The 57,671-nt window shown below is 38.6% G+C and carries 47 protein-coding genes, 2 tRNA genes and 1 pseudogene (1 of these 50 running past the window's edge); 36 read left to right on the top strand and 14 right to left on the bottom strand.

What is annotated here, in order from left to right; translation table 11 throughout:
* The 6 genes from ACG59Z_RS16400 to ACG59Z_RS16375 form a co-directional block, all read left to right on the top strand.
* A protein-coding gene (locus tag ACG59Z_RS16400) for a LysM peptidoglycan-binding domain-containing protein (RefSeq protein WP_311088028.1) crosses the window boundary here: on the top strand, positions 1-2,031 show its 3' portion. The gene continues 1,191 nt to the left of window position 1, outside the view; the window shows 2,031 of its 3,222 coding nt (coding positions 1,192-3,222); the start codon falls outside the window, past its left edge; its stop codon occupies positions 2,029-2,031.
* Positions 2,032-2,046: 15 nt separating this feature from the next.
* Positions 2,047-3,882 (top strand): extracellular solute-binding protein, encoded by a 1,836-nt coding sequence (locus tag ACG59Z_RS16395; RefSeq protein ID WP_400200365.1) that lies wholly within the window; start codon positions 2,047-2,049, stop codon positions 3,880-3,882.
* A gap of 29 nt (positions 3,883-3,911) precedes the next feature.
* The gene (locus ACG59Z_RS16390) at positions 3,912-4,964 is read left to right on the top strand and encodes a microcin C ABC transporter permease YejB (RefSeq protein WP_400200363.1); all 1,053 of its coding nucleotides are present in this window, start codon (positions 3,912-3,914) and stop codon (positions 4,962-4,964) included.
* Positions 4,964-5,974, top strand: coding sequence for an ABC transporter permease (locus ACG59Z_RS16385; protein WP_400200361.1), 1,011 nt, complete (start codon positions 4,964-4,966; stop codon positions 5,972-5,974). Before ACG59Z_RS16390 ends, ACG59Z_RS16385 begins: the two co-directional genes overlap by 1 nt.
* A complete protein-coding gene (locus ACG59Z_RS16380) occupies positions 5,952-7,541 on the top strand; it encodes an ABC transporter ATP-binding protein (RefSeq protein WP_400200398.1) in 1,590 nt (529 codons plus the stop codon). The genes ACG59Z_RS16385 and ACG59Z_RS16380 overlap by 23 nt, the downstream gene beginning before the upstream one ends.
* Before the next feature lie 185 nt (positions 7,542-7,726).
* Complete coding sequence (locus ACG59Z_RS16375) at positions 7,727-8,971, top strand: NADH:flavin oxidoreductase/NADH oxidase family protein (RefSeq protein ID WP_400200359.1); 1,245 nt, start codon at positions 7,727-7,729, stop codon at positions 8,969-8,971.
* A gap of 5 nt (positions 8,972-8,976) precedes the next feature.
* On the opposite strand, the gene ACG59Z_RS16370 is transcribed toward ACG59Z_RS16375, so the two are convergent.
* The 5 genes from ACG59Z_RS16370 to pyrC all read right to left on the bottom strand — a co-directional run bounded on the left by ACG59Z_RS16370 (position 8,977) and on the right by pyrC (position 13,949).
* A complete protein-coding gene (locus tag ACG59Z_RS16370) occupies positions 8,977-9,660 on the bottom strand; it encodes a glutathione S-transferase N-terminal domain-containing protein (RefSeq protein ID WP_400200357.1) in 684 nt (227 codons plus the stop codon).
* Positions 9,661-9,865: 205 nt separating this feature from the next.
* Entirely contained in the window at positions 9,866-11,980 is a 2,115-nt protein-coding gene (locus ACG59Z_RS16365) for a TonB-dependent siderophore receptor (RefSeq protein ID WP_400200355.1), read from the bottom strand.
* A gap of 193 nt (positions 11,981-12,173) precedes the next feature.
* A tRNA-Glu gene (locus ACG59Z_RS16360) sits at positions 12,174-12,249 on the bottom strand.
* 18 nt (positions 12,250-12,267) lie between these two features.
* Positions 12,268-12,930, bottom strand: a complete 663-nt coding sequence (gene rnt / locus ACG59Z_RS16355) for a ribonuclease T (protein ID WP_400200353.1) — start codon at positions 12,928-12,930, stop codon at positions 12,268-12,270.
* Positions 12,915-13,949 (bottom strand): dihydroorotase, encoded by a 1,035-nt coding sequence (pyrC, locus tag ACG59Z_RS16350; protein ID WP_087606784.1) that lies wholly within the window; start codon positions 13,947-13,949, stop codon positions 12,915-12,917. Before pyrC ends, rnt begins: the two co-directional genes overlap by 16 nt.
* Before the next feature lie 149 nt (positions 13,950-14,098).
* Here pyrC and ACG59Z_RS16345 point away from each other — a divergent pair, with 149 nt between their 5' ends.
* Positions 14,099-15,361, top strand: coding sequence for a diguanylate cyclase (locus ACG59Z_RS16345; protein WP_263613217.1), 1,263 nt, complete (start codon positions 14,099-14,101; stop codon positions 15,359-15,361).
* 60 nt (positions 15,362-15,421) lie between these two features.
* On the opposite strand, the gene argG is transcribed toward ACG59Z_RS16345, so the two are convergent.
* Complete coding sequence (gene argG, locus ACG59Z_RS16340; protein ID WP_086496291.1) at positions 15,422-16,780, bottom strand: argininosuccinate synthase; 1,359 nt, start codon at positions 16,778-16,780, stop codon at positions 15,422-15,424.
* A gap of 262 nt (positions 16,781-17,042) precedes the next feature.
* On the opposite strand from argG, the gene ACG59Z_RS16335 reads away from it, so the two are divergent.
* Both ACG59Z_RS16335 and ACG59Z_RS16330 read left to right on the top strand, forming a co-directional pair.
* The gene (locus tag ACG59Z_RS16335; protein ID WP_400200349.1) at positions 17,043-19,073 is read left to right on the top strand and encodes an FAD-dependent oxidoreductase; all 2,031 of its coding nucleotides are present in this window, start codon (positions 17,043-17,045) and stop codon (positions 19,071-19,073) included.
* Between the two features lie 85 nt (positions 19,074-19,158).
* Positions 19,159-19,248, top strand: a tRNA-Ser gene (locus ACG59Z_RS16330).
* A 1,011-nt stretch (positions 19,249-20,259) separates the two neighbouring features.
* On the opposite strand, the gene ACG59Z_RS16325 is transcribed toward ACG59Z_RS16330, so the two are convergent.
* From ACG59Z_RS16325 to ACG59Z_RS16315, 3 genes are all read right to left on the bottom strand, one after another.
* Positions 20,260-20,454, bottom strand: coding sequence for a hypothetical protein (locus ACG59Z_RS16325; protein ID WP_400200348.1), 195 nt, complete (start codon positions 20,452-20,454; stop codon positions 20,260-20,262).
* A 105-nt stretch (positions 20,455-20,559) separates the two neighbouring features.
* Entirely contained in the window at positions 20,560-20,973 is a 414-nt protein-coding gene (locus ACG59Z_RS16320; RefSeq protein WP_272393751.1) for a hypothetical protein, read from the bottom strand.
* Positions 20,974-21,076: 103 nt separating this feature from the next.
* On the bottom strand, positions 21,077-21,865 hold the full coding sequence (locus ACG59Z_RS16315) for a hypothetical protein (RefSeq protein WP_400200345.1): 789 nt from the start codon (positions 21,863-21,865) through the stop codon (positions 21,077-21,079).
* A gap of 197 nt (positions 21,866-22,062) precedes the next feature.
* On the opposite strand from ACG59Z_RS16315, the gene ACG59Z_RS16310 reads away from it, so the two are divergent.
* Positions 22,063-23,808 (top strand): hypothetical protein, encoded by a 1,746-nt coding sequence (locus ACG59Z_RS16310; protein WP_400200344.1) that lies wholly within the window; start codon positions 22,063-22,065, stop codon positions 23,806-23,808.
* A gap of 40 nt (positions 23,809-23,848) precedes the next feature.
* Here ACG59Z_RS16310 and ACG59Z_RS16305 read toward each other — a convergent pair whose 3' ends face one another.
* A complete protein-coding gene (locus tag ACG59Z_RS16305) occupies positions 23,849-24,079 on the bottom strand; it encodes a helix-turn-helix transcriptional regulator (protein WP_400200342.1) in 231 nt (76 codons plus the stop codon).
* Positions 24,080-24,585: 506 nt separating this feature from the next.
* On the opposite strand from ACG59Z_RS16305, the gene ACG59Z_RS16300 reads away from it, so the two are divergent.
* Together ACG59Z_RS16300 and ACG59Z_RS16295 are read left to right on the top strand one after the other, a co-directional pair.
* Complete coding sequence (locus tag ACG59Z_RS16300) at positions 24,586-25,563, top strand: inovirus-type Gp2 protein (RefSeq protein WP_136512827.1); 978 nt, start codon at positions 24,586-24,588, stop codon at positions 25,561-25,563.
* Between the two features lie 119 nt (positions 25,564-25,682).
* Positions 25,683-26,600 carry a hypothetical protein gene (locus ACG59Z_RS16295; RefSeq protein ID WP_400200340.1) on the top strand — a complete coding sequence of 306 codons (918 nt, stop codon included), beginning with the start codon at positions 25,683-25,685 and terminating at the stop codon, positions 26,598-26,600.
* Positions 26,601-27,095: 495 nt separating this feature from the next.
* Here the strand turns inward: ACG59Z_RS16295 and ACG59Z_RS16290 are convergent, their stop codons facing one another.
* Positions 27,096-27,899: an AraC family transcriptional regulator gene (locus tag ACG59Z_RS16290; protein ID WP_400200339.1), complete on the bottom strand. Its 804-nt coding sequence runs from the start codon at positions 27,897-27,899 to the stop codon at positions 27,096-27,098.
* A 520-nt stretch (positions 27,900-28,419) separates the two neighbouring features.
* On the opposite strand from ACG59Z_RS16290, the gene ACG59Z_RS16285 reads away from it, so the two are divergent.
* From ACG59Z_RS16285 to ACG59Z_RS16250, 8 genes are all read left to right on the top strand, one after another.
* Positions 28,420-29,322 carry a dihydrodipicolinate synthase family protein gene (locus tag ACG59Z_RS16285; protein WP_400200338.1) on the top strand — a complete coding sequence of 301 codons (903 nt, stop codon included), beginning with the start codon at positions 28,420-28,422 and terminating at the stop codon, positions 29,320-29,322.
* A 76-nt stretch (positions 29,323-29,398) separates the two neighbouring features.
* Positions 29,399-30,400, top strand: a complete 1,002-nt coding sequence (locus ACG59Z_RS16280) for a 4-hydroxyproline epimerase (protein ID WP_400200337.1) — start codon at positions 29,399-29,401, stop codon at positions 30,398-30,400.
* A 15-nt stretch (positions 30,401-30,415) separates the two neighbouring features.
* Entirely contained in the window at positions 30,416-31,432 is a 1,017-nt protein-coding gene (locus ACG59Z_RS16275) for an Ldh family oxidoreductase (RefSeq protein WP_400200336.1), read from the top strand.
* 29 nt (positions 31,433-31,461) lie between these two features.
* Complete coding sequence (locus tag ACG59Z_RS16270; RefSeq protein WP_400200334.1) at positions 31,462-32,703, top strand: NAD(P)/FAD-dependent oxidoreductase; 1,242 nt, start codon at positions 31,462-31,464, stop codon at positions 32,701-32,703.
* A gap of 94 nt (positions 32,704-32,797) precedes the next feature.
* A complete protein-coding gene (locus ACG59Z_RS16265) occupies positions 32,798-34,213 on the top strand; it encodes an alanine/glycine:cation symporter family protein (RefSeq protein WP_400200333.1) in 1,416 nt (471 codons plus the stop codon).
* A 45-nt stretch (positions 34,214-34,258) separates the two neighbouring features.
* A complete protein-coding gene (locus tag ACG59Z_RS16260; RefSeq protein ID WP_400200331.1) occupies positions 34,259-35,842 on the top strand; it encodes an aldehyde dehydrogenase (NADP(+)) in 1,584 nt (527 codons plus the stop codon).
* Positions 35,843-35,901: 59 nt separating this feature from the next.
* Positions 35,902-37,194 carry a haloacid dehalogenase-like hydrolase gene (locus ACG59Z_RS16255; protein ID WP_400200329.1) on the top strand — a complete coding sequence of 431 codons (1,293 nt, stop codon included), beginning with the start codon at positions 35,902-35,904 and terminating at the stop codon, positions 37,192-37,194.
* Positions 37,195-37,255: 61 nt separating this feature from the next.
* Positions 37,256-37,444: a type II toxin-antitoxin system Phd/YefM family antitoxin gene (locus ACG59Z_RS16250; RefSeq protein WP_400200327.1), complete on the top strand. Its 189-nt coding sequence runs from the start codon at positions 37,256-37,258 to the stop codon at positions 37,442-37,444.
* Positions 37,445-37,843: 399 nt separating this feature from the next.
* Here ACG59Z_RS16250 and ACG59Z_RS16245 read toward each other — a convergent pair.
* A pseudogene (locus ACG59Z_RS16245) lies at positions 37,844-38,052 on the bottom strand (hypothetical protein).
* A gap of 544 nt (positions 38,053-38,596) precedes the next feature.
* Here ACG59Z_RS16245 and ACG59Z_RS16240 point away from each other — a divergent pair.
* The 16 genes from ACG59Z_RS16240 (at position 38,597) to yddG (ACG59Z_RS16165) (ending at position 55,154) form a co-directional block, all read left to right on the top strand.
* Entirely contained in the window at positions 38,597-38,857 is a 261-nt protein-coding gene (locus tag ACG59Z_RS16240) for a hypothetical protein (protein ID WP_400200396.1), read from the top strand.
* Between the two features lie 104 nt (positions 38,858-38,961).
* On the top strand, positions 38,962-39,111 hold the full coding sequence (locus ACG59Z_RS16235; RefSeq protein ID WP_002017940.1) for a hypothetical protein: 150 nt from the start codon (positions 38,962-38,964) through the stop codon (positions 39,109-39,111).
* Positions 39,112-39,121: 10 nt separating this feature from the next.
* Entirely contained in the window at positions 39,122-40,186 is a 1,065-nt protein-coding gene (locus tag ACG59Z_RS16230; protein WP_400200325.1) for a DnaJ family molecular chaperone, read from the top strand.
* 3 nt (positions 40,187-40,189) lie between these two features.
* Positions 40,190-40,438, top strand: a complete 249-nt coding sequence (locus ACG59Z_RS16225; protein WP_400200323.1) for a hypothetical protein — start codon at positions 40,190-40,192, stop codon at positions 40,436-40,438.
* A gap of 92 nt (positions 40,439-40,530) precedes the next feature.
* Positions 40,531-41,142 (top strand): hypothetical protein, encoded by a 612-nt coding sequence (locus ACG59Z_RS16220; protein ID WP_396235294.1) that lies wholly within the window; start codon positions 40,531-40,533, stop codon positions 41,140-41,142.
* A gap of 26 nt (positions 41,143-41,168) precedes the next feature.
* The gene (locus ACG59Z_RS16215; protein ID WP_400200321.1) at positions 41,169-41,582 is read left to right on the top strand and encodes a hypothetical protein; all 414 of its coding nucleotides are present in this window, start codon (positions 41,169-41,171) and stop codon (positions 41,580-41,582) included.
* 81 nt (positions 41,583-41,663) lie between these two features.
* Positions 41,664-41,957: a hypothetical protein gene (locus ACG59Z_RS16210; RefSeq protein ID WP_400200319.1), complete on the top strand. Its 294-nt coding sequence runs from the start codon at positions 41,664-41,666 to the stop codon at positions 41,955-41,957.
* A gap of 68 nt (positions 41,958-42,025) precedes the next feature.
* The gene (locus ACG59Z_RS16205; protein ID WP_400200317.1) at positions 42,026-43,063 is read left to right on the top strand and encodes a DUF932 domain-containing protein; all 1,038 of its coding nucleotides are present in this window, start codon (positions 42,026-42,028) and stop codon (positions 43,061-43,063) included.
* 260 nt (positions 43,064-43,323) lie between these two features.
* Complete coding sequence (locus ACG59Z_RS16200) at positions 43,324-44,001, top strand: GntR family transcriptional regulator (RefSeq protein ID WP_227555626.1); 678 nt, start codon at positions 43,324-43,326, stop codon at positions 43,999-44,001.
* 81 nt (positions 44,002-44,082) lie between these two features.
* A complete protein-coding gene (locus ACG59Z_RS16195) occupies positions 44,083-45,408 on the top strand; it encodes an FAD-binding oxidoreductase (protein ID WP_031996886.1) in 1,326 nt (441 codons plus the stop codon).
* A 170-nt stretch (positions 45,409-45,578) separates the two neighbouring features.
* Positions 45,579-46,910 carry an MFS transporter gene (locus ACG59Z_RS16190; RefSeq protein WP_400200315.1) on the top strand — a complete coding sequence of 444 codons (1,332 nt, stop codon included), beginning with the start codon at positions 45,579-45,581 and terminating at the stop codon, positions 46,908-46,910.
* A gap of 81 nt (positions 46,911-46,991) precedes the next feature.
* Positions 46,992-47,900: a dihydrodipicolinate synthase family protein gene (locus ACG59Z_RS16185; protein ID WP_031996889.1), complete on the top strand. Its 909-nt coding sequence runs from the start codon at positions 46,992-46,994 to the stop codon at positions 47,898-47,900.
* A complete protein-coding gene (locus ACG59Z_RS16180; RefSeq protein WP_400200313.1) occupies positions 47,900-49,396 on the top strand; it encodes an aldehyde dehydrogenase in 1,497 nt (498 codons plus the stop codon). Before ACG59Z_RS16185 ends, ACG59Z_RS16180 begins: the two co-directional genes overlap by 1 nt.
* Before the next feature lie 128 nt (positions 49,397-49,524).
* Positions 49,525-50,700 carry a hypothetical protein gene (locus ACG59Z_RS16175; RefSeq protein WP_400200311.1) on the top strand — a complete coding sequence of 392 codons (1,176 nt, stop codon included), beginning with the start codon at positions 49,525-49,527 and terminating at the stop codon, positions 50,698-50,700.
* Positions 50,701-50,795: 95 nt separating this feature from the next.
* Complete coding sequence (locus tag ACG59Z_RS16170; protein ID WP_400200309.1) at positions 50,796-54,233, top strand: pyruvate carboxylase; 3,438 nt, start codon at positions 50,796-50,798, stop codon at positions 54,231-54,233.
* A 33-nt stretch (positions 54,234-54,266) separates the two neighbouring features.
* The gene (yddG, locus tag ACG59Z_RS16165) at positions 54,267-55,154 is read left to right on the top strand and encodes an aromatic amino acid DMT transporter YddG (protein WP_272281128.1); all 888 of its coding nucleotides are present in this window, start codon (positions 54,267-54,269) and stop codon (positions 55,152-55,154) included.
* 24 nt (positions 55,155-55,178) lie between these two features.
* On the opposite strand, the gene yddG (ACG59Z_RS16160) is transcribed toward yddG (ACG59Z_RS16165), so the two are convergent.
* Together yddG (ACG59Z_RS16160) and ACG59Z_RS16155 are read right to left on the bottom strand one after the other, a co-directional pair.
* On the bottom strand, positions 55,179-56,126 hold the full coding sequence (gene yddG, locus ACG59Z_RS16160; RefSeq protein WP_031996895.1) for an aromatic amino acid DMT transporter YddG: 948 nt from the start codon (positions 56,124-56,126) through the stop codon (positions 55,179-55,181).
* 158 nt (positions 56,127-56,284) lie between these two features.
* Positions 56,285-57,337, bottom strand: coding sequence for a GlxA family transcriptional regulator (locus ACG59Z_RS16155; RefSeq protein ID WP_279984901.1), 1,053 nt, complete (start codon positions 57,335-57,337; stop codon positions 56,285-56,287).
* Positions 57,338-57,671: the final 334 nt, after the last annotated feature.

Below are 57,671 nucleotides of genomic sequence, written 5' to 3'. Positions count from 1 at the left end.
AAAACAACCAGCAGCTCTGTAACTGTAAAAGGTTCAACACCGCGTGGTTCTGATGCTTTAGCTGCTTTTGCAGCCTCAGCTGATGTACCAAGTGCACCTCGTATTCCAGTTGCAGTAACACCTGCAACCAATGTTAAGCCAGTAAGAACAGAACCACCAATTTCAGCTGTTGAGCGTGAGAAAATTTTAGCAGCGGTTCGTGCTGAAGGTGAGAAGGAAACTGTTGAGCAAGCTTTACAGCCACAGGCCACTCAAGCTGAAAAAGACCAAGTGGTTGCTGAGTTAAAGGCAATTGCACCGCAAGGTACCGAAATTGTTGATCCTTACGATGGCAAAATTAAGTTAACTGCGATTCAGACGAGCCTGTCGGTTGCTGAACAACAAGGTAAAGAGTTAAGTAAAGGTTTTGCTTATCCGAAAACTTTAACTGAAGACGCAAGCGTTGCAAACTCTGAAGAAGCACAGCGCAATAAAGATAAGCCTTATATTAAAACTGATACCGATGTTGTCGTTGTACAGCCTAAAGGTAAGCGTAGTACCTATACCGTACAACCGGGCGATACATTAGCGATTATCGCAATGAAAAATGGGGTCAACTGGCGTGATGTTGCCAAATGGAACCAGATTGATCCTGAAAAGACTCTATTTGTAGGAACTAGCCTGTATTTGTATGATGCTAAACCGCAAGAGGTTGAGTCTACGACAAAATCAGCAGCTAAACCTGATGTATATGTTGTTCAAGCAAATGACAGTTTAACTGGCGTGGCAAATCAATTTAATTTGTCAGTAAAACAGCTTGCTGAATATAACGATTTATCTGTCAGTGATGGCTTATTTGTTGGTCAAAAGCTGCATTTGAAAGAGCCTAAAGGCAACCGTAATTCTGCTAAGGCAGAGCCTAAAGCTGTTCAGGCAAGTACACGTCGTATTGCAACAAAGAGCTATACAGTTAAACGCGGCGAGTATTTGAAGTTAATTGCAGATCGTTATGCATTATCTAATCAGGAATTGGCGGAGCTAACACCAGGGTTGTCAGCTGGTAGTAATTTAATGGCTGGCCAGAAAATTAATGTACCTGCAAAAGAAGTTGCTGCTGTTGATGAATCTGATGACAACAAAGCTTCTGGCAAATATGAAAAACTTGCAGCAGGTCCGTCGTATAAGACTGAAAGTTATAAAGTACAGCGTGGCGATACATTATCAAGCATTGCGACCAAGTCTAAAATTAGTTTAGCCGAACTTGCAGAACTGAATAACTTAAAAGCGAGTAGCCATGTACAGCTTGGTCAAAACTTGAAAGTACCTGCGGGCGTAAGTGTTCCAGACCACTATGTTGTTCAGTCGGGCGATAGCTTACATGCGATTGCGGCTAAATATAACTTACAAACCAGTTATTTGGCTGATTTAAACGGTTTATCTCGCACAGCAGGTGTTCGTGCTGGTCAGCGTTTAAAATTGACAGGTGAGGTTGAAACATCGAGCAAGGCTACGACTAAAAATGCCAAAGAAGAAACACCAGATACTTATACTGTTAAATCTGGTGATAACTTACGAAGCATCGCCAGCCGTTATCATTTACAGTTAGATTATCTGACTGCATTAAATGGTTTGTCTCGTAACAGCAGTGTGCGTGTCGGTCAGCATTTAAAGCTAACAGGTGATGTACCTACTGTAGAAACAGCGAAAGCTGATACAGCAAAATCATCAGCTAAACCTGTTGCAGCAGGCAAAAATACTGAAAAGTATACGGTTAAAGCTGGTGAGTCGTTAAATGCGATTGCGAGTCGTGCAGGTATTTCAGTTCGTGAACTTGCTGAAATGAATGCATTAAAAGCAAATGCTAACCTACAGCGCGGTCAAAATATTGTGATTCCAAAAACTGTAGTGGAATACAAAGTCAAACGTGGCGATACCTTAATTGGTCTTGCAAGTAAATATGGTCTAGAAACTACTTTACTGGCGGAACTCAACAACTTAACACCATCGACTCAATTGCGTATTGGCGATATTATTAAAGTGCCTAATTTATAGAATAATTAGAACTTTATGCAAAAGTTATATTCTCAACTGAGCCTGCTAGTCGGGCTCAGTGTTTTTTCACAAGTTGTATTCTCTGCACAGCAAATCACACCATATATTGCAATTCATTCTAAGCCTAAATACCTCGCAATGGCTGCTATGCCTTATGCCAACCCAAATGCACCAAAAGGTGGAGTATTGAGTCGGGCTGCGCAAGGAACTTTTGATAACTTAAACAGTATGAATGGGAAAGGAAACGCGACAGAAGGGGTAAATTATCTTTTTGATACTTTAATGACTCAGTCACTCGATGAAGTTGGGGTTTTATATCCACTTTTAGCCGAGAAAGTTTCGTATGACCCAGAAAGAACCCAATCCGTTACTTTCTATTTAAATCCCAAAGCTCGTTTTAGTAATGGTCAGCCTTTAACCGCGACAGATGTAAAATTTAGCTTTGATACGTATCAGACCAAATCTAATTTTGGTCTACAAATGTATCTTGCAGACTTGGCAAAAACAGAAGTCATTAACCCACATCAAGTTAAATTCACTTTTAAGTCTAGCCATAATCCTAAAATGCCATTTGTTGTGGCGAGCTTGCCGATTTACTCAAAAGCAGATTGGACGAACCGTGACTTTACTCGTATTACCTTGCAACCGATTGTAGGTTCAGGGCCGTATGTGGTTGAGAAGATTGATGCTGGACGTAGTATTAGCTATAAACGGAACCCGAATTATTGGGCAAAAGATTTGCCTATTAATAAAGGGCGCTATAACTTCGACCATTTAAAATATGTTTATTACCGAAATTGGGATATTGCATTCGAAGGTTTTAAATCTGGGCAATATACCTTGCATGAAGAAACTAATCCTAAAAAATGGGTCACTGACTACAAGTTTCCAGCGGTAAAAGCAGGTTTAGTCATTATATATAAATTTAGACACCATAACCCGATTTCAACCGAAAGTTATGTATTTAACACACGGCGCAAACCTTTAAACGATATTCGCTTTAGACAAGCCTTAACCTATGCCTATGATTTTGAATGGCAGAACAAAGCTTTGTTTTATGGACAATATCAAAGACTGCAAAGTTATTTTGAAAATAGTGAGTTGGCAGCAACAGGTCATCCTGCAAAGAATGAACTGGCCATACTAAAGCCTTTATTACCAAAGCTTTCTCCAGTCATGCAAAAAGCCGTTTTGGCTGATTGGAAATATCCAGTCTCAGATGCCAGCGGTTTTAACCGTCAAAACTTATTAATCGCAAGACAATTACTTATTCAAGCTGGCTATAAAATTAAAGAAGGGCAGTTATATACGCCCGAAGGTAAGCCTGTACAAATTGAGTTTCTTATCCAGCAAGATGGCAAACAAAGAACACTCATGCCATTTGTAAGAAATTTAAAAAAACTGGGAATTAATATTACTTTACGGCAAGTCGATGCACCGCAATATTTAGAGCGTACACGCCGTTATGATTTTGACATGACCACCATGAACTTGCCGCAATCTTTAAATCCAGGCAATGAACAGGCTCAGTTCTGGGGAAGTGCTGCAGCAGTTCAAGATGGTAACTATAACTACGCTGGTATTCGTAATCCTGTCATTGATGCAGTTATTTCAAAACTGGTTACTGCCAAAGACCGTGAACAGCAAATTACCTATACTCATGTGCTTGATCGATTACTTCGCGCAGGGTATTACCAAATTCCGACTTATGGAAAAGGTGATTATTGGTATGCATACTGGAATATGTATCAGCAACCTAACGTGAAACCCGTGCTCTCTGCTGGTATAGAGTATTGGTGGAGTAATCCAAACCAAGCCAAGAAAGTTGCCCAATATTTACATCAACAATAAAAGCACGCACCTAAAGGAAATCCTGTTATATGGGTTCATATGTTCTGAAGCGACTTCTTTTAATGATTCCAACATTGTTCATTATTTTATTGATCAACTTTGTGGTCGTGCAAATTGCACCAGGTGGGCCAGTTGAACAGGCAATTCATGAAATAGAAAGTGGCGTAGGAGCAGGGCGGATATTAGGTACTGAAATGTACTATCAGGGTGCTAAAGGATTAAGCCCCGAAATGGTAGAGCAAATTAAAGCACAATACGGTTTTGACCATCCTCCAGTAGAACGTTTTTTACTGATGTTAAAGGGCTATTTGACTTTGGACTTTGGACAAAGCTTTTTTAAAGATAAATCAGTAGTTGAATTGCTTTGGGAAAAAATGCCTGTGTCGATTTCGCTTGGGCTATGGAGCACTTTGCTGATTTATCTTATTTCAATTCCGCTCGGTATTAAAAAAGCCAAACAACAAGGTTCTTGGTTTGACCGTTCTACTTCACTGTTACTTGTAGTAGGTTATGCGGTGCCAAGTTTTGTCTTTGCTATATTACTTATTGTTTTCTTTGCAGGTGGGTCATATTTTCACTGGTTTCCATTGCAAAACCTCGTGTCAGATAACTTTCATCAATTGAGTTTTTTCGGAAAAATTACGGACTACTTATGGCACATGACGTTGCCGCTTATTACGATGGTTTTAGGTGGTTTTGCGAGCCTAACTTATTTAACTAAGTATTCATTTTTAGAAGAGCTTAATAAACCTTATGTTTTGGCAGCTTATGCAAAAGGTTTAAATAGCCAGCAAGTATTATATAAACATGTATTTCGTAATGCCATTTTAGTGGTTCTTGCTGGATTGCCAGAGGCTTTAGCAGGCATTTTCTTTGTGGGAAATCTTTTTATTGAAATTATTTTTCATCTAGATGGTGTTGGCTTATTAGGCTTTGAAGCAATTGTTCAGCGAGACTATCCGGTTATTTTTGGTGTATTGTTTTTCTTCACGCTTTTTAGCCTGCTTTTACGTCTTATTTGCGATGTGCTGTATCAATGGATTGATCCACGTATTCACTTTGATGCACAAGGAGGCAAATAATGTCTTTTATTGTGCAGTCACGGCTGCAAAAGTTTAGGCAACATAAATTAGGGTGGGCAAGCTTTATCTTGTTTAGCCTCATTTTAGTGATGTCCTTGGGTGCTGAACTCATTGCTAACGACAAACCATTGTTGGTGAAATATGAGGATGCTTATTATTTGCCTGTCGTTAAAACATATCCCGAAACCACTTTTGGTGGTGTGTTTGAAACAGAAGCAGATTATAAAGACCCTGCTGTACAAGAACTTATTAACCATAAAGGTTGGGCGATTTGGCCGCTCATAAAATTTTCTTACCAGACACCTAATTTAGACTTAGCTGTACCTGTGCCATCGCCACCTTCTAAGCAGAACTGGTTAGGAACAGATGACCAAGGGCGAGACGTACTGGCACGTATTCTTTATGGACTTAGAGTTTCATTACTTTTTGGTTTAGTTTTAACAGCTTGTGCAGCACTACTAGGCATTTTTGTGGGGGCTATACAAGGCTACTATGGTGGCCGGGTCGATTTGCTGGGACAACGACTGGTAGAAGTATGGAATGGTTTACCCATGCTGTTTATGGTCATGATTTTGGTCAGCATGTTTACCCCAAATGTATATTGGCTATTTTTTATTATGCTGTTCTTTAGCTGGACCGTACTTGTGGGAATTGTCCGCGCCGAATTTTTAAAAGCGCGTCAACTTGACTATGTCCGTGCTGCTCAGGCTTTGGGTGTAAATGATAGTGGAATTATCTTTAAACACATTTTGCCAAATGCCATAAGCTCTAGCCTGTCGCAATTACCTTTTATTTTGACGACCAATATTATTGCTTTAACCGCACTCGATTTCTTGGGCTATGGCTTACCGCCAGATACAGCTTCTTTAGGTGAATTATTGCTACAAGGTAAAAATAACTTAGACGCACCGTGGTTGGCTTTATCTGGGTTTTTTAGCTTAGCTTTTGTATTGTCATTATTAATTTATATTGGGGAGGCGGCACGTGATGCATTTGACCCAAGAAAATAACTTAAATGTAGATGCTAGATTGCTAAATATAGAAAACCTTTCAATCTCTACGCAAGATCAGCCTTTATTAGAAGGTCTCAATTTACACTTACAAGCTGGTGATACGCTTGCAATTGTAGGTGAGAGTGGTTCAGGTAAAACAATAAGCTGTTTGGCGATGATGGGATTATTACCAGAAAAATTAAAAACATCTGGACGTATTGTTATTGATTCAAAAAATATTTTAGAAACAGATAAAAAGACAAAAACACATATACGTGGCCGCCAAATTGCCATGATTTTTCAGGAGCCTTCCACAGCTTTAAACCCATTACATCGGGTTGAAAAAATTGTAGGTGAACATTTCATTTTACAAGGTTGGTCAAAATCGAAAGCTCAGCAGCAGGTAATTCAATTATTAAAAGACGTAGGAATAGCTAACCCAGAGCAAATTTTAAAGCGTTATCCGCATGAGCTTTCAGGTGGACAAAAGCAAAGGGTCATGATTGCGTCAGCATTGGCACTTCAGCCCAAAATTTTAATTGCAGATGAACCAACCACTGCGCTTGATGTGATTTTACAGTCACAGATTTTAGAGTTGTTAAAGTCTTTACAGAATAAATATGGCATGGCGCTGATTTTAATTAGCCATGATTTGAATGTAGTACGTCGGTATGCCGGCGAGCTTATAGTATTACATAAGGGGCAAGTTGTAGAACAAGGCCAGCTTCAACAGATTTTTGAAAAGCCCACATCAATTTATACCCAGCAATTGTTAGATCATGACCTTGGCTTTGCTGAGCCTCTAGCATCTGGTCAGAAAATTTTATCTGTCCAACAACTCAATGTTAAATATCCAATACGACATGGTTTCTTTAACCGAATTCAGGGTTATACCAAAGCGGTCGAAAATATAAATTTTGAGCTTAAACAAGGTGAAGCATTGGGTGTGGTTGGTGAAAGTGGTTCTGGAAAATCTTCATTGGCTTTAGCTCTGGTTCGATTACTGAAAAGTGAGGGGCAGATTAATTTTCTAGAGCAAGATATAAACCGCCTAGAACAAAAAGCTTTGCGTAAGATCAGGTCAGACTTACAAATTGTATTCCAAGACCCATTTGGTAGCTTAAACCCGCGTATGACAGTAGGGCAGATTATTGCCGAAGGGTTAAAAGTGAAAGCAGTGGCTGATAGCGAGATCAAACAGCAAGTTGAATCTGCTTTGGTAAAAGTTGAGTTGGCTGAAGACTTTCAACATCGCTATCCGCACGAGCTTTCGGGTGGGCAACGTCAACGCGTTGCTCTAGCGCGAGCTTTAGTGGTTCAACCTAAACTTTTAATTTTAGATGAACCAACGTCTGCCTTAGACCGAACCACGCAAAAAGCGATGATTCAATTATTGCGACGTTTACAACAAACAGAGCACCTCAGCTATATTTTTATCAGTCATGATTTAAATGTGGTCAAAGCACTGTGTCATAAAGTGATGGTATTACGACATGCAAAAGTTATGGAATATCAGCTAACTGAACAGTTATTTAATGACCCTAAAACTGAATATACCAAGCAATTAATTATGGCGAGTCTTTAATTTATTTAAATAAGTTTATGTTTTATAAGTATAAATATTATTTAAATTTTTAATGCAAAAAGTTGCATTTCTCTATACTTTTTAAATTTGACATGTGCTATTGTCAGTTATCGATTTTCCCTTGACATGACTTATAACTCATCTAAATTAGAGTAATTACTCTAGAGTATTAAAAGAGGTTAACCATGAGCCAGATTGCACAACCAATCACAATTAGAAATACCACATTTAAAAACCGGATTATTAAAGGGGCAATGAGTGAGGCACTTGCAAACTATGAGGGACAGCCAAATGACTTACATTTGGGCTTGTATGGTGCATGGGCTAAAGGTGGTTTAGGCTGTGCAATTACTGGTAACGTCATGGTCAATTTCGAAGCCAAAAACGAACCAGGCGTGGTTGTGATTGAAACTGAGCGTGACCTAGAGCGTTTAAAAGAATGGTCAGCGGTCGGTAAACAATATGGAATGGTACAGCTCATTCAATTGTCTCACCCAGGCCGTCAGTGCCCTAAAGGCTTAAATAAAGAAACAGTTGCACCTTCGGCAGTTCCTTTTAGTCCAGCTTTAGCGACTATGTTTGGCACTCCACGTGCGCTTACACATGAAGAAATTTTGGATATTATTAAACGCTTTGCAACAGCTGCCAGCATTTGTGAGAAAGCAGGTTTTGAAGGGGTACAGTTACATGGTGCACACGGCTATTTAATTAGCCAGTTTTTATCACCATTAACCAATAAGCGTACAGACCAGTGGGGAGGTTCAGTTGAAAACCGTACTCGCTTTTTACTAGAAGTTTATAAAGCAGTACGTGAAGCAACTTCAGAGAATTTTATTATTTCAGTGAAGCTTAACTCTGCTGACTTCCAGCGCGGTGGTATTAGCGAAGAAGATGTAATTTCGGTATTTAAAGCCGTTGATGAAGCAGGAATTGATTTAATTGAAATTTCAGGTGGTACTTATGAAGCACCTGCAATGGCTGGCGCAAAAGCCGATAAACGTAAAGCAAGTACCATTGCACGTGAAGCATACTTCTTAGATTTCGCTGAAAAAATCCGTCAGCATGTAAAATGTAAACTTATGGTGACAGGTGGCTTCCGTACAGTAGAAGGCATGAATGCTGCTCTGGCAAGTGGTGCATGTGACTTTATTGGTATTGCTCGTCCACTTGCTGTTGAAACAGATTTAACTGACCGTTTAATCGCAGGCCAAGACGTTCGCTACGCCGTAAAACCAATTAAAACAGGTTTACCTTTTGTCGACAAAATGGCGATTATGGAAATTATTTGGTACGCAGCACAATTTAAAGCAATTGGGCAGGGTAAAAAACCAAATCCAAAACTATCGCCTTTAATTGTGTTTTTAAATTACGCGAAGGGCAATATTAAGGCCGTTGTTCAGGGGCGCGTGAATTCACGTAAATCTGCATAAATAAATTACCAAGCAATAGCCCAGTAAGTTTGAAAAGTAGAAGCAGACCATTGACCTTTAATTAGAGCATTTTTAAAGGCAGGTCTGTTTTCTATCTGGGTCAGATAACGCTGTATATGTTTAAACTGGCTGTAATTTGGTGAGCAAGCCAGTAGCGGAAACCACATCAAAATATCAGCAGTAGTAAACTGATCTCCAGCAAACCATAAGTGACGTTCTAAATGTTTATCAATCATACTCATGTGTCGTTCTAATGATTGATTGAGATAGCCTTGATCAAATCCATATTTTAAAAGCTTAGGAACGAAACGGACCAGAAAAGGTGTGCGTTCTGCAATTTGGTGAAAGATTTGTTTGAGTACCAGATCGGGAATGAATGTCGCCTCACAGTAATTTTTCCAATAATAAAAATTTTGAAGTTGTTGGCTTAATAAATTGTTCTGTCCCAGTTGTGGGTATAAATGAGAGAAATAATCTAGGATTGCTGAGGTTTCAGCCAAAATTGAAGTTTGCTCTTGTTCAATAATTTCGAGCGTTGGAAATTTTGATAGTTGATGCGGTGAGTTATTATTTTTGTCTTCATCTGAATGATATTTAGTGATGAGCTCATAGTTGAGTCCTAATTCTTCTAAAAACCAAATAATGCGTTGAGAGCGTGAATTTTGTAAATGAAATAATCGAATTTGCATGTCATGTTCAAATTATAGTTCTGATCTACTTTTAGTATAGGGTAGAATATAGTTTAAGTATAATAAAATATTTATAAATCATAAATTTATAATATTTTATATGAGAAAATAAAAGCCACTGTATTTTTAGACAGTGGCTTTCTTAATGACTGCTATCCCTAGTGAGATCTTACACGGTAAAAAGCTGATGTTTGGTTCTTTTAATTTAGAACGTATAGCTTATACCTAATTGAACAGTACGTGATTCACCAGGATAGGCATATAAATTGAAAGCACTTTCATCATAAACTCTGTCAAAAATGTTCTTCACATCTAAGTTAAGGCGTAATTTTGGCGTTGCCTGATAATAAGACACGAGGTCGGTAACCGCATAGCCTTTCATGATGTAGGTACTATTGGCCGTTTGACCTGCACGTTTATCAATATATTTCTGATTGATACCTAAACCTAACCCTTGTAAAGGCCCATCCTGAAATTCATAGATATTTAAAAGATTAAAACTATTTTTTGGAATGTTGGCTAGAGCTGTTCCTTTTTGCAGGCTATTGTCCTTAGTTACTTCTGCATCTGTATAGACATAGCCGCCAATAATTTTCCAAGCAGGTGTAATTTGTCCTGCAATATTTAACTCTATACCACGGCTACGAACTTTACCTGCTGCTACTTTATAGGCTGAATCAACAGGATCTAGGGTTAAGACATTTTCTTTGTTGGCATAAAAAATAGCAGAATCAATCGATAACATATTATCAAGTGCTTGCCATTTAAAGCCTAACTCGTAAGCTAAACCTTCTTCAGGATCAAACCCGTCTCCATTACGGCTAGCACCAGTGTTTGGCTTAAAAGATTTTGCAGCATTACTGTAGATGGAAAGATCGTCACTGGCTTTATAGACTAAACCTAAACGTGGAATAAAGGCATTGTGGCTGGTATTCCAATTCGCGGTATTAGGTAATAGGTTCTTATAGTCATGCTCATAATGTTCAAAACGTAAGCCTAATAGCGCGCTTAAACGCTCATTTAAATCGACTTGGTCTTGTAAAAAAAGGGCAGTTGTTTTTAAGTTTTCACGGTCATGTGTGGTTACCCGATAAAGCTCAGGCAGAGGCTGCCCTAAAACAGGGTTGTAGATATTAATAGGGTAGCTACCGACATCTCCACTTGAGCGAATAATGTAGGACTTATAATCATAGTTTTCATATTCAAGCCCAGTCACTAAAGTATGGGCTAAACCTAAAAGCTGGAAATTGCCTGTGAGATTAATTTGAGCATCGGTATCTTGCCACTTTAGTTCACGGTAGTTGTAATTTCGACCTAGCGTTTCCCCGTCTTTTTGAATTCCATTTGCTTCTACTGCATAGCCATGTAACTTGCCATTTAAATATTGCACACCAGCATTGAGCTTCCAGTCATTTCCAAGCTCGTGTTCAACTCGTAATTGAGCCATATTGTTGTCATTGTAAAGTCGGTTGTTATCTTTACCCGTTTCCCATAAATAAGTGTCTGGTGAACTAATAAAAGACTTCTGACCTGCATAGCGTGTTTGTCCACGATCAAGCGGATGCTGGTTTCTTAAAATATCGGCTTCGAAGGTAACTTTAGTCGCGTCTGAAGCTTGCCATTGAATGACTGGAGCAATGCCGTAACGTTTAGATTCGACATTGTCGCGATAACTATCGCCACCTTCTGCAATCACATTGAGGCGATAGCCAACGTTTTCTGCATTTGGAATAGTGCCTGTCGTGTCTACAGTGGTGCGATATAAACCTTCACTGTTGAGCTGGGCACCCAAAGTGGTTTGTTGCTCAGACTTTGGTGTTTTAGAAATTAAGTTAAAAGTACCGCCTGGGTCACCACGGCCATACAAGCTAGAAGAGGGGCCACGTAAAACATCTATGCGTTCAATAGTATTACTATCTGGGACATTTGGATAACCACGGTTAATTGGAAATCCGTTTCGATAAAACTCGCCACTGGTAAAGCCACGGAGGTTAAAACCTGTTAAACCTTGACCACCAAAATTATTAGCACGACTAACGCCTCCAGCTAAATCAAGCGCCTCAATTAAACGAGTAGCACCAATATCTTCAATTACTTTTTGGGTGACCACACTGACCGACTGAGGGGTATCTTTTAAAGCAATTTTACTACGTGTAGCACTACTTGAGCTATCAACTTTATACGTTTGATCTGATGCCTGTTGGGCTTTAATTTTAATAGTGGCAAGAGTAGTTGAAGAAGTGTCTGCATCTGGAAAAGCAGAGGAGATACAGCATAGTTGAGCAATGCTCAGGGAGAGGAGGCGAAGCTTAAGATCCATTTAAAACCTTGTTGATAATAAATATCAGTATAAAAATAAGAATTATTATAATGTAACTGTGTGTAAAAGGAATATGGAATCAGTGATAAATTTGCACAAGTGTATTTTATTAAAAAATAAGAAACTTATCTCATGGATAAAATTTGAAGTGAGATAAAATAATTTGAAGCGATGATTCTTTGTAGAAAGAATATGGCGTCCCTACGGGGATTCGAACCCCGGTTACCGCCGTGAAAGGGCGATGTCCTAGGCCTCTAGACGATAGGGACGTTGAGGATGGCGGTATCTTAAGAAGCCGCCACCAAACTGTCAAGGAGGTAAGGTGACAGTTTGTTCAAAATATAGCAAAACAGTTCAGCAGTCTTCTGAGTATCGTACAAAGCAGAGTGTGCTTCTTTACCATCGAACTCAATTCCAGCTTGAATACATGCTTTAGCAAGCACAGTTTGTCCAAACATAACGGCACTTAGCGTAACCGTATCCATGACTGAAAAACTATGGAATGGATTTTGGTTTTTCGTGCTTGTACGTGCAATTGCTGCTTGTAAAAAACCAAGATCAAAATGCGCGTTATGGCCTACAAGTACTGCATGAGTACAATGTTGTTGTTTACGAACTTCATTGACCGATTTAAAAATGCGACGTAAGGCAGTTCGTTCATCCTCAGCCATTGCTATACGCATTGGATTGAATGGATCAATACCAATAAAGTCGAGCGAACGGCGATCGAGGTTAGCCCCTTCAAAAGGGTTAATATGTGCATGAAATGCATGACCAGGGACAAATTGTCCCTGAGCATCATACACAATTGGAATGCACGCGATTTCTAGCAATGCATCTGTCTGGGCATTAAAACCTGCCGTTTCAACATCGACAACAACAGGTAAGAAGCCACGAAAACGTTGGCCAATGACCGGGACAGAATTTTCTTGTGTCACACTTTTCTCCATTGCAGCGTTTTCCCGGCATGCAGCGGGATAATTTTTTGATCATCTAAATAATCAAAAGATTCTGGAACGAGGTTATCTTCTTTAACCAAAGTAATGGTAGAAGTATTACGCGGTAGACCGTAGAAGTCTGCACCAAAATGGCTAGCAAAACCTTCTAGGCGCTCTAATTTACCGACTTGGTCAAATGCTTGTGCATAAAGCTCAATTGCATTTGGTGCACTATAGCAGCCTGCACAGCCACAAGCATTCTCTTTTGCATTTTGTGCATGAGGGGCGCTATCTGTACCTAAGAAAAACTTAGGATTACCGCTTGTCGCCACTTCAAGTAAAGTCGTTTGGTGTGTTTGACGTTTTAAAATTGGTAAGCAGTAAAAGTGCGGTTTAATACCACCAACCAACATATCATTACGGTTAAATAATAAATGCTGAGGAGTGATTGTTGCTGCAACATTACGGTCTTGTTCTAAAACAAAGTGCGCAGCATCACTTGTTGTGATGTGTTCAAGCACAACTTTAAGTTTCGGGAACTGTTTCAATAATGGTGATAATACCTCATCTAGGAAGCGTTTTTCACGATCAAAAATATCTACATGATTGTGAGTCACTTCACCATGAAGCAATAACGGCACTTGATGCTCTTCTAATTGCTCAATAACTGCATAAACTTTGCGAATATCACTCACACCATTGTCTGAGTTTGTGGTCGCACCCGCTGGGTAAAGTTTAATTGCATTTACATGTTCTGATTCTTTAATTTTACGAACTTCATCTGGTGAAGTGTGATCAGTAAAATAAAGCACCATACGAGGGTCAAAATTATTGCCTTCTGGAACATGAGCAAGAATGCGTTCGCGATAAGCTAAAGCTTCTTCTACTGTTTTTACAGGCGGCACAAGGTTAGGCATACAGATCGCGCGAGCGAATTGTTTAGCCAAATCTGGAACAGTACGTTTTAATGCTAAACCATCACGTAAATGTGCATGCCAATCATCTGGCTGGAGCAGGGTAATAGAGTTCAAGGCAGTTCAAACTTCGAAATAAAACAAATGATAATCGATAAAGTGTGAAAATGGTAACGAGAATTACGGACAAATGGCAAAATAAAGCGCAGGGAGCTTTAAAAATTAATGTTATATTTTGTTAACGCGAAATATGTAGGAATCGACTAGTGGCGAATAGGGGAAATGTCCATCAATTACTCAAATCTAAAGAAGAAATCGAGTACTTGGTCACTCTACATACCCATCGTTACGCCAATATGCCTTTACCAACACAACTAGAAAAAAAATTCTGGTGTTTAAATCTTGATCGTACTCGGCAAAATATTTCGAAGTTTCTGGCAAGTGGTGTGCTCACTTATTTAATTTTTATTTTGTTAGCCCTTCCAACCGACTACTTAGTGATAGGCAAGCCTTATATTACTTTGGACTTTGTCCATTGTGTATTAAGTGCTATGAATATTGCATTCGCACTTTTACTATTTTGGATTTTTGCCAGATTCAAAAAACTTTCTGAGCACTTTTATTTTGCGGCCTGCGGCATCGTTTTCTTTAGCATTATTACGAGTGCTATGTTGTTGCTGAGTGTTGGAAATATGGCACTTAAAAATCAGTCGATGTTGCTTCTTTCTTTTTTATATATGCTTGGGTTTATCTTAAGCGGGATCAAACCACTCCATATGCTGTATGTAGGTTTATCCGCAGCAATACTAGTTTTTGTTTTTCTTAATTTATTAAACGTAAATTGTGATTATATCGCGCTGGGTCGTGCTTTATTTGGTACTTGTATTTTAGGTTTTTCAATTAGCACGATGCTCATCTCAAGAGAGCGAAGTCTTTTTTTAAATAACCAACTTGCTGAAATTAATGAGCAGATTTTACGGATAGAAGCATCTGAACTACTGCATTTAAGTCAGCAAGATGCGCTGACTCAAATTTCAAACCGTCGTACCTTTGATGAAATGTTTGATTTCTTCTATTACCGAGCAAATCAAGAGAAACGTCCTTTAGCTGTTTTATTTATTGATATTGATTTTTTTAAAAACTATAACGATTTTTATGGGCATCAGATGGGGGATAAAGTCATCTCATCTATTGCTTCTGCAATTAAAAATTCGATTCGTCATGTCGATTTTGTTGCGCGTTATGGGGGTGAAGAGTTTGTCGTACTATTACCTGAAACACCTGCACAGGGTGCTTATTCAGTGGCAGCAAATATTTATAAAGCCATTGAACGGCAAGCTATTCCTCATGCCGCTTCGTTAGTGTCGAAGTATGTCACTATCAGTTTAGGGTTCACCGTATATACGGGCGGATTAAAGATGGGACAAGATAACTTAATTCATGCAGCGGATCAGGCGTTATATCGGGCAAAGCAACTTGGCCGTAATCAAATTTACTATCAACCGTTACAAGTTGCAGAAATTGCCTAACTTAACTTTAAATATAAAAAAGCCACCTATAGAGGTGGCTTTTTTGACATTATAAGAAAATTATTTTTTCTTACTGTCTAATTGAGGGATTGCAGAACCTTGACCGATTGAAAGCAAGCCAGCATCTGTATAGATACCAAGTTTTGCACGTGTATCGGTAATGTCGAGGTTACGCATAGTCAATTGACCAATACGGTCCATTGGCGTAAACATTGAATCGCCTTTTTCCATAGTTAAACGTTCAGCTTCGTACGTTAAGTTTGGAGATTCAGTGTTCATGATGGTGTAGTCATTACCACGACGAAGTTCAAGCGTCACTTCACCAGTAATCGCTTTAGCAACCCAACGTTGTGCAGTTTCACGCAACATAAGTGCTTGAGAGTCGAACCAACGGCCTTGGTAAAGTAAACGACCTAAACGTAGACCATTAATGCGGTATTGTTCGATTGTATCTTCGTTATGAATACCTGTAACCAAACGCTCGTAAGCAATATGAAGAAGGGCCATACCCGGTGCTTCATAAATACCACGAGATTTCGCTTCGATAATACGGTTTTCGATTTGGTCAGACATACCTAAACCATGGCGACCACCAATACGGTTTGCTTCAAGAATAAGTTCAACCGGATTGTTAAAAGTCTGGCCGTTTAATGCAACTGGTACACCTTCTTCAAAACGTACAGTGACTTCTTCTGGTTTGATTTCAACTTCTTCTTTCCAGAAAGCAACGCCCATAATTGGGTCAACGATTTTGATACCAGCATTTAGGTATTCAAGATCTTTTGCTTCATGAGTCGCGCCCAACATGTTTGAGTCAGTTGAGTACGCTTTTTCTTTTGACATTTTGTAGTCAAAACCGTTGTCGATGAGGAACTGTGACATTTCTGCACGGCCACCAAGCTCATCAATAAAGTTTTGATCTAACCAAGGCTTATAAATTTTAAGATTTGGGTTAGTCAACAAACCATAACGATAGAAACGTTCAATATCGTTACCTTTATAAGTTGAACCGTCACCCCAGATGTTTACGTCATCTTCTTTCATTGCAGTAACGAGCATAGTACCTGTTACTGCACGACCGAGTGGAGTCGTATTGAAATAAGGAACGCCACCTGTACTGATATGGAATGCACCACACTGAATTGCAGCAATACCTTCAAGCGCCAATTGTAAGCGGCAGTCAATTAAGCGAGCTTTTACAGCGCCGTATTGTTCTGCTTTCTTTGGAATTGCATCGTAGTCATCTTCATCTGGCTGGCCTAAATTTGCAGTATATGCATAAGGCTCAGCGCCTTTTTGTTTCATCCACAATAAAGCAGCTGAAGTGTCTAGACCACCGGAGAAGGCAATCCCAACTTTTTTGCCTACTGGTACATGCTGCAAGATAGTTGCATTATCAGTCATTGCTAATCCTAACATTTATGAAAAAGACCCCGTTGAGGTGGTCTCGAGAATTCTGAATGGCGGCTATTGTAGCACTATTCATGGTGCTTTTTTGGCAAAAAAAGCATTAATTCACTTGTTATGATTGGTATTTATTATTTAATAAAATATGGGATTGTCATCTGTATAGGTAGATTGACCATAATCTCAAATAAAAAATAATTCTTGGTCATCCAAAATTATTAAAAAAGTATTAAAGTACTATGCAACAAGTTGCAAAAAACTATTGGGACGCAGCATGACAAGTTACGCCAATTTATTAAAACCATTACATTTAGGCTTTACCACTATTAAAAACCGTGTGGTGATGGGTTCCATGCATACGGGACTTGAAGATCGTTTTTATAATTATCCAAAACTGGCCGCTTATTTTGAAGAGCGTGCAAAAGGTGGGGTTGGCCTGATTGTGACAGGTGGTATTTCTCCGAACCGTCAAGGCTGGTTGGCTCCAGCTGGCGGTACTATGAATAGCTTATTTGATATTCCTCAGCATCGTCTAGTAACGCATGCCGTCCATAAGCATGGTTCAAAAATTTTAATGCAAATTTTGCATGCAGGGCGCTATGGTTATCAGCCATTTGTGGTGTCTTCAACAGCAATTAAATCGCCAATTTCACCATTTAAACCGCGTCAGCTTTCTGAAAAAAATATTCTCAGCACCATTGAAGACTATGCACAGTGTGCCGACATTGCCAAAAAAGCAGGATATGATGGCGTCGAAATTATGGGGTCAGAAGGATATCTGATTAACCAGTTCCTAAGTCGCCATGTAAACCAGCGTACTGACCGTTGGGGCGGTGAAATCGAAAACCGTATGCGTTTTCCGGTTGAAATTGTAAAAGCAATCCGTGCCAAAGTAGGCGAAAAATTTATTATTTGTTTCCGTTTATCGCTACTCGACCTTGTGCATGACGGTAACACCATGCAAGAAGTGGTGATTGTTGCTAAAGCTTTAGAAAAAGCAGGTGTCACTTTATTAAATACGGGTATTGGTTGGCATGAAGCACGTGTACCAACCATTGTAACCTCGGTACCTCGTGCAGCGTTTGTCGATTACACGGCTCATGTAAAACAACATATTTCAATTCCAGTCATTGCATCTAACCGTATTAATATGCCTGAAACTGCCGAAGAGATTTTGGCAACTGGCAAGGCAGACATGATTCAAATGGCTCGTCCTCTATTGGCCGATGCTTTTTGGGTAAATAAAACTGCGACCAATCGTGTTGATGAAATTAATACCTGTATCGCGTGTAACCAAGCCTGCTTAGACCACGCATTTAAAAATAAACGTGTGTCTTGTTTAGTGAACCCGCGTGCGGGCCATGAAACAGAATTAGTCTATTTAAAGACTAAACAGCCAAAACGTATTGCCGTTGTAGGTGGTGGTGTAGCAGGTATGTCTGCTGCAACTGTGGCGGCAAGCCGTGGTCATGCAGTGACTTTGTTTGAAGCCAATAAAGATGTAGGTGGTCAGTTCAATTTTGCCAAGGTTGTACCAGGTAAAGAGGAATTCCACGAGACAATTCGCTACTTTAAAGTACAGCTTCAAAAAACAGGGGTAGATGTACGCTTAAACACTCGTGTAAATCGTGAGCAACTTGAGCGTGAAGGTTTTGACGAAGTTATTGTGGCAACGGGTGTAATACCACGTGCTTTAAAAATTGAAGGAAGTAATTCACCACAAGTTCTTTCCTATGCTCAAGTTTTACAAGGTGCAGAAGTTGGACAAAAAGTTGCAGTGATTGGGGCAGGTGGTATTGGTTTTGATGTATCTGAGTTTTTACTTAAACCACCACATCAGCCACAGCCTCAACCTTTAGCAGAGTGGCAACGTGAATGGGGTGTAGACCCAGATCCGAATTATGTTTCTGAAGGTGGTATGCAGCCACCTGTGGTTGAACCAGCAATACGTGAGATTTATTTACTACAACGTAAAACAACACCTCTCGGTATTGGCCTTGGTAAGACTTCAGGTTGGGTACACCGTGCACAGCTTAAAAAGCATGGCGTGCGTATGTTACGTGGTGTGCAATATAAAGCAGTCACTGATGAAGGGCTTTGGATTGAGCACAATGGTCAAGATCAGCTTTTACGCGTAGATACGGTCGTGGTGTGTGCAGGTCAAGAGTCGGTAAAAGACTTGATGCCAAAAGAAGGTGAGTCGACTATAGCGAACTACCATATTATTGGTGGAGCAAAGCTCGCAGCAGAGCTAGATGCGAAGCGTGCGATCAAAGAAGGAGCAGAATTAGCTGCTCGATTGTAAAATTGATGAAACAATATGCACTTGAACACAAAGCGATGATATTTTTCTTGAATAAAATGAATAAGCTTTGTATTCTTACGCACATGGAAGCGTGGCAGAGCGGTTTAATGCACCGGTCTTGAAAACCGACGAGGGTGTGAGTCCTCCGTGAGTTCGAATCTCACCGCTTCCGCCAAAATTCTGAATAAGCCCTTGTTTTTACAAGGGCTTATTTTTTACTTGTTATTTTACCCCTCATCCTACCCCACATTAAAACTTGGATTGGAATAGCCAAAATAAGAATAATTCAGATGGCTTTGGATAATCGATAAATTGAGTTTAAGTTATTTCATAGAGAATAAACTCATATATAAATGTACTGCACAGCTAGGGTTGGCTATAAGTATTGGGGGGCTAATAATTAGCTTTGCTGTTTTTTAATTGAGATATTTGCAAATTATCTTGATAAGAAATAGTAATGCTGACAGTTATAGTTGAAGTCATTATGGGGGTTTTATAGTGAACTTTAAAGCTTCAGAACATCCTACTATCAATATAATAGTACATGGCCTTTTGGTGGCGGTAATCGGCTTTTTATAGCACTATCTTCGTCAATCGTAGAAGGTTGGGGTTTTTCGGAGTTGGATAATAGGAGAAGCCTAAGCTAAATGAAGATATCTAATAGATAGGAATATTTGAGTATTTTAGACTCCCAATTAACCTGAAGAAAATAGCCCAAGCGAAGAGTTGCCTAACTTAAATCAGAATAAGTTTTTGTCTAAGGTAAAACTATTGTACCCAAATCTATTACATGGGCTTAATCTTACGTGATTGTTTCAATTTGCAGGAAGCATAGCTCAGCCCAGTAGATTGACCTACAAAACTAAACAGCTGGGTTTTATCAGGAGGCTTTACATCATGCCGCACGGCAAGCCTTTGGCAGGAGGATGGGCAAGAGGGGTTGGATATTGTGGAAGAGTTATATACTGATGAGTTGAGGTCTGAACAGCATCATCAATCCAATGAGTCCGTCCATGTTCAGGATATTCAGAAAAATCTGCTTTTAAAATATGGTGGTCAGTTGGTTAATCGTCAACATATGAACCGAAGCTTTAATCATGGTTTGATAAGTTGAAAAATGCAGCAAAGGAATTAGAAAGTAAGGGGAAGAAGTTTTTATCCCCCTACTTTAACGATTATAAAGTTGTCAAAAATATTCTTTAATTAGATTTTTAATCCAATCAACAAACTTAAAGCCTGAAAAGCTATGGGCAAGGAGTCTAAATACATTGGAATATATTTTTAGCACTTCCAACTTCATTTCTGCTTGTGTTTGCAGGCTAACTTTATTTTGTTTTTTTGGATTATTCTTGCGTTTATTTTTGATTCGGCGTTTTGACATGATAGGTCTCTTAAATAAGATGATCAGTCAACACGTTCAGAAGTCATAAACATAGAAAGTCCTCCAAACGTGTCATTAAATACGTTTGGACATTAAGCAAAGCCTTCAAGCTGAGATAGATAGGTTTTTCTTGATTGTAAAGTTACGGATAACTATGAAAATAAGAGGTAGAAAAATAGATTCTATAGATCGAATCATGTTGCAAATTGGAGTTATAGTTGCTTTTTGAATTACTTTAAGAGCCATTAGTAAAAGAAAGTTTTCTAAGGCAATAAGCTTTTTTCTATCTTTAACCAATTGACTATCTGGCAATTCATTAAGTAGCTTAGAGAATCCTTTGTTGCGTATAAATAATTTTAAACATGTGAATTTTTTGGTTATATCAAGAAATTTTGAATTTAACTCACTGCTATTGCCATAGATAGAAAAGTTACTAATTGCAGAATTTATAATTTCTTGTAGTAGAGCTTTATGTGGGGTTTTATCGATGGGTGGCTGAACGTTATAAGTAAGTTGCACTCGTGGAGGCCTTATTCTTTGGAGTTTTCTCAATTTTTGCTCCTTTAAAAATTGATTATTGATATATAAACAAAAAAGTTGTATCAGTCAATTTTACAATTTTTTATAGCTGAAGTTGTGCTTCAGATTCATTTAACTGCCCCTTAAATAGTGAGATGTAAATTTTTAACTGAGATATCGCTACAGCTTGTAGCTCATCTAAGATGAGAGCATCTAGGTCCAATGTTGATATCTGTTCATAAGCTTCTTGTTCTAGTTCACTTTTAAGTAGGTTATGAAATTGGCTAGAAAGAAATTTAAAGAAATCATTTCCAAAGTAACTGGCCAAATGATTCATTGATTCTTGGTAGTGTTGGGTTAAAAGTTTATTTTTGTCTTGCTCGACTTTAATGCGTTGTTGGGTTTGGTTTAATTGGGTCTTTAATAGCTTCAGTTCCTCTGTTAATTGCTGGTTTTTTCTTTTTTCATCTTTTAAATCAAATTGATTGTTATTTACTAGGTCGTATAGACAATTTTCCAATGTGCCTAATTGATTGTTGATTGTTAATTTTTCAAGGTGCTTAAGTAAATTTCGATCCAAATAGATCTGTTTTTTTATTCGATTCTTTTTTGTATTTTGACGATTAAATTTAAAAATTCGGAAATTCTTTTTGAGCTGATCGAAAGTCGTTTCTGATAACTGTATCGATATCGTACCTACTTGAGGAAAGTTATCAATAGTGCCTATTTCAGAGATCGGCGGAATGACTTGAATTTCGGAAATGATTCTCTCATTGTCTCCATTACTTAGCAGCAGAGAAGTGAATCTAATTAGTCTATTTAGTGTTAACTCTTCTGATAAAAACTCTATTTTTAAATTTTCCTCTTTTCCAAGCCATGCTTGTAACGACATTTTTTTGTTGGCCATGATAATGTTAAAAATTCTTTAATTGAATAACATTAATATAATATTAATAAAAAATTTAGTAAACATTAATATTTCATTAAATAAACGTTAATATATGAAATTTTTTAAAAACTAGTATGTTTTTGTGCCTATCATGTCCTATGTTATAGTTAATAGGTACTCTTATACTCAATAAAACAAATATGAATAAAGATCAGAATCTTGTTCAACTATGGTTGATCATAAAATCTATATATGAACTAAAATGTCGTCTTTCTGCATATGGTTTCTGGGTTTTTATTCGCTTTATACAGCTGTATGGAAATCAAAAAAGTGACAATGTTTCACTTGAGGTTTTGGCGCAACTGATAGGGGTACAACATAAAAAACTACGCATTGTTCTAGACGAGTTGGAACAGAATAAATTACTCATCATCACTTATCCGTACAGTGGAAGATTGACGCGTGTAAGACAAATTAGAGTAAGAATGGAGGACGCAACCTACAAAATGTATGAGTCCATTTTGAATGGAGATGATAGAGGAAAGGTCGAAATTAAAAGACTTAAAAAAATGTTTCCTTTATTTGCGCTTATGCAGCAACTTTTCAAACATGCTCGAACGATCTTAATTACTAATAAAAGAGAAGGTGACCAGCAACCTGGGTTAGATTTCAGGTCATTCCTTGTACTATTTACTTTGCTTAGATACAGCAATAGATTCGGAGTCGTGCTTGGTTGTGGTACATCAGAAATTGGACAGACAACGGGTCTAAAAAAACAATCGATTTATCAAAGCCTAAACAAGCTTATGAAAATGGGGTTGATTCAAAGTAGAGCTGAAGGAAATATACGTAGTCCGTTTATTGACTTTGAGGCTCCGATCTACAGTTTGAATCTGTCGCATGCGCTTTTTGAGGATCAAAAAATTTTTGGTAATTTTTATATTATTGAGTATCCAGAACAACATCTTTTTGAAGTAGACAAACTTGTTAGGGTGAGGGAATTAATTCATGAACTATTGTCTACTGGAAGTGATAAGGTCCAGCTTGATTCTCAGATTAGGGAAATACTCAAACAACAACCAGAAAGTTTACTTTCGGGTACTAAACAACGCCAACACAATTATCCATTTTGTTATTACGATGTTTTTAATATTGCTGAAAGTGCAAGTTATGAAAGTGTGCAAACATCGTTATTGAAGCAAATCATTCATTCCTTAGTCAGATTTGACCAATTACCAGAAGCTTTTCTAAGATTCCTGAAATATGATGAATTGGGACAAAATAAGAATCAAGTTGCTGAATCTTATTTTAAAAAGAGTACAGGGTTGTTACAAAGTTATTTAGAACAGCATTGTAGTCAAATCTTTTCTGATGATAACCAGCTTGCAAATCAGTTGCGAAAATCACCACGTCCTCTTTTACAACTTTTTCCATCAAAAACCGTACTCTTTGGTAGTAGGTATTTACGTTTGGAGCATTTTCTGGTTGATACAAATACATCATTGCTGAGTTTTGTAGCTGAAAATTTCTTAGAAGAAATGGGTACACCATTGACAGATGATGCAGTCAAAACAAATTCTGCAACTGAGATCGTTGAACCATCACGTGACGAGATCGAACGATATTTTGAAGATATAATTTTGTGGGAACTTGATTTAATTGCACTTAATCAAATTTATTTTTACCTCAGAATGTCAGAAGCAGAGCAAATAGCCCAATATGGGCGACTACATATACAACCAGACTTTAGAATTATTCCACGCAGTCAAGAGCAAGTTAGATATAGCTGCATATTCGAACGTATGGGTGGTCTTAAAGTTAATCACTATTATCTTGGTACATTGAAAGTATCTGAGTCTGATACAAATGAGAAGGGCGTTAGTTTTGAATATACTAAAATTGATCCAACGGATGAAGAGTTAAAGGTATTTGGGTTGCGCTTTTAAGAGTTATCAAGTAGTGCGCTGTATTTCCTATTTCGGTGAGTTAGCGTTGAGCAAGTTTAGACTCAATCCACTCATTAATTTCAAAGGCGGACCAGCCAACGCGGTTTGTGGTTAGCCGAACCTGTTTAGGGAAAGTAGAATCATAGTATTCTGATTTAGGATCCAACAAATTGTAAATAGTGGCACGACTTAGACCAGTAAATTCTATCACTTGTTTAATATTGATGATTTTGTTCATCACAAAGGTTGTTTGAGTTAAAGTCGCATTCATGGTTTATTCCTGTTGAGAAATACGTGCGTTAGTGCACATACCATGGGCAACCCAATAAAAAATAACTTACAGCTTCAAATCCTTGTGATTTGAAAATAAGGCAGATGTTTGCTGCCATATTTCCAATAGTTGTGTGCGTAACTTTAGCTTACCCAATTTTTAAGATATTCTCGGTAAAAGGAACATCCTTTTATCCAAGATATTCGGATATCCGAGTAATTCAACAGGCATGTCTTAGTGGGTTATTTATATTATTCCTACTACTATCTACGATTATTTATCTACTTTCTGTATATATCAGATATCAACTCATAGTAATGCTATCAGCTTACTTACCCATGGCTTATGTCTGTATAGGGTAATGACTACTCTGGTAGTGACAAGACTATCAGAGAGTAGGTGTATAAGAGTGTTAGTGTTATAGAGAGCAGTGGGTAGTGACTCAGTACAATTAAAAAAATATGCATGACGACATAGCTATGATGTTTAACTCATAGGACTAACACATGCAAACTGAAGCAAAGACATTGCTGCGAATTGAAAAATTTATTATAGCAACTGGAGAGTTACCTTTTGACCAGAGGATGAATCCTGAAAGGCTGAAACAAGTCATTCGGGAATGTTGTCAGATCATTCCCGCCTTTAAGCAGATATACCGAAACGATTTACACTATGCTCACTTCATTACTGAGTTCAAACGGTATGTCGTGGACTATATAGACCGGTTACGTCAGTTCAAGGGATATTCATTGGATGATCTTGAGAATTGTGAAGAAGGTTATGGGATTATTCTGGCGCTTTATCATGTTTATAACAGTTTTAGTTTCAGTGAGAAAAATGCTTATAGACGGCAGGAGAAACGAAATGCGTATAGTTTGGGGCACTATGTGAAGAGTCTGATTGAGCACTATAGCCGTTTACTGTTTGTTCGTGTTGATTTGAAGTATGAGAAGAATCATCCTAAGGAAGTGACTATCTCAGATGTTTATGCACATCTAGCAATATTATGTAATCGCCTTTCCAATGCTGATGGTTGTTTTAAGCATTTGCAGGGACATGCCTGGGCTTTAGAACAGGGTGAGCAGGAGGGCGGTTATCATATTCATTTACTTCTCATCTATGATTATTCGAAGATTGACAATGACAAGCATCAAGGGAAGCTTGTTGGTGAAGAGTGGATTAATATTACAGATGGTTGTGGTGCCTATTTCAATCTGCATGATCCAAAATATCGAGAGAAATATATTAAAAGTGGAACGGATGGTTTGGGGTTAGTCAGTCGAGATGATCCTCAAAAAGTGAAGAATGCGATCAATGTTGCTTTATATCTCACTCGACCTAGTAAGTATCTGCAACGATTGCGGGTCAAGGCATCTTTATCTGCAAATACCTTCAATAAGGGGCTTTATGTTCGTAGTTATCGTCGTGGTCTGAATTTTGATGTTGAGTTTAATTTAGATGATTATAACTGGAAGGGGCGTTAGAGCCTGTCATATCTGAAACCGTCGGGTCAAAAGGTGGCCTGGCGGTTTTGAAAATTCAATTATTTTTTATTGAGTTGTATGTCCTATGTGATTAAGCATGATTGAGTAGGACAATGAACATGACAGGCTTTAGCTTAACTTATCTTGAACATCAGACAGCTCCACGTTTTGAGCATGATATTCATCAAATGTATCAAAGGATTCGTTTTAAACAAGGCGGAGATTTTGACTCCAAATTCTGGTTTGACCGTTTATTCGCTTACTTTCATGACTGGAGTTTATTATGCATGCGGATGGAGTTTTATTCAGGGATTTGGATTGAATCTTTTAGACGGTGTTATTTTGCCAGTCGTAGTGAGCTTCCTGCGCCTTACACCAATCAGATGGACTTTGAGCAATATAAAGCCAGACTGATTGAATTGATTTTAACCAAGCTAGTTAAGATTTTTAGTTTGCCAGCCATATTGGAAGAAATTAAAAAGAAAAATGATCAGCACAGAAAAACAGTAGAGAGGTATCAGGAGGAGTATGATGAAGCAACAGAGCACTATTATAACCTTAACAAGATCAACCTGTTTTTAGGTTATCAGCCAGAATATGCGAACAATATTTCCATTATCGAGTTGAATGAGCATATTCGGAGCTTGATAAAATATCTGCATAATCCCAAGTATTATCCGATTGATTACCTGTTTCAATATCAATGGGTAATTCGTTTGCCGAATACCAATGAATATGGCGTATTATTTTCAATGACACTGAATGGAAATATATATTCTGATGTGTCGGTGATGATTCAAATGATCATACAAAGCTGGATTTGGGCCACACAACGGCAGGGGATGGGAATTAATCTGGAAACGGAGGATGCTCAGAAAAATCATCCATTGGCATTTATGTTTGGAGAGTTTGATGATCAAAATGATCTGGAGTCATTACTGCAACGAGATGTTGTGAGTACGACTGAGGATTCGATTAATGTCAGAGTCTGGCCAATTGCCTTTAAACACTTTATTGCTCGAGCAGCTAAACGTTAGGACAATAGTTTTTCTGTACTTTTTATCATTTCACTTTTGATGTTTGTACTCAGAAAAAATCTTTTTTCAATTGATCAAGTATTTAAAGTGTGGGGTAATTCTTATTTTTGGATGGGCTGCGAGATGTGCGTATGTAGAAGCTCAGTTAGCCTAAGTCATAGAGTAAAGCCCTAGATGGGCTTTACTCAGAGAATCTTTTATCGACTTAAAATATCTGAAATCTTTTCTTTTATTAAACTATTAGATTTACCTAACTTAATCATTTATAGATACGAATCGCATGTGTAATGGATTGGCTTTGGGAATGAGGAATGAAGTAAGGATGTCGGAAACTGTATCAAGTTCGGGAAAGTACTTCTTCATGGTCACTCCTTTCTTATAGACCACGTAGATAATATCTATATAAATTCAAAGCAAATACAGGAACAGATTTTTTAAAAAATAAGTAAATACAATCTGCTTGTAAAAGACTAAATTAATTTTTATAAAAATAAATCAGCTAGAAGGAGATTCTTTTCGAAAAGAATCAGGTGTCGTTCCCATCCAACGCTTAAACATATTTATAAAAGCTGAGGTGTTAGCGTAACCTAAATTTAATGAAATAGTTTTGATAGATTGTCCTGTTTCAAGCATAGGTAACGATTTGAAAATTTTTAAACGTTGTCTCCATTCGGTAAGGGACATTCCAAGCTCTTTATCACAGTAACGTGCTAAAGTCCTTTCTGTTAAATTTGCCATACGGGCTAAATCCGATAAATGTGAATTATCTTCTGGATGAAGGTATAAATAATTTAGAATAATTGAAAGCCCTGTATGTTCAGAAGTTGGTAGAAAAATATCTACTTTTTTTAGTATTTCTAATTGATCAAGTGTAACTTGCAATAATCTAGTTTGTTGGATTAAACAGGGTACTCGGGGGGGAGAGTTTTTTAACTCAGTTAAAATTACTCTTAAAAGGGGAGTAGTCATTAAAACACAAGCATCAGAGGGTAATGATTTACAAAGATCAGGTTCTAAAAATATTGAAGAATGCATTGTGACATCACGATTTAGTCCTCTATGTTCAACATTTGGAGGCAACCAGATTCCATAAGGTGGAGGAGCTAAAAAATGAATTTTAGGTAATTTAATTTCCATTGCCCCTTCAAATGAATAAACAAACTCTCCCCAGTCGTGATGATGTTGAGGGTATGTTGCATCAGCTGGCATGCTTGCGAGATGAAACCAAATTGGAGCTGGAAGTGAGTCGGTAAAGGGAACACTTCTAAAAATCTTTGGTTCATATTTCTTACTTTTCATGATTTAAACCTTAAAAAAGATTAACCTCATTCTTTAAAAATGACACATTCTAATTTGCCCATTTTTTATTAGTATATAAGAAATGATCTCAATAATTCCATAAAGTATATCTTTTTATATATATAATTTGATTGAGAATTTTGTTATTAAATTTTTTATATAAAATATAATAATTTTTTTTGAAAAATTAATATTAATAAATTTTTAAAAATATTTTAATTAAGGTAATTAAATGTATTTTTAATAATTAATAAATATAATTAGGAAAATAATTTTTTATATTAAGAGATATTTCTATAATTTTTTTATTCTTATGTGTTTGTTTTATAAAGACTAATTTTTTGGATAATTCATAACAGACAAGTTGTAATGTTAATAAGACATATTTAACTTTAAATATTGTGTAAAGATTATTTTTTAGACATAGTGAATTAGGCCTTTTATTAAATTAGGTCTAATCTATATTTTGATTAGTATTTAAAGTTTTATGAAAATACTTGTATAAAGGAAAGGTATTGGTATGAGCATTCAATGGCAAGGAGTTTTTCCAGCAGTAACTACTAAGTTAAAAGCTGACTTTACTTTAGATGAAGACGCTATCCGTACAGGATTGGAGCGCTTAATCGAAAACGGTGTAAGTGGCGTAGTTATGATGGGAATGGTTGGTGAAAACGCTCAATTATCACCTGATGAAAAGTTACGTGTTCTTCAAATTGCTAAAGAGACTGTAAATGGTCGTGTAGCGATTATTTCAGGTCTTGCAGAGACTAATACAGATAAAGCTATTGCATTTGCAAAAGAAGCTGAAAAATTAGGTATTGATGGCCTAATGGTATTTCCAGGTTTAACGTACAAATCAGATGCTCGTGAAACTATTAATTATTATAAAACAATTGCTAAAGCGAGTAGCTTAGAGATTTTGCTTTATAACAATCCACGTGGTTATGGAGTAGATTTAACGCCAGATGTAGTTGAAGAATTATTATCTGAACCTACCATTACAGCAATTAAAGAAGAGTCATACGATACAACTCGTGTCACGGATCTTATCTCTCGCTTCGGTGGACGTTTAGCCGTAGTTTGTGGTGTTGATGATTTAATTCTAGAGAGTGCTGCCTTAGGTGTAACAGCTTGGGTATCTGGTATGGCAAATGCTTTACCTAAAGAATCAGTTGAATTACTGAAATTAGCAGTATCGGGTGAATATAACAAAGCACGTAAATTGTATGCTGCCTTAACTCCATTATTCCATTTAGATACCGTTGTTAAATTAGTTCAACATATTAAATTATCAGAAAACATTATTGCAGGTTTCGCTGAAACTGTTAAACCACCTCGCCTTAATCTAGAAGGTAAAGAACGTGAGCAGACTATTGCTATTGTTAATAAAACTTTAGCAGATTTGAAAGCTCTAGGTTATTAATTAATTTACTTTGGTGAAAAGATATATCTTTTCACCAAAACCATTCTATCTAATTGATTTCAAAAAAGGATTTTATATGAATCATACATTTTTTTGTATTGATGGTCATACATGTGGAAACCCAGTACGTCTTGTATCAGGTGGAGCACCACGGCTGAAAGGCAAAAGTATGATTGAATATAGGGCTGATTTTGAAAAAAACCATGATTGGATCCGTACAGCACTTATGTTCGAGCCACGCGGTCATGATGCAATGTCAGGTACAATTGTTTATCCTCCAACACGAAATGATTGTGATGCCGCTATTTTATTTATTGAAGTAAGTGGCTGCTTGGCTATGTGTGGGCACGGCACAATTGGAACCGTGACATTCCTAATTGAAAATGGCCTCGTAACTCCTAAAGAATCAGGCGTTTTAAGGTTAGATACGCCTGCAGGTCTTGTACTGGCCGAATATAAACTAAATGAATTTAATTTAGTTGAGACAGTTAAATTAACGAATGTAGCTTCTTTCTTATTTGCAGAAAAATTATCAGTAAATATTGAAGGTTTTGGTGAGATTAAATTTGACGTTTCTTATGGTGGTAATTTTTACGCAATCATTGAGCCTCAAGAAAATTATCAAGACCTCGAACAACTCTCAGTTTCTGATATTCAAAAGCTAAGTCCTATAATTAGAAAATTAGCAAATGAAAAATATCAATTTATACATCCTGAAGCTCCAGAAATTAAAGGTTTATCCCACGTCATGTGGACAGGTAAACCTCTTCGAGATGGATCAAGTGCTCGGAATGCTGTTTTTTATGGTGATAAAGGAATTGATAGATCACCTTGTGGAACAGGAACCTCTGCTCGTTTAGCTCAACTCGTTGCACAAAAGAGATTAAAGATTGGAGAAAAATTTATTCATGAAAGCATTATTGGCACTACATTTAATGGCATAGCTATTGCGGAAACTAAAGTTGGTCAATATGACGCCATAATTCCTACAATTGAAGGATGGGCAAGAGTTACTGGTCATAATACTATTTTTGTTAATGACAATGATCCTCTTAAACATGGCTTTTTACTTAAGTAATGGATGAGAAAGATTATGTCTAAAAAGATTAACTTAAGTCTAGATGAAGTACATCAACTTGCTTTTCAAGTATTAACTAAATATGGCATGTCTGCTGTTCATGCTAATTCAATTGCTGATGTAATTACAGCAGGTGAGCGTGATGAATGTTTTTCGCATGGAATTTATCGTTTATTAGTTTTAAGTCATACACTTAAACAAGGTTGTGTTTCAGGTGATGCTTTGCCTGATGTAAAAGAAAGTAATAATGCCATAGTTGAAGTTGATGCAAAATTTGCTTTTTCTCAATTAGCATTTGAAAGAGGCTTGTTGCCATTAATTGAAAAAGCCCATCGATATGGAATAGCAGCACTTAAAATTAATAATTGTTTTCATTTTTCTGCTTTATGGCCTGAAGTTGAAAAAATTACAGAAGCTGGATTGGTTGGTATTGCATTAACTCCTAGTCATGCTTGGGTAACTCCTGCTGGTGGTTCGAAACCAGCTCTTGGAACAAATCCCATTGCATTTGGTTGGCCTAGAAAAAACAAATACCCATATGTATTTGATTTTGCAACAAGCGCTATTGCTCGAGGTGACATAGAGTTACATTCCCGAGAAAATATCCCGCTTCCAGAAAATGTAGCAGTTGATAAAAGTGGTAAACCTACAATTGATGCGAATGCCGTATTTGATGGGGGATCTATGCTTACATTTGGTGGGCATAAAGGTTCTGCATTATCAACCATGATTGAATTACTTGCAGGGCCTTTAATCGGTGATTTAACTAGTTTGGATTCTCTTAATTTAGATAATGGAAAGGGATGTACTCCCTGCCATGGTGAGTTGATTCTTGCTTTTGATCCCAAAATATTTGGTTTGAATGATCTAGCATCGAATGGTGAACGAGCAGAGAGGTTATTTTCTTCAATAACAGAACAAGGAGCTCGATTGCCTTCTCAGCGCCGTTATAAAGCAAGAGAGAGAAGTTTAAGTAAGGGAGTATTTATTTCACAAGATCTATATAAAGACATTTTAGATCTACTGAAATAAAGGTTAATAGGTATTTAGGAGGATTAGCGATGCCTCATGTGGTTATAGCTGGTGCAGGAATTGTTGGTCTAAGTTGTGCATGGTATGCGCAACGAAATGGTTGGACAGTAACATTAGTAGATAAAGATTTCGAAGGTGATAGAGCATCTCATGGAAATGCTGGTGGAATTGCCATTAGCGAATGTATTCCTCTAAGTTTAGCAGGTTTGGGTTTAAAACCCCTTAAATGGTTATTAGATCCAGTTGGTCCTTTGTCTATTAGACCTTCTCACTTATTAAATTTGTTACCTTGGTATTTAGGTTTACGAAAGGTTTCTAGGCCAGAAAATTTTATCCAAATTTCTAAAGCTCTTGCTGATTTAAATGCATATTCTTTAAATGCTTTTGAAGAAATGTTAAAGGATATTGGTTTAGAAAATGAAATTCATCATAAAGGTGCTTTAACAGTTTATGAAAAGGAAAGTACCTTTAAAGCTGAGTCTCGTGATTGGGAAATTAAAAGATCACATGGTGTTAAATTTCGCGAAGTCAACACAACTGAACTTATACAGCTTGAACCTAATTTAAGTAATAAGTTTGAAATGGGGGTGATGATCGAAGATTGGGCCCATATTAATGATCCGCTTTTCATTGTACAGACATTAAGAAAAGTTATTCAACAGCGTGGAGGGGAGTTCATCAAAGGAACTGTTACTTCCATAGCAATAGATCGTCCTAATCAAGCTGGTGTTGTGGTTGATGATCTTCGAACTATATATGCAGATAAAGCCGTAATCGCTACAGGTGCGTGGTCTAAAAATCTGGCATCGTCTATCGGTGATAACGTACTGATAGAAAGTGAGCGTGGTTATAACACTACACTTCCACAATCGGCAAAACTTTTAAATAGAGAGGTCATTTTTGCTGAAAGGATGTTTGTTGCTACACCTTTAAGTATTGGTCTTAGAATTGGTGGTGCAGCAGAATTCGCAGGTTTAAATGCTGCTCCTAATTTTAAAAGAAGTGATGCATTGCTCAGTCTTGGTAGAAATTTCATACAAAACTTAGATGAGACTAATCCTAAAAAATGGATGGGTAACCGCCCAACAACTGCCGATTCATTACCTGTTATTGGACCTTCAGGTAGACATAAACATGTTCTTTATGCATTTGGTCATGGGCATTTGGGATTGACACAGTCTGCTTCAACTGCCCAATTATTATTTAGTCATTTAAACAATGACTCATGTCCTATTAATCCTTCACCTTACTTAATCTCTAGATTTGGATAATCTCTAGTCTAAGTAATTAATCAACTTAATCTATTGAAAATTCTCTATATTTATTTATGGAGTGGAGAGTCTTTGACTCTTTTGGGAGTATGCGATGGAATTGCTGAAAGTATTAAATGATTTTTTATGGAATCCTTTAGTTGTTTTTGTTCTCGGATTTGGATTTTATTTAACAATCAAGACAAGTTTTCTCCAAATTCGGGGATTACCACATATGCTACGTTTAGTTATACAACCCTCATCAGGGAATGATGGTATCTCCTCATTTCAGGCATTAGCATTATCATTATCTAGTCGAGTAGGTGTTGGTAGCATTGCTGGGGTAGCTACGGCAATTACAGTGGGTGGTCCCGGTTCATTGTTTTGGATGGCGGTTATGGCCATATTAGGTGGTGCTACAGCTTTTGTTGAGTCTACCCTAGCTCAAATTTATAAGACTAAAATTAACGGCGTTTATGTGGGTGGAATTCCTTATTACATTGAAAGAGGATTAGGTACGAAAAAAATAGCTGTAATTGCGGCTACAGTTGCCGTTCTGCTATACGCGATTTTTGCACCTGGTATTCAATCCAACAATATTGGTTTGGGATTTGAATCTGCTTTCGAAGTACCTAAACTTTATTCAGGTATAGCTGTTACAGCTGCTTTAGCTTTTATTATTTTTGGTGGTAGAAAAAGATTAATTCATTTTGTCGAATATGCTGTTCCTTTTATGGCTGGCGCATATATTTTGGCTGCTTTAATTATTGTTCTTGTCAATATTGAACTAGTTCCTAGTGCGATTAAATTAGTTCTTTCAAGTGCTGTTGGTTTGAATGCCATATATGGCGGTATCGTTGGTTCTGCTATTGCATGGGGTGTCCGTCGGGCGTTATTCGCTAACGTAGCAGGTGTAGGAGAAGGGACTTTTGCATCCGCAGCTGCCGATGTATCTCATCCAGTTAAACAGGGACTAGTTCAATGTTTTTCAATTTATATTGATACGCTGTTTGTATGTATGGCCACTGGGGTAATGATTATTATCACTGGTCAATATAATGTGATTACAGAAGCTGGCGTTCATATTACAACGAATTTACCTGGTATTGAGGCAGGTCCAGCTTATGCTCAAGCTGCAATTAACACAGTTTTCAATGGTTTTGGCGCTCCATTTGTTGCTGCTGCCATTGCTCTGTTCGCATTCACAACTTTAGTTGCCTTCTACTATATTGCTGAGACAAATCTATCCTATCTTTTAAAAGGCTATAACAATAAAGCGGCATTTTTACTTAAATTGGTGCTATGTGCAGTAACATTTTATGGATCAATTGAGTCAGCAAAACTAATTTGGGCAATTGGTGATGTGGGTTATGCAAGCTTGGCATGGGTAAATATGATTTGTCTCGTATTGCTCGCGAAACCAGCATTAAAAGCCTTAAAAGATTATGACCAACAAAGAAAAATGAAAAAAGATCCTATTTTTGATCCAAAAAAACTTGGAATCCCGAATACAGATAGTTGGGATAAGTAATCCGTTCTAATAGTTATCCTCTAAAACTAATATAGGAGTTTAGGTATGTTACTTACTGGTGAAATGATCATTGGTTCACGGACGATTCGAGGCTTAAGTGGAGAACAAAAAGCATTTAATCCAACATTAGACCAAGAAATACCGCATCCAAACTTTGGTCTTGGTAGCTTACAGGAAGTTGAAACTGCAGCAAATTTAGCCGAACAGGCATTTGACCAATATCGCAATTTACCTCTTGAAAAGCGGGCGGCCTTTTTAGAAAGTATCGCAAATAATATCCTTGAATTGGGTGATGACTTAATTGAACGTGCTCATCAAGAAACAGGATTGCCACATGTCCGATTACAAGGCGAAAGAGGTAGAACAATTGGGCAATTACGTATGTTTGCACAAGTAGTTCGTGATGGACATTTTCTATCTACAACAATTGATCCTTCACAACCTGAAAGAACACCTTTACCTCGTGCAGATTTACGTTTAATGAAAATTCCATTAGGTCCAGTTGCTGTATTTGGAGCTAGTAATTTTCCATTAGCTTTTTCGGTCGCTGGAGGAGATACAGCCTCTGCTTTAGCAGCTGGAGCGCCAGTAATTGTAAAAGCTCATAGTGCGCACTTGGGAACATCTGAGTTAGTTGGACGCGCTATACAAAAAGCTGTTATAGAGAATAATTTACCTGAAGGTGTATTTTCACTTCTATTTGGCGCAGGTAGGACAGTTGGTGAGGCTTTAGTTTCACATCCAGCAATTAAAGCAGTTGGATTCACTGGATCGCGGCAAGGTGGTTTAGCTTTAGTAAATATTGCTAATGCTCGACCAGAACCAATTCCTGTTTATGCAGAAATGAGTAGTACTAATCCCGTTTTTTTATTTCCTCACGCCTTAAATCAAAATGCTGAGAAGATTGCACGAGGCTTTATAGATTCATTAACTATGGGGGCAGGGCAATTCTGTACGAATCCTGGGTTAGTTGTTGTAGGAGAAAGTTCTGATTGCGAAATATTTATTAATGCTGCCTCACAAGCATTAACTGAAAAATCAGCACAAACTATGTTAACTGCCGGAATATATGAAGCTTACCAATCAGGAATTGAACAAGTAGGGGACACAGATAAAGTTGAAAATATTTCTAGTGGTCAAGAGTCTGGAAATATGTGCAATGCAGCTCAGGCTCAGTTATTTGTTACTACTGTTGATGAGTTTATCTCTAATAAGACACTTCACAATGAGATGTTTGGTCCAGCTTCAATTATTGTTAAAGCAAAGAATTCTGAAGAGTTCATCAAAGTTGCAAAGCATATTGAAGGTCAGTTAACAGCTACTTTACATATTGATGAATTAGATTATCAACAAGTTAGTCAAATTCTTCCAATATTAGAGCGTAAAGTGGGGCGCATTTTAGTTAATGGATATCCTACTGGTGTAGAAGTTTGTCATGCTATGGTCCATGGAGGACCATTTCCCTCAACATCAAATAGTATGTTTACCTCAGTTGGTGCATCGGCAATAGATCGTTTTTTAAGACCTGTTTGTTACCAAGATGTTCCTGAAAATTTACTACCTGAACCTTTAAAAGCCTCTAATCCACTTAAGTTGATACGCTTAGTAGATGGAAATTTATCAGTATAAATAATTTTGCATGTCCTATTTTTAATAGGACATGCTGATCATGGATGAGATCAATATTTATGAAATATTTAGTTATATTAGCGAGTTTGTTAACTTTGGGAGTAAGTTATTCATCTCAAAGTAATGCTGAAATGAAGTACATAACGAATAAAATAAAATTGAAAAAAAATAATTGTAAACAACTTGATCCGTCACTTCAGTGGAGCCAAGGAGTAAGAGAATTCTTACAATCAAAGATTGAAGAAAATAGTACCTGTATCGGAACTTATTCTAAAGAAAAAGATAAAAAGGTAGCAATTTTTGATTGGGATGATACAGTCATCAAAAATGGTGTAGGTTATTTAACTAATTATTACATGCTACGTAAGGGACTTGTTTTACAACCTCCCAAACAGGACTGGCGACAGTTAAATAAATATTTATCTGATGCAGCTGTTACTGCTTTAAATAAAGCATGTGGAACTAACATTCCAGCAGGCCATCCTTTACCTACAAATACAAATATTGCTTGTGCAGACGAAATTATTTCAATTTTATCTGATAAAACTAGTGATGGAGAAGCTGCTTTTACCGGTTTTGATCATCGCCGGATGGAAGCTGCATATTTATGGAGCGCAGCTTTATCAACTGGATATAGTTCAGAACAACTTTCAAAAATAGCTAGGGAAGCCAGAAAGGAAAGTTTAAGTGCCCCAATTGGTGCTAAGCAAAAAATAGGTAGTAAGGAAGTTAATGCTTATAACCGCTATTACCCTCAAATAAAAGATTTAATACAAACACTGCAAGCTCATGGGATAGAGGTGTGGATTCTTTCTGCCTCACCTGAACCTATTGTTAAAGTATGGTCTTCAAGTGTAGGAGTAGATGCTAAGCATACAATCGGGATTCGAAGTATTTACAATGAAAAAGGTAAGCAAACCCCTGATTTATATGGGTGTGGAGATATATTAGATAAAGATAATTCAGTAATACCAACTATAGATGGAAAAAGATGTTGGGCGAATAAAGTAATTTTTGGTGTTCAAGGTAAAGAAGCTTGGGAACAACTCTCTGCTGATCGTAGGCAAATTATTGCCGGAGGTGATTCAGTTACAGACGTAACGTTTGTGAACGATGCTACTGTAGTTTCAATAGCAATCAATAGAAATAAACCTGAATTGATGTGTCGTGCTTATGATGGCTTATTTACTAAAGGGGGAAAATGGGCGGTAAATAAAATGTTCATTGAACCTTTTCCAAAGCATAACACCTATGATTGTTCTAATGCTTACGTGAATTCCGATGGAACAAAAGGTCCAGTTTTACGTATGGATGGAACACAAATCGCTGATCAAGAAGATTTAATCTATTAATAAAATTCATGAGATAGATATTAAAAATATCTATCTCATCTTTATTTTGAGAAAGTAATTAATGGAAAAATTAAATTATACTAATGCAAAAGCACAATTATCTCAGGTTATGGATAGTGCTTTATCTGGACATCCTATAGAAATCACTCGTAAAGGTAGAGCCTCTGTAGTAGTTATAAGTAAATCTTCTTATGAAAAATACAAAAAGGAAGAATTTGAGAATAAATGTCAAAATCGAAAGTTGTTTTAATTAAAAGAAAAGATAGGTGTGAGGTATTTGTTTACTAGTAAACCCTATAAACCGAATAGTCTATTTAGACCATCAGACTATCGATCAAATGGACCGTTAAATAGTCCGTTGGGCCAGAACTGTACAAAACCTACAGGCAACAAAAAAACCCATAAATCAAATATTCATGAGGCTTAATGATGGTGCCGACACACGGATTCGAACTGTGGACCTACTGATTACAAGCCATTTGTTTTGTAAAATCAATTAGAAGATAGTGTAGATAACTATACATGTATTATTTCAATCAATTTAAAGAGATGTTTTAAACATATGTGCGCTGAAAAAATGATTCAATTGCTAGGTCAAGCCCTCTCATTGAACTCCAAATTAAATATTTTTTGAATGCGCTTCATCAGGTTATATCATCAATTGCAAGGCAAGATTATATGCCACAGTATTCGATATAGCTTCAGCGACAAAAAATCCTGAGGTGGGGTGAAGTTTAAAGTCTGTTTACGATAAAAAGTTAGTTTTCCTGTCTGCTTGTCCTTAAAAATAAACTCATCATCAGCATGAGAATATTCTTGTCCATACAACGGACCACCAAGACACTTTAATCGTAGCACTGAATTCCCCTTAAAATTTACTTAATGGTTAGTTTATAGGCCTAATGTAATGAAAAACAAGAATAATCAATTTACGACTTAGTCGATAGATGATTGACACCTTAAATTTTGCAGATTATCCTTTGCCTGCTGGCCACATTGCCAGTATGGTTTTGACAGACCATTGTGTAAGACCGCATCAGATTATTCCTTCTGAGGAGTAATTTTATGTGTACCTCTCGTTCCCTCCCGTTGCGGTAGGACGGGAGAGGGACACCTATGGTGTGCTGGAGTCTTACCCAGTCTGTCAACCCTTTCTCGTTCTGCCACCATAATTCTAAATTAATGCTTTGGCAGAACTCCAAATATAAGGAGTTGGCTATGCATATTCTTTTTATACATCCCGATTAGTTTTAATCGAGTTCGATGAACTTCTGGTTTCTCAAACTTTAGTTTTTTTCGTCTAAAAATTTAACTTTAAAAATGTCATGTGAGCTACACCGTGGCAGGGCTTTGTGTTGCCTAAAAAAGCCTGACCTCCATGACAAAATCACTGGGTATAACGATGAAAAATAAAATTTTGATGGGTGTGGTGAGTGTCAGTGTTCTGATTCTAAATGGTTGTTCTTCCCAATTTGAAAAGGGCGTCAAGCAGGGCTGTTACAACATGGGTGGCAGTCGTAGCTACTGTTCATGTGTCTATGAGAAGGTTGAAGAACATTATGGTCGCAAGGTTATGCGCCAGATTGAGGGTATGAGCTATCTCCCAAATGACCTAGACCGTGTGATGTATCAGTCAGGTCAACAATGCGTGGACAAACTCTAATACCAGATATCTAAAACCTTAAGCAAATTATTGAATCACTCATTTCCTGTTGCCTGTCTGGGCAACGGGAAGGGGTTATGCAACTCAATTTAGGAATATTGATCATGAAACATCCATTTTTCACCTTCTATTTTACGATTGTCATTGGTTACTGGTTGTATTGCATTTGGGAATATCCGGGGCATTACTCTGGTGCTTATCTACTTGGTCGTGCGCTGGTCTGGCCTTTTATATTTATACGCTGGTTCTTCTAGGGGCATGATGATGAGCATATCAGATCGAATCCTGCAAAGTCAGTGGGTGCTCTTACTGCAAGCTAGTGACAATATTTATTTTGCACCAGTCATTCCCAATAAAAAGCTACAAGGTGCTATGACTTATCTACCTCATGGTGTGAGCCCCAAAGATGTATTGATGCTGATTGACGATACGGTATTTGGTAGTGCCAAGGTTGGGATGTGCCTCACGGCAAAGGGAATATTCTACAAAGCCAGCTTTGAAGATGAGCAGGCTTATCTGTTTGAGCACATTCAACAGGTCGAGGCTGATATTGGAATACTCACCAGTTCCATTCTGATCAATGGTCATGATGAACTGAACTTTAGTCAACTCGATAAAGGTGCGATTCGTGCTTTAGCGGCATTCTTAAATGAATGTTGTCAGGGTAAACAAGCAACCAAGCAAACGAATGTAAATATTGATGCTGAGATGCAGATCATGATTGATCTGTTTGCCTATTTTATTACCTTTAGTGCAGGCCAATGGAATGCTCGATCGAAAGAAGCGGTATCAGACCATTTCACTAAACTGAATGATAAGGCAGTGCATCAGTATGTCGAGAAACTATTGAATGAACAGATGCGCTTCGATTATGAAGACCTGTTGCATCGTTTGGCAGACCTGAAAGATAAGTTGGCTTATAACTTCCGTAGGCACATGATTGAACAACTAGTCTATGCCATGGCATTGGGTCAAGTTGAACAGGACCAAGCTGACCTTTTCATGACCCATCTGTGCCGTGTATCCAACGTCTCTCGGGCAGTCTTTCCAGACCTCGTCAAAATCATTTATCAATGTTTGGCAGGTGAAATAAATCAGAAAAAAGTTTCTGATCTGAATCACGAACAACTACAAGCATGCCAACTTCTTGAGATTCAACCCGAAGTATTAAGTGAACAAACCCTGCAAGCTGCTTACCGAAAAAAGATGGCAGATTTCCACCCTGATAAATACCAGACTTTACCCGAGTCAGTACAACATCTTATTGAGCAACAAGCCCAGCAATTCAATCAGGCCAGAGCTGTATTAAAAGCCTATCTTGGAGTGTAGCCGATGAAGATCAATACACAACGTTTGAAACGGCGCTGGCGATGGTATGCAGCTTATGTAGTGATTTTTATCCTGTCTTTTGCTTTGTTTTATGCCTATGACCATGCGCGGGATCAATCAACAGAGCAGATGCTTGAAGATATCCGCCGTCCTGCAATAAGTCATGATGATACAGCAGTGACAAGCATTACTGACAAAGATGAAGTCCCTGCTTTTGATAAAACTGACCTCAATAAGGAAAAACATAAATAAAGAAATTTTAAATACATATTACCCAAATGAGAGAGCTACCGAATTGCTCTCATTAATGAAGCAAATTCATGAAACCGAAAGGGGGAAGCATGATGACATCACAAGCTAAAAATATTCAGACTTTTATTATTGGCGTTTTATCTACATTAGTAGTGGTACTTGCAGGATGGGTCGGCTATGACAAGTTTTTAAAGCCTAAATCAGAAACAATAGTTACAGCATCTGTTTCTGAACCTGCTGCTGCCTCTGAGCCTGTAATTCAGGCATCCAGTGAACCCCTATTAGTAACGCAGGAAAAAGAAACTATCCCTACTCAAAAATTAGAGGAAAATACAAAAGGTGAATACCTTGGAAGCGGACTTTATACCTCAAACATGGATAGCGGTAAGTGTTTAGGTTCTGCCAAAGTAACCTGTGGTTTGTTTGAAATGAATAAGCTGCCGAAAGAGTGGGAAAATGTAGTTGAAGCTACTTCTGAGAAAAATCTCGAATATTGGTTTTCAACAACTGATCCGAATAAGGTGACTTCAATTCCCCATGACTGGTCTGGCTGGCAAGTTATGGAATATGGTGAAGACAATAAAAAGGTGATGGCTTTCTTTGATAGTGCTTATACCAATACAGGTGAATGTTTATTAACTCAAACTGTATATGACATCAAAACCAAGAAAGAAATTGATAGCGTTGATCTTGCCTGTAACTAAACCCTTAAGAAATAGAGGATGATCAAATGAAAAAACTATTTCTGGGTATGGGAGTTGCAGCTATAAGCATTTCAACTTATGCATTGGATTTACAGTCACATGAAGTACCCGCTTATTTAATTCAACAACAAGGCTATTCAGGGCAAGTGAACTGTACGTATCGTGGTGTTCTAAAAAGTGGAGTCCAAAGAACCTTTAAAGTATCTATGTTCAATGAGTGTGAACAGGTTTTGGCACTGAGTAATGCTACTGTCCATAATGCAATGAGTGAGGCAAGGATTCCATATAGTAGCCATCGAACTTTTGTCCGATTTATTGGGGTAAAACCTCGAAAGTTTAGAGGTATTTATATTCCTGGGCGAAGTGATCCTTGTCACCCGAGTTTACGTTCTATTCCACAAGCTGTTGCTGACTGTAAAAATAAACAGCGTGCTCATTAAATAAGAAAATCTAACCAAGACAAAAGAGCCTGCGACTTCGCAGGCTCTTTTTTTTATGCCTTTTATTTAAGGAAGAAGACCATGCACCAGTGTCCTTACTGTCATTCATTACACATCACATTACTTCGCCAGACTGAGCCAACTTCGGGCGTATTTGCAAAGCTTTCATCATTCTCGCCGATGTCTCTGGCAGTCGCTTGTATGCAGTTATCAAAACGCAGTCCCGTTCACCCTTTGGTGGGTGGCTTTGTGGGCTTGGTTATCGGTGGCATGTTTCTGCTCTACGTTCAGCATCAAGACAATATGGTGACGCTGTTTTACCAGTGTGAGCAATGTCTGGAACATTTTGAGATTCAGCAATCAGGTTTCTCATAACTCAACATCATTTATAGCATTTAAAAGATTTCAATCACTTAATTAAAAACACTGAATAGGAAAAAACTATGGCACATCAAATAGAAACAATGGCATTTGTTGGTCAAACCCCGTGGCATGGTCTGGGCAATCAACTCTCGCCACATCGGCCGATCGAAGTCTGGGCGAAGCAGGCAGGCATGGACTGGCGAATAGAATCCTCCAATGTTAGTTATATGGCAAAGAATGCACGTGGGCAAAGCATTATCATGCCTTATGAAGAACAGCGGGTGCTGTATCGTTCCGATACCCATGCACCGTTATCGGTGGTGAGTCAGCGTTACCAAGAAGTACAACCTAAAGAAATTCTAGAGTTTTACCGAGACCTGACTGAACAATCAGGTTTTGAACTGGAAACCGCTGGGGTACTTAAAGGCGGCAAGAAATTCTGGGCATTGGCAAGAACGGGGCAATCGGCAGCATTAAAAGGTAAAGATGTCAGTAATGGCTACGTTTTGTTGGCAACAGCATGTGATGGCACATTGGCAACCACGGCGCAGTTCACTAGTATTCGCGTAGTGTGTAATAACACCTTAGCGATTGCCTTACGTGGGCAGGATAGTAGTGCAGGCGTGGTGAAAGTTCCACACAGTACTAAATTTGATGCAGAGAAGATTAAACAGCAATTGGGTATTTCGGTTCGTGCATGGGACGAACATATGTATGAGATGAAGCAATTGAGTCAAAGGAAAGTGACACATCAAGAAGCGGCAGCTTATTTCGATGCCGTGTTTAATAACACGACAATGAGTTCTACAGAACAGGAAGAAAGTATTATTCAGTATTACCTTAAAGCAGCATCTATGGACAAAAAATCAAACTCTAAATCCGAACCAAATGGTCGAGCGATGTCGAAGGCTATGGAAATGTTCAATGGGCAGGGTCGGGGGGCTGAGTTGGGTTCTGCGAAAGATACGGCTTATGGCTTACTTTGTAGTATTACTGAGTTTGTTGATCATGAACGCCGTGCGATGAGTCGTGATCATCGATTGAATTCAGCATGGTTCGGGAGAGGAGCTACTATTAAGCAGAGAGGATTGGAGCAGGCATTAGATATGGTAACTTAAACCTAATTAGCCTAAGTATGGAATAGCTATATCTAGTTAGATATAGCTATTAAGACAGTGTTACTTTTATTTTTTGAAAAATAGTACATCTCTTATATCAATAAAACAGATTGGTAAATCCCTTATATTTTCTGTCCTTTTCTTTATCTTTTTAAATTGTAGACACATTGTATTATTTGAGAAATGGAGAATTATACAAATTGTAGACATTTCCCATAAAGGTAGGAACCGAGCTCAGGCTTATGGATGGAGTGGTTAAGATGGATAAGAAAATACGATTAGCCGAAACATTAAAACGCCGAATTATTAGTATGGAATTGGCACCGGGCGCAATTGTAGATGAAATAGCCCTGAGTGAAGAGTTTGGAATCTCTAGATCACCCGTACGTGAACTAATCCGTCAAATGGCAGCTGAAGGCTATCTTGAGCTTGAAGCAAATCGCGCTGCTCGTGTTTCTTCGATGAGCCATCAATCACTACGTAATTTCTTTTTAGCTGCGCCACTTATTTATATTGCAACTACCCAGTTGGCCGCAATAAATGCAGGACCAATTGAGATTAATCAATTGAAAGAAATCCAGCAACGATTCCGTCAAGCAATTGATGAAAATGACTTGGAAGGCCGTGTTTACTATAACAACCAATTTCATTTAGAAATAGGACGAATTGCACAAAATGCATATCTCTTACCTAGTCTAGAACGCTTGCTCATTGATCATGCACGATTAGGCAAAATTTTCTATCGCCAACCTACTTCAACAGATATGCAAGAAGACCTCGACACAGCAGTTCTTCAGCATGACCAGATTATTGATGCGATTGAGCGTCACAACGCAGGTGAAGCTGGTGAGCTGATCCGCGTGCACATGGATTTATCTCGCCGTCGAATGACAGAATATGTTATTCCGGCAGGTATTGATGTTCCACTTACTTATTAATTAAAGGCAGAACCTTTTACAAATAATATTTTCACTTACAGGAAAAGTAGGTGAGTGGACAATATAAATGGAGTTTTTGAAATGACTAAAGTTACAGCCTTACCTGCCGATGACCAACGATGTGCATGGTATCACCTCAGCCCAAAACGAATGGTTAAACCAAGCCATACTGGCAAAAGCGCAGCACGCTGGGCAGTAATTGGTGCAGGATATACGGGCTTGGCCGCAGCACGTCAATTAGCACTCAATTTTCCCAATGATGAAGTGATCTTGATTGAAGCACAAGAAGTTGGTTTTGGCACAGCTGGTCGAAATGCAGGTTTTGCAATTGATCTTCCACATGATATTGGTGCTGAAGACTATATTGGTGATATCAATATTGCCAAAACGACATTGAAGCTAAATTTGTTAGGTCAGTCTATTCTGCATGACTTAGTAAAAAAACACGCAATTGATTGTCACATGCGTCCAAGTGGTAAATATCAAGGTGCTGTAGAAGACCGTGGTATTAAGGTTTTGGAAGCCTATCAACGTGGTTTAGATAAACTCGGGCAAGAGTACCAAGTCATTAATGGTTCGGAATTGCCAAGCCATATTGGAACTTCATTTTATAAAAAAGCACTGTTCACACCAGGAACAATGTTGGTTCAGCCATCAGCATTAGTAAAAGGGTTGGCAGAAAGTTTACCGTCAAATGTGACGCTATATGAAAATACAGCAATTACTGAGGTTGAATATGGCGATAAAGTTGTATTAAAGCATGACCTTGGTCAAATCACTGCGGATAAATTGATTCTGGCAAATAATGCTTTTGGCCAACGTTTTGGTTTTTCACAATTAAAACGCACCATGTTGCCCGTCTTTTTATATGCAAGCATGACTCGTCCTTTAACACCAAGTGAGCAAGCTGAATTAGGCGGTAAAGATTTCTGGGGTGTGATTCCATCAGATCCTTTTGGTAGTACCGTTCGCCGTACACACGACAATCGTATATTAATACGCAACAGTTTTAGTTTTAACCCAAATGGAAAACCCAAACCGCACTGTCTAGAACGTTTTATTTTTAAACATCAGCGTTCTTTTGATAACCGTTTTCCAATGTTGCCAGACGTTAACTTTGAATATACGTGGAGTGGTTCACTGGCATTGTCGCAAAACCATAAAGGCTTCTTTGGCCAGCTTGCTCCAAATGTTTATGGTGCTTTGTGTTGTAACGGTCTAGGAATTACTCGCGGAACAGTCACAGGTACTTTATTAGCTGACTGGATTGCAGGCCAGCGTAACGATTTGATTGATTTCCTTTTAGAAACCTCTGGTCCAAACAAAGTTCCGCCTGAGCCATTCTTATCCATTGGCGTCAATGCAACCTTGTGGTGGGGGCAAAGAAAAGCTGGATTGGAAGAGTAATTTAGGTGGCATTAGGTTTATAGGTTTTAAATCAAATTAATTAGGTAAACAGCTTTAAACAGCGAAGGTGGCGAAATTGAGTTTTCAGTTTCGCAGGGGCTTTTCAACCTTAAATTTCTTAAATGTGTAGGAAACACATCCACTTCGGTGGACGAGTATTGGAGATAAAAATGACAACGAATCATATGTCAATTGATGATGTACCAGTAAATGGATTTCATCAGTTATTGAGTATTCGTACAGGTGGCGGTTGGCTACTGGATGGCTATGTTCTAAGTATTATCGGCGTTGCATTAATGCAGGCCGCTGCGCAATTACAGTTATCCAATTTTTGGCAAGGCATGATTGCGGCATCCGCTTTATTCGGAATGTTTTTGGGCGGCTTTTTAGGTGGCTGGCTAAGTGATTGGATAGGGCGCAAGAAACTATATTTTATTGCTCCAACTTTATTTGTTTTATGTTCTGTGGCTCAGCTTTGGGCTGATTCCGAATGGGTATTATTTTTATGTCGTTTCATGATCGGGATCGCAGTCGGTTTTGAATATGCGGCAGGCGGGTCATTACTGACTGAATTTCTACCGACCAAAGCACGTGGCCCTCGTTTAGCAATGCTTACAATCATGTGGTTTTTTGGTGCGATGCTAGCTTATCTCTTCGGCAATATGATTTTAAAGATGGATCTTAACGAGGCTTGGCGTTGGGTATTTGCTAGCCCAGCTGTGATTGGTCTGATTTTGATTTTAATCCGAATTGGCACGCCAGAATCACCACGTTGGCTCATCAGCAAGGGCCGTAATGCTGAAGCAGAAGTCATTATTAAACAAGTATACGGACCATCTTTTTCACTTGCTAATGTGCCCGTTCAGGAAGAGGTTAAAAATTTATCTCTTACTCAAATCTTAGCTTCGGGCTATGGCAAACGCGTATTTTTCTGCTCGATGTTTTGGATGTGTGCGGTGATTCCTGTGTTTGCTGTCTATTCCTTTGCACCTCGTGTTTTAGACGCAATGAATCTCAAAGGCTCATGGGCTGAATATGGTTCAGTGGCAATTACTTTAATGTTCGTGGTGGGCTGTGTGATTGCAACCAAACTGATCAATGTGATGGGTCGCCGTAAATTGATCATTCACAGTTTCTTATGGTCAGGTTTGGCATTGCTAGGTCTAGGTGAATTTGCTGATGGTTCACAAATGTTGGTCTTGGTTTTGTTCTGTGCATACGCCGTATTAATTGGTGGGGCGCAAGTCTTGGAATTGGTTTATCCAAATGAACTCTTTCCAACAGAAATGCGTGCGATTGGCGTCGGCATGGCAACTTCATTTTCACGAATCGGCGCAGCAGTGGGTACATGGCTGGTTCCGATGTCATTAGACACGATTGGTATTGGTAACACAATGTTTGTGGCAGCAGGCGTCACCTTACTTGGTTTGATTGTTTCGATTATGACGGCACCAGAAACCAAAGGGTTGAGTTTGGAACAAGCAACTTCTTTGAAAAATTAACAATTGATCGGGTTGTCATGATCCCAAGCTCTCAAATTGATTATGGCAACTTTCAAAACACTTTAAAACGGAGAAAATATCATGACATTTTTTGAAGGCATTTATACACCAGCAATCACTCCTTTAGCTGCTGACGGTTCAATTGATAAAGCTGCTTTTGCAGAAGTTTTAGAATATTTAATTGATGCAAAAGTACACGGGATTATTGTGGCAGCAACAACTGGTGAATATTACGCACATACTGCCGAAGAACGTTATGACCTTGCTAAATACGCGAAAGATGTTATTGGTTCACGTACTTCATTGATGATTGGTACAGGCGCAATTCGTACTGAAGATTCGGTTGAATACGCAAAAGTGGCTAAAGAAATTAAGGCTGACAGTATTTTAGTGACTATTCCGCCTTATGCATTGCCAACTGAACAAGAAGTTGCAGCTCATGCTTTAACAATTGATAAAGCCGCAGGCTTACCAATTATGTTCTATAACTACCCAGCTCGTATGGGCGTAAGCATGGGTAAAGAGTTTTTTGATACTGTTTTTGCTGAATCTAAGAACTTTGTTGGTATTAAAGAAAGTTCTGGCGATATGAACCAGCTACACATGTTGGCGCGTAACTATCCTTTCTTCGAACTTTCTTGCGGTTGGGATGATCAGGCACTTGAGTTTTTTGCATGGGGAGCACGTAGTTGGGTTTGTGCAGGTTCAAACTTTGTACCTCGTGAACACATTGCCTTATATGAAGCTTGTGTAATTGAAAAAGACTTTGATAAAGGGCGTCGTATTATGGCTGCAATGATGCCTTTAATGGATTTTCTTGAAACTGGTCATTTCATTCAATGTATTAAATATGGTTGTGAACTTAATGGTTTAAAAGCAGGCAGTGTTCGTGCACCGTTACAAGATATGGATGCCGAAAAAAAACAAGCTTTCAAAGTGATTGTAGAAGAGCTTAAGCGTGAAGTTGCAGCCATTACAGGAGGTGTTTAATGTCTGAGCTTTTAACTGCATCTGAATATGCAACGATTGCCAAAAACTTATCGTTTCAGACTTTAGCGTATATTGACGGTCAATTTCAGGCATCTGTTTCAGGCAAAACGTTTAAAACGACCAACCCTGCAACAGGTGAGTTACTTGCTGAAATTACTGCATGTAATAGCCAAGATGTGGACCTTGCGGTTGCTAAAGCTAAAGCAGCATTTGATGATGGCCGCTGGCATCGTTTATCTCCGAATGAGCGTAAACACATTTTACTTAAATTTGCTGATCTTCTAGAGAAAAATACAGTTGAACTTGCTGTTATGGAAAGCCTAGACAGTGGTAAGCCTGTAAGCGAATGTCAGTTAACTGATGTGCCAGAAATGATTCATACCATTCGTTGGCATGCGGAACTGATCGACAAGATTTATGACAATACAGCACCTGTAGGTTCAGACACTCTATCACTGGTGGTGCGAGAAGCGATTGGTGTGGTTGGGCTTGTTTTACCTTGGAATTTCCCATTACTGATGTTGGCTTGGAAAATTGCGCCGTCTTTAGCAGCAGGCTGTTCGGTGGTGATTAAACCAGCCAAGGAAACGACTTTAACTGCGCTGCGTGTTGCTGAGTTGGCTGCTGAGGCTGGTATTCCGGCTGGTGTATTCAATATTTTGCCAGGTGGTGGACGTGAAGTCGGTGAACCACTAGGTAGACATATGGATGTCACTATGGTGAGTTTTACCGGCTCTACTGAAACAGGCCGTCTATTTTTACAATATGCTGCCGAATCAAATCTAAAACGTGTTGTTCTTGAGTGTGGTGGGAAAAACCCTGCTGTTGTGATGAATGATATCGATGATTTAGATCAGGTTGCACAGCATATCGTGAATGGTGCTTTTTGGAACATGGGCGAAAACTGTTCTGCATCTTCTCGTTTAATTGTTCATTCTGATGTTAAAGATGAGCTATTAGGATTAATCGGTATACATCTGAATGACTGGAAAATGGGTAACCCACTTGATCCAGATCATAAACTGGGTTCGATGGTTAGCAAATCACACTATGAAAAAGTGAAGTCTTATATCGATCAGGCAAAAGCTGAAAAACAAAGCATCGTTTTTGGTGGTAACACTGAACAAGATATTTTCGTTCAGCCAACCGTGGTTGATGGCATTAAGGCGACAGATACCTTATTTAAAGAAGAGGTCTTTGGACCAATTCTGTCAGTGACCACGTTCAATACAATTGATGAAGCCATCGCACTTGCCAATGATTCGGTTTATGGCCTTGCAGGTTCGGTTTATACCAGTAACTTACGCAATGCGATCAAGCTTTCACGTGCTATTCGTGCTGGCGTAGTGACCGTGAACTGTTTTGGTGAAGGTGACATTACGACACCGTTTGGTGGCTACAAAGAGTCTGGTTTTGGTGGCCGAGATAAATCGATTTGGGCGCATGACCAATACACAGAATTAAAGACCATCTGGATTGATGTGTCTGAGTCTTAAAACTTCTGTAACCCTTGGTTCTTGGGAACCAAGGGAGTTTTAAAAAACACGTTAACTTTTAATTCGAAAACAAAAAAGTTTTTGAAGGGATCGTTTTATCCAAAATTCATTTAAATAAGGAAATGTAAATGAATAATGTCTATATCAAAAAAGTGGGAATGGGGTTGTTTGTAGCTGGTATGTCTACACCTATTTTTGCTGGTGTAACTTTCGGTGACCCAAAAACTGAATTGGGGGCAGTTACAGTTTCGGGAACTTTACGTGCCAACTATCAAGATAAACACTACGGCGAATCTGCTTCTGATCAAAAAATTAAGTTTGATGCAGCGATTCTAAATGTAGCTTATGAGTCACCCGACTGGTTTGGTAAAGTCCAATACCGCTGCTATCAATACGATAAATTTTGTGATTTCTCGACTTTGGTACAGGCCTATGCAGGCTACCGTTTAAATGCGACCGATAATATTACGGTCGGTTTGCAACCGATTCCTTTTGGTCCAGGTCGCTATTGGGATAGTAGCTTCTATGCAGGTATTAACAATACCATGGGCCTACAAGACGCTTTAGATTTAGGTGTGAACTATCACTTTGAAATGCCAACTGCGACTAAAGTGGATTTAGCCTATTTCGCAACTGACGGTGGCAACTATCACGGAACAAGTAAGGATTCTGCACGCTATACCGCCAATGTAGTCACTTCATCTGATCCACTTAAAACCAACCTAAATGAAAAAAACATGTGGATGGCTCGTGTTGATCAAGACCTTAAGTTTTTAGGTACGGATGATTTAAAAGTATCGGTTGGAGGAAGCTACTGGTATTCAGAAATTGAAAATAAAAAGACATCTGCCGATGGAAATCGAAACACATGGGCCGTGTTTAACCGAATTAACTATAAAAACCTAAATGTGGTACTTACAGGCGGAAGGCAGTCGATTAGCAACAAAGATACTGTAAGCCCTGCAAGCTCTACTTTTGGCTCGTTTGATGGTGAATACGATATTGCCAATAAGGGTTATTTCTACACGGTAGATACCAGTTACACCTTTAAGAATGTACGAGACTCACTCAACGTAACGCCTTATGTCGTGTTTAGTGGTTTCAATAAAAAAGAACAAGGCTTTGACGACTCACAGCGCAACATTGTGGGTGTGGCATGGGACTACAAAAATGTTTCGCTCTATACCGAATATTTAATGAGTAAAAACGATCCATTTGTGGGTGGAACGGGCAGCTCACTTGCAGCGGGCGATGATGGAAAGTGGAACAAGCTCTTAAATGTAATGCTGGTTTATAACTTCTAAGAGTTGCGCCTTAACTGATCAATCTACTTCTATTAACTACGCTCTCAAGCAGAGCTGACAAGAATGCTTGAGAGTAATTTAAAAGTGTTAAAAAGATGAAACCAATACGTAAAATCTTAGTTGCTAACCGTGGTGAAATTGCAATTCGAGTGATGCGTGCTGCCACAGAAATGGGCATCCGCACGGTCGCAATTTATGCAGAAGAAGATAAATTTGCTTTACATCGCTTTAAGTCAGATGAAGCTTATTTGGTAGGCGCAGGCAAAAAGCCAATCGCCGCCTATCTGGATATTGAAGATATTATCCGTATTGCACTTGAGGTAGGGGTAGATGCTATCCATCCGGGCTATGGTTTCTTGTCTGAAAACCCTGAGTTTGCCGAGGCTTGTAATCAAGCGGGAATCCGTTTTATCGGCCCAAAACCGGAAGTAATGCGTCAGTTAGGCAATAAAGTGATGGCACGTAACGTTGCAATGGTTGCATGTGTACCTGTTGTTCCTGCCACATCCGCACTACCGGAACGTATTGAAGACTGCCAGTTACTGGCCGCTGAAGTGGGCTATCCACTCATGCTCAAAGCGAGCTGGGGTGGCGGTGGCCGTGGTATGCGTGTAGTTGAAAATGAAAATGAACTCGAAGATGCAATTACAGTTGCACGTCGTGAAGCCAAATCTGCATTTGGCAATGACGAAGTCTATCTAGAGAAACTGATTCGTCATGCCCGCCATGTAGAAGTACAGATCTTGGGTGATACCCATGGCAATATCGTACATCTTTTTGAACGGGATTGTACCGTACAACGACGCAACCAGAAGGTGGTCGAGCGTGCACCTGCACCTTATTTATCTGAAATACAACGTAGTAAAATCTGTGACGCTGCTTTAAGACTGGGCCGTGCGGTAGATTACACCCATGCCGGTACGGTTGAGTTTTTAATGGATGCCGAAACAGAGGATTTCTACTTTATTGAAGTTAACCCGCGTATTCAGGTTGAACATACGGTTACTGAAGAAATTACTGGCATTGATATTGTTAAGGCACAAATTCGGGTGACGGAGGGAGCTGCGGTCGGAGATGGCAGTAGTTTTATTCCATCACAAGAGCAGATCAAATTATTAGGCCATGCATTGCAATGCCGACTCACCACAGAAGATCCTAAAAATGGCTTTATGCCGGACTATGGACGTCTTACTGCATTTCGTAGCGCAACGGGTTTCGGCGTGCGGGTAGACAGTGGCACTGCCTATACCGGTGCGGTCATTACACCATATTACGATTCATTACTGGCTAAAGTTACGGTTCGCGGTGCAAGTGGTGATGAGGCCAATGCCCGTATGCTGCGAGCGTTACAGGAGTTTCGTATCCGCGGCGTCTCAAATAATCTGGCATTTCTAGAAAATGTGGTGACCCATCCTTTATTTACACAAGGCACCTGTACCACCCGATTTATTGATACCACACCTGAATTATTTAACCTTAAACCTAAGCAGGACCGTGCGACTAAACTACTGGAGTTTCTAGGTGACATTACCGTCAATGGACAACCCGAACTCAAAGGGCGTTCACTTCCTGAAACCGTACCAGCTCCGGCACAGCTACCGACATTTAACTTAAACCAGCCGCTTCCAAGTGGAACCCGAGACCAGTTTAAGTTGCTGGGTGCAGAAGGTTTTGCAAACTGGATGCTCGACCAAAAACGTGTATTGGTCACTGATACTACTATGCGTGATGCCCATCAGTCCTTATTTGCAACCCGAATGCGTACAGCAGATATGCTGGCGATTGCACCTTATTATTCTCATATGGCCAGTGAGCTGTTTTCACTGGAATGTTGGGGCGGGGCAACCTTTGATGTGTCGATGCGTTTTTTAAAAGAAGATCCGTGGGAGCGTCTGGCTCAACTTCGCGAAGCAGTGCCAAACATTTTATTCCAAATGCTGCTGCGCTCATCTAATGCTGTAGGGTATACCAACTATCCGGATAATGTCGTCCGTCACTTTATTGCACAGGCCGCACAAGGTGGAGTCGACCTGTTCCGTGTATTTGACTCACTTAATGCGGTCGATAACATGCGGGTTGCCATTGATGCGGTTCGAGAATCAGGCATGCTGTGTGAAACAGCAATTTGCTATACCAGTGATATCTTTGACAACAATCGCAGATATAACCTTAACTACTATGTAGATATGGCAAAGCAACTGCAAAAAGCGGGGGCTAACATCCTTGCTATTAAGGATATGGCCGGTATTTGTAAGCCAGCTGCAGCACGTGAGCTGATCAAGGCATTGAAAGAAGAGACAGGATTGCCGATACACTTTCATACCCATGATACCAGTGGTATTGCCGCGGCCAGCATTTTGTCTGCCATCGATGCTGGCGTTGATGCAGTCGATACCGCCATGGATGCCATGAGTGGACTCACTTCACAACCTAGCATGGGCTCGGTGGTTGCAGCCTTACAAAATACCGATCGTGATACAGGACTCAACCCTAATAACCTGCAACAGCTTTCAACTTACTGGGAAGGTGTACGCCATATCTATGCACCGTTTGAGGCAGATATGCGTGCGGGTACGGCCGATGTCTATCATCATGAAATGCCGGGTGGACAATATACCAACTTACGTGAACAGGCTCGTTCGCTAGGCATTGAAGAACGCTGGTCGGAAGTTTCCGATGCCTATGCACAAGTCAACTTATTGTTTGGCGACATTGTGAAAGTTACCCCAACCTCTAAGGTGGTGGGTGACATGGCTTTATATATGGTGTCGAATAACCTGAATTCAGAAGATATTAAAAACCCGAAGCTGGAGATTGATTTCCCTGAATCGGTGGTTTCTCTGTTTAAAGGTGAGTTAGGCAGACCAGCACATGGCTTTCCAAAAGAGTTACAGCACAAGGTATTAAAGGGTGCAGCGCCGTTAAGTGATCGCCCAGGAGCAGTAATGCCACCAGTCGATTTGGCAGGTGAAAAAGCAATACTTGAAAATATGTTCGGGAAACAACTGACCGAACAGGAGCTAGCGTCATATCTGATGTATCCAAAAGTCTTTACCGACTTTATGAAGCACAAACTGAAATATGGCACGGTATCAAGTATTCCGTCTTCAGCCTTCTTTTATGGTTTAAAAGAGCAAAGCCCTGTCGAAATTGAGCTTGAACGCGGGAAGACGCTGGAAATAAAACTGCTGGGCCGCTCAGAAGCCAAAGATGGGGTGATTGATCTATTTGTAGAGCTGAATGGTCAGTTGCGTCTAGTGCAGATTAAACAGGCAAGCCAAAATGAAGCAACGACCCATCCGAAAGCAGATCCGATGAATCCGAAACATATCGGTGCTTCAATGCCGGGCATGATCAGTACAGTACCAGTGAAAATTGGTCAATCTGTTAAAAAAGGCGAGACTCTATTTACTATTGAAGCGATGAAGATGGAGCTTGCCATTAAAGCTGATCAGGACTGTGTGGTTCAGGAAGTTTTAATGAGTGCGGGCAAGCAAGTTAGAAATATGGATTTGGTTTTAGTCGTTCAATAGAGCGGCTATCAATTTGAGAAGTGGTTTAAAGATATGATAAGCAAGAGAAATGCAACCTTAATAGGACTCATCGCTGTTTTGCTATGGAGTTCTATTGTTGGGCTAATTCGTAGTGTAAGCGAGAGCTTGGGAGCGACTGGTGGTGCAGCCATGATGTATAGCGTTGCGTCTGTCTTTCTCTTGATTAGTATTGGGTTTCCAAAGATTAGTGAATTCCCTAAGCGCTATTTAATTTGGGGAAGCTTATTGTTTGTATCTTATGAGTTATGCCTTGCCTTATCTATTGGTTATTCAAATACCAATCGCCAAGCTATTGAAGTGGGAATGGTCAATTATTTATGGCCAGCTTTAACAATGGTTGCAGCTATTTTATTTAATAATCAAAAATCTAACTGGTTAGTGATTCCCGGATTTGTCATTGCCATTTTGGGAATCTGCTGGGTACTTGGAGGTGAACAAGGTCTTGATTTAATAAGCATGCTTGAAAATATAAAAGATAATCCGCTGAGTTATGGATTAGCTTTTATTGGTGCATTGATATGGGCTGCTTACTGTACTGTAACTGCAAGAATAGCCAAGGGGAAAAATGGCGTAACGCTTTTTTTCATGCTTACAGCACTTGTTTTATGGGTGAAATACCTCGTCATTGGCGGGGCACCAATGGTGTTTAACCTTCACGCAATTATCTATCTAGTACTCGCTGCGGCGGCAATGGGTTTTGGTTATGCCGCATGGAATGTCGGTATCTTGCATGGCAATGTAACGATTCTGGCAGGTGCATCTTATTTTATACCTGTGTTTTCAGCAGCTCTAGCAGCAATCGTTTTACAAACACCGCTATCAATGTCTTTTTGGCAGGGGGCAGCTATGGTATGCATCGGTTCGGTTTTATGCTGGCTTGCCACGCGGCAGAAGCGTTAAAAAAAACGATGGTCGGTTCAGTTCCTAACGATTGGATGTAAAGAGATATTGAATTTCTCTAGCTATCTTTTTAATAAAAGGACGAATAACTGACCAGTTTGTAGAAATCCAGCAAATAAAAGAGCCTGCCGTCACCATTGCAGTTCCTTGCCAAAAGTTTATAGACAATTGGGTTTGCAAAACGAACATTGCTAGAAGAGATGAAATGATCGGGGTAAAGTAAGAGGCAACAACCAGCATGGTAATATTTCCATGGATAATACCAATATTCCATGCTGCATAACCTAAACCAATAGCAACAGAAGCGACCCCTAAAGTTATAAATGTCGCTAGATCGATAGAGGGTAGTGTTGCATGGCCTGTGATAAACAGCTTAAACCATAGGGTGATAGCTACACAGATAAAGAAAATTGAAATTGGATTTTGCCCATTGCTCATTTTCTTGGTTAACACACAGTAAAAAGCCCAAATGACAGCGCCTGCAAATGCCAAAATATAACTTAAAGGGTTACTATGAAAATTATCGACAATACTATTGAGACTAAAATCGCCATTTCCGGTCTGAATAAAAATGATGCCTGAAATTGAGATGAGTAAACCTAGGATAATAATAAAATTAAACTTTAGTTCTTTAAAAATGACAAAGGCTAAAACTGTTAAGCTTGGCCAGAGGTAATTAACAATGCTTACTTCAATAGCCTGTTGAGCTGTCTTTGAATAGGCAATTGCAAATGAAAAACAGAGTTCGTACGCAATGAATAAAGCTGTACCTAAAATTAAATATTTTTTAGAAATTAGCTTAAAATTTGGAACTCTAAAAATAATAAGCAATAGCACTGCACTGAAAGTATAAATCAGCGTAATACCCATATCTGGACCGATTGCGGCAGTAATATGCTTAACAAGACCGACCATAGATGCCCACATGAGGATGGCGGTTAAACCTATTAAGGTTGCTAAATTTTTAGACATAAGGAAAGTAAGAACTCAAAGAATTGACTGAGCCGCTAACGGAAAGTAGAAAAAAGCATGAAGCCTGGCAGATTAAAAGAATTTAAAATTAGAAAATAGGTTATACAGGACAATTTATATAAAATATCGCACTTTAGTTGTGTGATTAAATCTAATGGTTATTTGAGTTTTTCTACCTCGTGACGGCGTTTTCTATATGTAAATGGGGTTTCACCATATTGTTTTTTAAACCAAAGAATAAAATGAGAAGCATCAGAAAAACCACATTCAATAGCAATATTTGTGATGTAAGCATTGGTATTAGCAAGTAATTTTCTAGCATGTTCTAATCTTAGTTTGCGCCAATAATTTGATGGTGGTTCATTGGTGCTAGATAAAAAGGCGCGATGCAGTTGTCTTGGGTTGGTTCTCGCATGCTCTGCTACTTCTTTTAATGTAACGTGCGCACTTAAATTTTCACTCATAAAAGCTATAGCTTTAGAGACAATGTTATTTTCATAGGTAGTTGGGCTATCTAAAAGTATCTCTTCTTTTCCATCAATGATTTGTTTGTCAGCATTAATGAGTAAATATTCTAAGCTTTTTTGTGCCCGAATATCACCGCAATGACGTCGTATTAAATCCGCTGCTAAATCTATAGCAGTTCCGCCAGGGCAAGTAAAAATACCTTGGTCTTCAACATAAGCTTTATCCACGACTGTGATTGCTTTTGGGAATCTTTCTGAAAACTCTTCTCTGGTAGTGAAATGAATTGCACATTTCCTACCATCCATAAGTCCTGCATTTCCCAAAACAAAACAGCCTGAACATAAAGCGATAATTGGAATTCTGGCAGCGTGCACTTCCTGTAGAATTTTTATTAACTCTTCTGGAGGATTTCTTGTTTCTGTAAGGAGACCACCAGCAACTACAATATAGTCGTAATTTTCTTTTAAAGCTTTTAGGTTAAGTGGTGTTGTTGGGTTAACGGATAATCCGCAACTTGCAGTAACAGGCTCATCATTAAAAGTCATCCAGTCCCATTTACAGTAAATTTGCAAACTACGAAAAGATTTATCTGCTGCAAATCTAAGAGATTCAACAAAACCAGAAATAGGAGCTAGCGTGAATTTATCCATCAGAATAAATCCAACACGTAAATCTGGATGAACCGAGGAGAGACTTTCTTCAGAAGGAGATGCTTCATCATAAGCATGAGAAGAATATTTCATATAACTTCACCGTCAATATCCATATAGAGCAGTGATTCTTAGAATCTGCGATACTTATTATAGGTTCTGAAGATAGTAAAAGATATTGTATTAATAAAAAGCGATCATTTGTTTAATATATTCTTCTTTAATAAAAATTGTAATCTGAGAAATCTGCAACCTTTTCACTTTTTAAAGGTTATGCTCCTGAAAGTCTTGCTCCATAAGACAGTAATCACATTAAATTGAAAAAATGGATGATTTCTTTAGCTTTACATAAATAAAAAATCCATAAATTATAATGGCTTAATTTTTTTTATTGGATTGTATAAAAGTTATGGATTAGACAAATTTG

It is taken from the genome of Acinetobacter sp. ABJ_C1_1 (assembly GCF_044684115.1).
GTDB lineage: Bacteria > Pseudomonadota > Gammaproteobacteria > Pseudomonadales > Moraxellaceae > Acinetobacter > Acinetobacter nosocomialis_A.
The sequence above is the reverse complement of the archived record's forward strand: the minus strand, read 5'-3'. Positions and strand labels throughout refer to the sequence as shown.

Excerpts from the sequence above, each read along its gene's own strand:
- ACG59Z_RS16395 (WP_400200365.1), top strand. The coding sequence starts at position 2,047 with ATGCAAAAGTTATATTCTCAACTGAGCCTGCTAGTCGGGCTCAGTGTT.
- ACG59Z_RS16390 (WP_400200363.1), top strand. The coding sequence starts at position 3,912 with ATGGGTTCATATGTTCTGAAGCGACTTCTTTTAATGATTCCAACATTG.
- ACG59Z_RS16385 (WP_400200361.1), top strand. The coding sequence starts at position 4,964 with ATGTCTTTTATTGTGCAGTCACGGCTGCAAAAGTTTAGGCAACATAAA.
- ACG59Z_RS16380 (WP_400200398.1), top strand. The coding sequence starts at position 5,952 with ATGCATTTGACCCAAGAAAATAACTTAAATGTAGATGCTAGATTGCTA.
- ACG59Z_RS16375 (WP_400200359.1), top strand. The coding sequence starts at position 7,727 with ATGAGCCAGATTGCACAACCAATCACAATTAGAAATACCACATTTAAA.
- ACG59Z_RS16370 (WP_400200357.1), bottom strand. The coding sequence starts at position 9,660 with ATGCAAATTCGATTATTTCATTTACAAAATTCACGCTCTCAACGCATT.
- ACG59Z_RS16365 (WP_400200355.1), bottom strand. The coding sequence starts at position 11,980 with ATGGATCTTAAGCTTCGCCTCCTCTCCCTGAGCATTGCTCAACTATGC.
- rnt (WP_400200353.1), bottom strand. The coding sequence starts at position 12,930 with ATGGAGAAAAGTGTGACACAAGAAAATTCTGTCCCGGTCATTGGCCAA.
- argG (WP_086496291.1), bottom strand. The coding sequence starts at position 16,780 with ATGTTAGGATTAGCAATGACTGATAATGCAACTATCTTGCAGCATGTA.
- ACG59Z_RS16335 (WP_400200349.1), top strand. The coding sequence starts at position 17,043 with ATGACAAGTTACGCCAATTTATTAAAACCATTACATTTAGGCTTTACC.
- ACG59Z_RS16325 (WP_400200348.1), bottom strand. The coding sequence starts at position 20,454 with ATGTCAAAACGCCGAATCAAAAATAAACGCAAGAATAATCCAAAAAAA.
- ACG59Z_RS16315 (WP_400200345.1), bottom strand. The coding sequence starts at position 21,865 with ATGTCGTTACAAGCATGGCTTGGAAAAGAGGAAAATTTAAAAATAGAG.
- ACG59Z_RS16310 (WP_400200344.1), top strand. The coding sequence starts at position 22,063 with ATGAATAAAGATCAGAATCTTGTTCAACTATGGTTGATCATAAAATCT.
- ACG59Z_RS16305 (WP_400200342.1), bottom strand. The coding sequence starts at position 24,079 with ATGAATGCGACTTTAACTCAAACAACCTTTGTGATGAACAAAATCATC.
- ACG59Z_RS16300 (WP_136512827.1), top strand. The coding sequence starts at position 24,586 with ATGCAAACTGAAGCAAAGACATTGCTGCGAATTGAAAAATTTATTATA.
- ACG59Z_RS16295 (WP_400200340.1), top strand. The coding sequence starts at position 25,683 with ATGACAGGCTTTAGCTTAACTTATCTTGAACATCAGACAGCTCCACGT.
- ACG59Z_RS16290 (WP_400200339.1), bottom strand. The coding sequence starts at position 27,899 with ATGAAAAGTAAGAAATATGAACCAAAGATTTTTAGAAGTGTTCCCTTT.
- ACG59Z_RS16285 (WP_400200338.1), top strand. The coding sequence starts at position 28,420 with ATGAGCATTCAATGGCAAGGAGTTTTTCCAGCAGTAACTACTAAGTTA.
- ACG59Z_RS16280 (WP_400200337.1), top strand. The coding sequence starts at position 29,399 with ATGAATCATACATTTTTTTGTATTGATGGTCATACATGTGGAAACCCA.
- ACG59Z_RS16275 (WP_400200336.1), top strand. The coding sequence starts at position 30,416 with ATGTCTAAAAAGATTAACTTAAGTCTAGATGAAGTACATCAACTTGCT.
- ACG59Z_RS16270 (WP_400200334.1), top strand. The coding sequence starts at position 31,462 with ATGCCTCATGTGGTTATAGCTGGTGCAGGAATTGTTGGTCTAAGTTGT.
- ACG59Z_RS16265 (WP_400200333.1), top strand. The coding sequence starts at position 32,798 with ATGGAATTGCTGAAAGTATTAAATGATTTTTTATGGAATCCTTTAGTT.
- ACG59Z_RS16260 (WP_400200331.1), top strand. The coding sequence starts at position 34,259 with ATGTTACTTACTGGTGAAATGATCATTGGTTCACGGACGATTCGAGGC.
- ACG59Z_RS16255 (WP_400200329.1), top strand. The coding sequence starts at position 35,902 with ATGAAATATTTAGTTATATTAGCGAGTTTGTTAACTTTGGGAGTAAGT.
- ACG59Z_RS16250 (WP_400200327.1), top strand. The coding sequence starts at position 37,256 with ATGGAAAAATTAAATTATACTAATGCAAAAGCACAATTATCTCAGGTT.
- ACG59Z_RS16240 (WP_400200396.1), top strand. The coding sequence starts at position 38,597 with ATGAAAAATAAAATTTTGATGGGTGTGGTGAGTGTCAGTGTTCTGATT.
- ACG59Z_RS16235 (WP_002017940.1), top strand. The coding sequence starts at position 38,962 with ATGAAACATCCATTTTTCACCTTCTATTTTACGATTGTCATTGGTTAC.
- ACG59Z_RS16230 (WP_400200325.1), top strand. The coding sequence starts at position 39,122 with ATGAGCATATCAGATCGAATCCTGCAAAGTCAGTGGGTGCTCTTACTG.
- ACG59Z_RS16225 (WP_400200323.1), top strand. The coding sequence starts at position 40,190 with ATGAAGATCAATACACAACGTTTGAAACGGCGCTGGCGATGGTATGCA.
- ACG59Z_RS16220 (WP_396235294.1), top strand. The coding sequence starts at position 40,531 with ATGACATCACAAGCTAAAAATATTCAGACTTTTATTATTGGCGTTTTA.
- ACG59Z_RS16215 (WP_400200321.1), top strand. The coding sequence starts at position 41,169 with ATGAAAAAACTATTTCTGGGTATGGGAGTTGCAGCTATAAGCATTTCA.
- ACG59Z_RS16210 (WP_400200319.1), top strand. The coding sequence starts at position 41,664 with ATGCACCAGTGTCCTTACTGTCATTCATTACACATCACATTACTTCGC.
- ACG59Z_RS16205 (WP_400200317.1), top strand. The coding sequence starts at position 42,026 with ATGGCACATCAAATAGAAACAATGGCATTTGTTGGTCAAACCCCGTGG.
- ACG59Z_RS16200 (WP_227555626.1), top strand. The coding sequence starts at position 43,324 with ATGGATAAGAAAATACGATTAGCCGAAACATTAAAACGCCGAATTATT.
- ACG59Z_RS16195 (WP_031996886.1), top strand. The coding sequence starts at position 44,083 with ATGACTAAAGTTACAGCCTTACCTGCCGATGACCAACGATGTGCATGG.
- ACG59Z_RS16190 (WP_400200315.1), top strand. The coding sequence starts at position 45,579 with ATGACAACGAATCATATGTCAATTGATGATGTACCAGTAAATGGATTT.
- ACG59Z_RS16185 (WP_031996889.1), top strand. The coding sequence starts at position 46,992 with ATGACATTTTTTGAAGGCATTTATACACCAGCAATCACTCCTTTAGCT.
- ACG59Z_RS16180 (WP_400200313.1), top strand. The coding sequence starts at position 47,900 with ATGTCTGAGCTTTTAACTGCATCTGAATATGCAACGATTGCCAAAAAC.
- ACG59Z_RS16175 (WP_400200311.1), top strand. The coding sequence starts at position 49,525 with ATGAATAATGTCTATATCAAAAAAGTGGGAATGGGGTTGTTTGTAGCT.
- ACG59Z_RS16170 (WP_400200309.1), top strand. The coding sequence starts at position 50,796 with ATGAAACCAATACGTAAAATCTTAGTTGCTAACCGTGGTGAAATTGCA.
- yddG (WP_272281128.1), top strand. The coding sequence starts at position 54,267 with ATGATAAGCAAGAGAAATGCAACCTTAATAGGACTCATCGCTGTTTTG.
- yddG (WP_031996895.1), bottom strand. The coding sequence starts at position 56,126 with ATGTCTAAAAATTTAGCAACCTTAATAGGTTTAACCGCCATCCTCATG.
- ACG59Z_RS16155 (WP_279984901.1), bottom strand. The coding sequence starts at position 57,337 with ATGAAATATTCTTCTCATGCTTATGATGAAGCATCTCCTTCTGAAGAA.